General features: G+C 40.2%; 56 protein-coding genes and 4 tRNA genes (1 of these 60 only partly in view). 40 read left to right on the top strand and 20 right to left on the bottom strand.

The window, feature by feature from the left end; all coding sequences use genetic code 11:
* The 5 genes in view from CWC11_RS07415 to ung are tightly spaced (at most 4 nt apart) and all read left to right on the top strand, a layout consistent with a single transcriptional unit that may run on beyond the window.
* On the top strand, positions 1 to 593 hold the 3' portion of the coding sequence (locus CWC11_RS07415) for a FecCD family ABC transporter permease (RefSeq protein WP_138682174.1). It extends 412 nt beyond the left edge of the window; the window shows 593 of its 1,005 coding nt (coding positions 413-1,005); its start codon lies beyond the left edge, outside the window; its stop codon occupies positions 591 to 593.
* A 4-nt stretch (positions 594 to 597) separates the two neighbouring features.
* Positions 598 to 2,082, top strand: a complete 1,485-nt coding sequence (locus tag CWC11_RS07410; RefSeq protein ID WP_138682173.1) for a cobyric acid synthase — start codon at positions 598 to 600, stop codon at positions 2,080 to 2,082.
* Positions 2,072 to 2,671 (top strand): cob(I)yrinic acid a,c-diamide adenosyltransferase, encoded by a 600-nt coding sequence (gene cobO / locus CWC11_RS07405; protein WP_138682172.1) that lies wholly within the window; start codon positions 2,072 to 2,074, stop codon positions 2,669 to 2,671. The genes CWC11_RS07410 and cobO overlap by 11 nt, the downstream gene beginning before the upstream one ends.
* Positions 2,671 to 3,531, top strand: a complete 861-nt coding sequence (locus CWC11_RS07400; protein WP_138682171.1) for a cobalamin-binding protein — start codon at positions 2,671 to 2,673, stop codon at positions 3,529 to 3,531. Before cobO ends, CWC11_RS07400 begins: the two co-directional genes overlap by 1 nt.
* Positions 3,528 to 4,190: a uracil-DNA glycosylase gene (gene ung / locus CWC11_RS07395; protein WP_138682170.1), complete on the top strand. Its 663-nt coding sequence runs from the start codon at positions 3,528 to 3,530 to the stop codon at positions 4,188 to 4,190. Before CWC11_RS07400 ends, ung begins: the two co-directional genes overlap by 4 nt.
* Positions 4,191 to 4,257: 67 nt before the next feature.
* Here the strand turns inward: ung and CWC11_RS07390 are convergent, their stop codons facing one another.
* Positions 4,258 to 4,446, bottom strand: coding sequence for a DUF3545 family protein (locus tag CWC11_RS07390; RefSeq protein ID WP_058549501.1), 189 nt, complete (start codon positions 4,444 to 4,446; stop codon positions 4,258 to 4,260).
* Between the two features lie 190 nt (positions 4,447 to 4,636).
* Positions 4,637 to 5,587, bottom strand: a complete 951-nt coding sequence (gene tal / locus CWC11_RS07385) for a transaldolase (protein ID WP_138682169.1) — start codon at positions 5,585 to 5,587, stop codon at positions 4,637 to 4,639.
* A 225-nt stretch (positions 5,588 to 5,812) separates the two neighbouring features.
* Between tal and yaaA the strand changes: the two genes are divergently transcribed.
* Positions 5,813 to 6,592 (top strand): peroxide stress protein YaaA, encoded by a 780-nt coding sequence (gene yaaA, locus CWC11_RS07380; protein ID WP_131692475.1) that lies wholly within the window; start codon positions 5,813 to 5,815, stop codon positions 6,590 to 6,592.
* 124 nt (positions 6,593 to 6,716) lie between these two features.
* Entirely contained in the window at positions 6,717 to 7,673 is a 957-nt protein-coding gene (locus CWC11_RS07375; RefSeq protein WP_138682168.1) for a mechanosensitive ion channel family protein, read from the top strand.
* Positions 7,674 to 7,801: 128 nt separating this feature from the next.
* Here the strand turns inward: CWC11_RS07375 and CWC11_RS07370 are convergent, their stop codons facing one another.
* The 4 genes from CWC11_RS07370 to srmB form a co-directional block, all read right to left on the bottom strand.
* On the bottom strand, positions 7,802 to 7,981 hold the full coding sequence (locus CWC11_RS07370) for a hypothetical protein (RefSeq protein ID WP_138682167.1): 180 nt from the start codon (positions 7,979 to 7,981) through the stop codon (positions 7,802 to 7,804).
* A gap of 72 nt (positions 7,982 to 8,053) precedes the next feature.
* The gene (locus CWC11_RS07365; RefSeq protein WP_138682166.1) at positions 8,054 to 8,473 is read right to left on the bottom strand and encodes a hypothetical protein; all 420 of its coding nucleotides are present in this window, start codon (positions 8,471 to 8,473) and stop codon (positions 8,054 to 8,056) included.
* A 263-nt stretch (positions 8,474 to 8,736) separates the two neighbouring features.
* Positions 8,737 to 9,057: a BON domain-containing protein gene (locus tag CWC11_RS07360; RefSeq protein ID WP_058549507.1), complete on the bottom strand. Its 321-nt coding sequence runs from the start codon at positions 9,055 to 9,057 to the stop codon at positions 8,737 to 8,739.
* A 260-nt stretch (positions 9,058 to 9,317) separates the two neighbouring features.
* On the bottom strand, positions 9,318 to 10,544 hold the full coding sequence (srmB, locus tag CWC11_RS07355; RefSeq protein ID WP_058549508.1) for an ATP-dependent RNA helicase SrmB: 1,227 nt from the start codon (positions 10,542 to 10,544) through the stop codon (positions 9,318 to 9,320).
* Between the two features lie 76 nt (positions 10,545 to 10,620).
* On the opposite strand from srmB, the gene CWC11_RS07350 reads away from it, so the two are divergent.
* The 3 genes from CWC11_RS07350 to CWC11_RS07340 all read left to right on the top strand — a co-directional run bounded on the left by CWC11_RS07350 (position 10,621) and on the right by CWC11_RS07340 (position 14,105).
* A complete protein-coding gene (locus tag CWC11_RS07350; protein WP_138682165.1) occupies positions 10,621 to 11,319 on the top strand; it encodes a tRNA1(Val) (adenine(37)-N6)-methyltransferase in 699 nt (232 codons plus the stop codon).
* 157 nt (positions 11,320 to 11,476) lie between these two features.
* Complete coding sequence (locus CWC11_RS07345; RefSeq protein WP_138682164.1) at positions 11,477 to 13,486, top strand: alpha-amylase; 2,010 nt, start codon at positions 11,477 to 11,479, stop codon at positions 13,484 to 13,486.
* Between the two features lie 172 nt (positions 13,487 to 13,658).
* Positions 13,659 to 14,105, top strand: a complete 447-nt coding sequence (locus CWC11_RS07340; protein WP_138682163.1) for a DUF2147 domain-containing protein — start codon at positions 13,659 to 13,661, stop codon at positions 14,103 to 14,105.
* Positions 14,106 to 14,143: 38 nt separating this feature from the next.
* On the opposite strand, the gene fldB is transcribed toward CWC11_RS07340, so the two are convergent.
* On the bottom strand, positions 14,144 to 14,665 hold the full coding sequence (fldB, locus tag CWC11_RS07335; RefSeq protein WP_138682162.1) for a flavodoxin FldB: 522 nt from the start codon (positions 14,663 to 14,665) through the stop codon (positions 14,144 to 14,146).
* Between the two features lie 105 nt (positions 14,666 to 14,770).
* Here fldB and xerD point away from each other — a divergent pair, with 105 nt between their 5' ends.
* From xerD to CWC11_RS07260, 15 genes are all read left to right on the top strand, one after another.
* Positions 14,771 to 15,697: a site-specific tyrosine recombinase XerD gene (gene xerD / locus CWC11_RS07330; RefSeq protein ID WP_058549562.1), complete on the top strand. Its 927-nt coding sequence runs from the start codon at positions 14,771 to 14,773 to the stop codon at positions 15,695 to 15,697.
* A 61-nt stretch (positions 15,698 to 15,758) separates the two neighbouring features.
* Positions 15,759 to 16,487 carry a bifunctional protein-disulfide isomerase/oxidoreductase DsbC gene (gene dsbC / locus CWC11_RS07325; RefSeq protein ID WP_058549513.1) on the top strand — a complete coding sequence of 243 codons (729 nt, stop codon included), beginning with the start codon at positions 15,759 to 15,761 and terminating at the stop codon, positions 16,485 to 16,487.
* A gap of 78 nt (positions 16,488 to 16,565) precedes the next feature.
* Positions 16,566 to 18,287, top strand: coding sequence for a single-stranded-DNA-specific exonuclease RecJ (recJ, locus tag CWC11_RS07320; protein ID WP_138682161.1), 1,722 nt, complete (start codon positions 16,566 to 16,568; stop codon positions 18,285 to 18,287).
* 144 nt (positions 18,288 to 18,431) lie between these two features.
* Positions 18,432 to 19,530 (top strand): peptide chain release factor 2 gene (prfB, locus tag CWC11_RS07315; RefSeq protein ID WP_104643288.1). Its coding sequence is split into 2 segments (ribosomal slippage): positions 18,432 to 18,506 and positions 18,508 to 19,530, totalling 1,098 coding nucleotides; the frame shifts between segments, so codons are not numbered across the junction.
* A gap of 26 nt (positions 19,531 to 19,556) precedes the next feature.
* Positions 19,557 to 21,092 carry a lysine--tRNA ligase gene (gene lysS, locus CWC11_RS07310; RefSeq protein ID WP_138682160.1) on the top strand — a complete coding sequence of 512 codons (1,536 nt, stop codon included), beginning with the start codon at positions 19,557 to 19,559 and terminating at the stop codon, positions 21,090 to 21,092.
* 336 nt (positions 21,093 to 21,428) lie between these two features.
* Positions 21,429 to 21,611, top strand: a complete 183-nt coding sequence (locus CWC11_RS07305; protein ID WP_058549517.1) for a hypothetical protein — start codon at positions 21,429 to 21,431, stop codon at positions 21,609 to 21,611.
* 128 nt (positions 21,612 to 21,739) lie between these two features.
* A tRNA-Ser gene (locus CWC11_RS07300) sits at positions 21,740 to 21,832 on the top strand.
* 36 nt (positions 21,833 to 21,868) lie between these two features.
* A tRNA-Arg gene (locus CWC11_RS07295) sits at positions 21,869 to 21,945 on the top strand.
* 47 nt (positions 21,946 to 21,992) lie between these two features.
* Positions 21,993 to 22,069 (top strand) — tRNA-Arg (locus tag CWC11_RS07290).
* A 46-nt stretch (positions 22,070 to 22,115) separates the two neighbouring features.
* Positions 22,116 to 22,192 (top strand) — tRNA-Arg (locus CWC11_RS07285).
* Between the two features lie 621 nt (positions 22,193 to 22,813).
* Positions 22,814 to 23,989 (top strand): exo-beta-N-acetylmuramidase NamZ family protein, encoded by a 1,176-nt coding sequence (locus tag CWC11_RS07280; protein WP_138682159.1) that lies wholly within the window; start codon positions 22,814 to 22,816, stop codon positions 23,987 to 23,989.
* A gap of 9 nt (positions 23,990 to 23,998) precedes the next feature.
* A complete protein-coding gene (gene pbp4b / locus CWC11_RS07275) occupies positions 23,999 to 25,660 on the top strand; it encodes a penicillin binding protein PBP4B (RefSeq protein ID WP_138682158.1) in 1,662 nt (553 codons plus the stop codon).
* Between the two features lie 186 nt (positions 25,661 to 25,846).
* Positions 25,847 to 27,223 (top strand): Na+/H+ antiporter NhaC family protein, encoded by a 1,377-nt coding sequence (locus CWC11_RS07270; protein ID WP_058549519.1) that lies wholly within the window; start codon positions 25,847 to 25,849, stop codon positions 27,221 to 27,223.
* Between the two features lie 408 nt (positions 27,224 to 27,631).
* Positions 27,632 to 29,374: a potassium/proton antiporter gene (locus tag CWC11_RS07265; protein WP_138682157.1), complete on the top strand. Its 1,743-nt coding sequence runs from the start codon at positions 27,632 to 27,634 to the stop codon at positions 29,372 to 29,374.
* 237 nt (positions 29,375 to 29,611) lie between these two features.
* A complete protein-coding gene (locus CWC11_RS07260; protein WP_138682156.1) occupies positions 29,612 to 31,276 on the top strand; it encodes a KAP family P-loop NTPase fold protein in 1,665 nt (554 codons plus the stop codon).
* Positions 31,277 to 31,355: 79 nt separating this feature from the next.
* Here CWC11_RS07260 and CWC11_RS07255 read toward each other — a convergent pair whose 3' ends face one another.
* The 3 genes from CWC11_RS07255 to CWC11_RS07245 form a co-directional block, all read right to left on the bottom strand.
* Complete coding sequence (locus CWC11_RS07255; protein ID WP_138682155.1) at positions 31,356 to 31,979, bottom strand: hypothetical protein; 624 nt, start codon at positions 31,977 to 31,979, stop codon at positions 31,356 to 31,358.
* A complete protein-coding gene (locus CWC11_RS07250) occupies positions 31,966 to 32,520 on the bottom strand; it encodes a sigma-70 family RNA polymerase sigma factor (protein ID WP_138682154.1) in 555 nt (184 codons plus the stop codon). Before CWC11_RS07250 ends, CWC11_RS07255 begins: the two co-directional genes overlap by 14 nt.
* Before the next feature lie 176 nt (positions 32,521 to 32,696).
* On the bottom strand, positions 32,697 to 33,326 hold the full coding sequence (locus CWC11_RS07245; protein ID WP_138682153.1) for an energy transducer TonB: 630 nt from the start codon (positions 33,324 to 33,326) through the stop codon (positions 32,697 to 32,699).
* A 145-nt stretch (positions 33,327 to 33,471) separates the two neighbouring features.
* On the opposite strand from CWC11_RS07245, the gene CWC11_RS07240 reads away from it, so the two are divergent.
* Both CWC11_RS07240 and CWC11_RS07235 read left to right on the top strand, forming a co-directional pair.
* On the top strand, positions 33,472 to 33,978 hold the full coding sequence (locus CWC11_RS07240; RefSeq protein ID WP_138682152.1) for a DUF3087 domain-containing protein: 507 nt from the start codon (positions 33,472 to 33,474) through the stop codon (positions 33,976 to 33,978).
* A gap of 12 nt (positions 33,979 to 33,990) precedes the next feature.
* Entirely contained in the window at positions 33,991 to 34,440 is a 450-nt protein-coding gene (locus CWC11_RS07235; RefSeq protein ID WP_138682151.1) for a low molecular weight protein-tyrosine-phosphatase, read from the top strand.
* 54 nt (positions 34,441 to 34,494) lie between these two features.
* On the opposite strand, the gene CWC11_RS07230 is transcribed toward CWC11_RS07235, so the two are convergent.
* A complete protein-coding gene (locus tag CWC11_RS07230) occupies positions 34,495 to 35,607 on the bottom strand; it encodes an energy transducer TonB (RefSeq protein WP_138682150.1) in 1,113 nt (370 codons plus the stop codon).
* A 252-nt stretch (positions 35,608 to 35,859) separates the two neighbouring features.
* Between CWC11_RS07230 and CWC11_RS07225 the strand changes: the two genes are divergently transcribed.
* The 6 genes from CWC11_RS07225 to csrA all read left to right on the top strand — a co-directional run bounded on the left by CWC11_RS07225 (position 35,860) and on the right by csrA (position 41,932).
* Positions 35,860 to 36,483, top strand: coding sequence for a GTP cyclohydrolase II (locus tag CWC11_RS07225; RefSeq protein ID WP_058549528.1), 624 nt, complete (start codon positions 35,860 to 35,862; stop codon positions 36,481 to 36,483).
* Positions 36,484 to 36,564: 81 nt separating this feature from the next.
* Positions 36,565 to 37,353: a BPSS1780 family membrane protein gene (locus CWC11_RS07220; RefSeq protein WP_138682149.1), complete on the top strand. Its 789-nt coding sequence runs from the start codon at positions 36,565 to 36,567 to the stop codon at positions 37,351 to 37,353.
* Positions 37,353 to 37,805 (top strand): regulatory protein RecX, encoded by a 453-nt coding sequence (locus CWC11_RS07215; RefSeq protein WP_138682148.1) that lies wholly within the window; start codon positions 37,353 to 37,355, stop codon positions 37,803 to 37,805. The genes CWC11_RS07220 and CWC11_RS07215 overlap by 1 nt, the downstream gene beginning before the upstream one ends.
* 19 nt (positions 37,806 to 37,824) lie before the next feature.
* Positions 37,825 to 40,425, top strand: coding sequence for an alanine--tRNA ligase (gene alaS, locus CWC11_RS07210; protein ID WP_138682147.1), 2,601 nt, complete (start codon positions 37,825 to 37,827; stop codon positions 40,423 to 40,425).
* Between the two features lie 6 nt (positions 40,426 to 40,431).
* On the top strand, positions 40,432 to 41,649 hold the full coding sequence (locus tag CWC11_RS07205; protein ID WP_138682146.1) for an aspartate kinase: 1,218 nt from the start codon (positions 40,432 to 40,434) through the stop codon (positions 41,647 to 41,649).
* 91 nt (positions 41,650 to 41,740) lie between these two features.
* Positions 41,741 to 41,932, top strand: coding sequence for a carbon storage regulator CsrA (gene csrA / locus CWC11_RS07200; protein WP_004587515.1), 192 nt, complete (start codon positions 41,741 to 41,743; stop codon positions 41,930 to 41,932).
* A gap of 50 nt (positions 41,933 to 41,982) precedes the next feature.
* Here the strand turns inward: csrA and CWC11_RS07195 are convergent, their stop codons facing one another.
* The 3 genes from CWC11_RS07195 to CWC11_RS07185 all read right to left on the bottom strand — a co-directional run bounded on the left by CWC11_RS07195 (position 41,983) and on the right by CWC11_RS07185 (position 43,002).
* Complete coding sequence (locus CWC11_RS07195) at positions 41,983 to 42,450, bottom strand: YcxB family protein (protein ID WP_058549533.1); 468 nt, start codon at positions 42,448 to 42,450, stop codon at positions 41,983 to 41,985.
* 130 nt (positions 42,451 to 42,580) lie between these two features.
* Positions 42,581 to 42,772, bottom strand: coding sequence for a hypothetical protein (locus CWC11_RS07190; protein ID WP_138682145.1), 192 nt, complete (start codon positions 42,770 to 42,772; stop codon positions 42,581 to 42,583).
* Between the two features lie 56 nt (positions 42,773 to 42,828).
* Complete coding sequence (locus tag CWC11_RS07185; RefSeq protein ID WP_002961939.1) at positions 42,829 to 43,002, bottom strand: DUF1328 domain-containing protein; 174 nt, start codon at positions 43,000 to 43,002, stop codon at positions 42,829 to 42,831.
* Positions 43,003 to 43,531: 529 nt separating this feature from the next.
* Between CWC11_RS07185 and CWC11_RS07180 the strand changes: the two genes are divergently transcribed.
* The 5 genes from CWC11_RS07180 (at position 43,532) to CWC11_RS22805 (ending at position 47,995) form a co-directional block, all read left to right on the top strand.
* A complete protein-coding gene (locus tag CWC11_RS07180; protein ID WP_138682144.1) occupies positions 43,532 to 43,777 on the top strand; it encodes an OadG family protein in 246 nt (81 codons plus the stop codon).
* Positions 43,778 to 43,788: 11 nt separating this feature from the next.
* Positions 43,789 to 45,567, top strand: coding sequence for a sodium-extruding oxaloacetate decarboxylase subunit alpha (gene oadA / locus CWC11_RS07175; protein WP_058549535.1), 1,779 nt, complete (start codon positions 43,789 to 43,791; stop codon positions 45,565 to 45,567).
* A gap of 12 nt (positions 45,568 to 45,579) precedes the next feature.
* Positions 45,580 to 46,710 (top strand): sodium ion-translocating decarboxylase subunit beta, encoded by a 1,131-nt coding sequence (locus CWC11_RS07170; protein WP_058549536.1) that lies wholly within the window; start codon positions 45,580 to 45,582, stop codon positions 46,708 to 46,710.
* Between the two features lie 128 nt (positions 46,711 to 46,838).
* Positions 46,839 to 47,810: an aldo/keto reductase gene (locus tag CWC11_RS07165; protein ID WP_058549537.1), complete on the top strand. Its 972-nt coding sequence runs from the start codon at positions 46,839 to 46,841 to the stop codon at positions 47,808 to 47,810.
* 8 nt (positions 47,811 to 47,818) lie between these two features.
* Positions 47,819 to 47,995: a hypothetical protein gene (locus tag CWC11_RS22805; RefSeq protein WP_171038403.1), complete on the top strand. Its 177-nt coding sequence runs from the start codon at positions 47,819 to 47,821 to the stop codon at positions 47,993 to 47,995.
* A gap of 74 nt (positions 47,996 to 48,069) precedes the next feature.
* Here the strand turns inward: CWC11_RS22805 and CWC11_RS07160 are convergent, their stop codons facing one another.
* Positions 48,070 to 49,383 (bottom strand): peptidoglycan DD-metalloendopeptidase family protein, encoded by a 1,314-nt coding sequence (locus CWC11_RS07160; protein ID WP_138682143.1) that lies wholly within the window; start codon positions 49,381 to 49,383, stop codon positions 48,070 to 48,072.
* A 323-nt stretch (positions 49,384 to 49,706) separates the two neighbouring features.
* Between CWC11_RS07160 and tyrS the strand changes: the two genes are divergently transcribed.
* The gene (gene tyrS / locus CWC11_RS07155) at positions 49,707 to 50,906 is read left to right on the top strand and encodes a tyrosine--tRNA ligase (RefSeq protein WP_058549539.1); all 1,200 of its coding nucleotides are present in this window, start codon (positions 49,707 to 49,709) and stop codon (positions 50,904 to 50,906) included.
* 72 nt (positions 50,907 to 50,978) lie between these two features.
* Here tyrS and CWC11_RS07150 read toward each other — a convergent pair whose 3' ends face one another.
* The 4 genes from CWC11_RS07150 to folE2 all read right to left on the bottom strand — a co-directional run bounded on the left by CWC11_RS07150 (position 50,979) and on the right by folE2 (position 54,385).
* Positions 50,979 to 51,923: a cobalamin biosynthesis protein CobD/CbiB gene (locus CWC11_RS07150; protein ID WP_138682142.1), complete on the bottom strand. Its 945-nt coding sequence runs from the start codon at positions 51,921 to 51,923 to the stop codon at positions 50,979 to 50,981.
* On the bottom strand, positions 51,924 to 52,631 hold the full coding sequence (mtnN, locus tag CWC11_RS07145; protein WP_138682141.1) for a 5'-methylthioadenosine/S-adenosylhomocysteine nucleosidase: 708 nt from the start codon (positions 52,629 to 52,631) through the stop codon (positions 51,924 to 51,926).
* 120 nt (positions 52,632 to 52,751) lie between these two features.
* Positions 52,752 to 53,348, bottom strand: coding sequence for a DUF2726 domain-containing protein (locus CWC11_RS07140; RefSeq protein WP_058549542.1), 597 nt, complete (start codon positions 53,346 to 53,348; stop codon positions 52,752 to 52,754).
* A gap of 116 nt (positions 53,349 to 53,464) precedes the next feature.
* Positions 53,465 to 54,385: a GTP cyclohydrolase FolE2 gene (gene folE2, locus CWC11_RS07135; protein ID WP_058549543.1), complete on the bottom strand. Its 921-nt coding sequence runs from the start codon at positions 54,383 to 54,385 to the stop codon at positions 53,465 to 53,467.
* 232 nt (positions 54,386 to 54,617) lie between these two features.
* On the opposite strand from folE2, the gene arcB reads away from it, so the two are divergent.
* Positions 54,618 to 56,936, top strand: a complete 2,319-nt coding sequence (arcB, locus tag CWC11_RS07130) for an aerobic respiration two-component sensor histidine kinase ArcB (protein WP_138682140.1) — start codon at positions 54,618 to 54,620, stop codon at positions 56,934 to 56,936.
* A gap of 16 nt (positions 56,937 to 56,952) precedes the next feature.
* Here arcB and arcA read toward each other — a convergent pair whose 3' ends face one another.
* Positions 56,953 to 57,669: a two-component system response regulator ArcA gene (gene arcA / locus CWC11_RS07125; RefSeq protein ID WP_058549545.1), complete on the bottom strand. Its 717-nt coding sequence runs from the start codon at positions 57,667 to 57,669 to the stop codon at positions 56,953 to 56,955.
* Positions 57,670 to 57,671 lie beyond the last annotated feature (2 nt).

Genomic DNA, 57,671 nt, shown 5'->3' with positions numbered 1-57,671 from the left:
TAGCCGGTAGGCAGCAAAGTGCTCAAGTTGAGTCTATGTTGTTGGCAGGTGTTGCATTGTCGTTTTTATTTAGCGCATTTACTAGCTTGTTACTTTATTGGAGCGATCCTCAGGCTGTTGCGGCTATTTTGTTTTGGACGTTAGGTAGCTTTGCACGTGCGCAATGGGCAACGCTTTGGTTGCCGTTAGTCGTTATTGTTGTGTGCATTGGTTTTATGCTGAGCTTCAGAAGGCAGCTTAATGCAATGCTATTGGGCGATGAAAGCGCCATAACGCTAGGTGTGCGGGTACATCGATTTAGAATTTTAATGCTTGTTTTAAGTTCGTTAATAACCGCAGTGCTGGTGGCAATGTGTGGTGGTATAGGCTTTGTAGGTTTAATGGTACCGCATATTGTGCGCTTTTTTATATCACAAGGTAGTGTAGCTGGCCTATTAGTGACGAGCTTAGTTGGCGGCACATTTATGGTGTGGGTTGATGTGTTTTCACGCTCATTATTAAAAAACCAAGAGCTACCTGTCGGTGTTATTACTGCTGCAATAGGTAGTGTGTTTTTTTTAAGTTTATTGTTTTTTAGAAAATCTAAGGTGTAGTCCAATGAAAACCCTAATGGTTCAAGGCACTACATCAGATGCGGGTAAAAGCACGTTAGTAGCGGCGCTTTGCAGAGTGTTTGCAAAGCGAGGAGTAAATGTTGCTCCATTTAAGCCACAAAATATGGCACTTAATAGTGCAGTAACTAAAGATGGCGGCGAAATTGGTCGTGCGCAAGCTTTGCAAGCAATAGCGGCTAAAGTAGAGCCCGAAATAGACTTTAACCCCATATTACTTAAGCCTAATAGCGACACTGGCGCACAAGTTATTATTCATGGCAAAGCTATTAGTAATATGGAAGCGGGTAAATATCACGACTATAAAAAAGTGGCTATGGATGCAGTACTTACCTCGCATAACCGCTTAGCTAAACGTTTTGATTTATTACTGGTTGAAGGTGCTGGTAGCCCGGCTGAAATTAATCTACGTGAAAACGACATAGCAAATATGGGTTATGCAGAAGCGGTAGATTGCCCGGTCATTATCATTGCTGATATTGACAAAGGCGGCGTGTTTGCACACTTAGTGGGAACATTAGCGCTGCTAAGCGAATCAGAACAAGCGCGCGTAAAAGGGTTTGTTATAAATCGCTTTAGGGGCGATTTGAGTTTGCTACAAGGCGGACTAGATTGGCTAGAGCAATACACAAATAAGCCTGTGCTTGGTGTACTTCCATATTTGCACGATTTAGCCCTTGATGCTGAAGATGCCGTTGCGATAGATAACAAAGTGACGAGTGCCACCATTAATATTGCAGTACTTTTATTGCCTCATATTAGTAACCATACCGACTTTGATGCACTGCGTTTGCATCCCAATATTAATATAACGTATGTACGCCACACGCAAACGATTCCAGCAGTTGACCTGATCATTGTGCCGGGTAGTAAAAATGTGCTCGGGGATTTAACCTTTTTAAAAAGCGAAGGTTGGGATACACAAATAAAGCAACACTTACGCTATGGTGGCAAAGTACTTGGTATTTGTGGTGGTATGCAAATGCTGGGATATACCATAAACGATCCTGATGGAGTTGAGTCGTCGTTAAAGCAAATAATGGGGCTTGCTCTGTGCGATTTTGAAACCACACTGAGCACGCAAAAAGTACTCTCTAAATTATCAGCAACACTGCAGTTAAATGATTTACAAACACCGTGTAGCGGCTACGAAATACATGCAGGTGTTAGTAAAGGGCCTGCGCTTAATAAGCCATTTTTAACTTTTACTGAGCATCCTAATGGATTTGTAAACGATGGCTTTATTAGTGATGATAATGCTATAGCAGGCACTTATTTACATGGTTTATTTGATGAGGCCAGCGCCACATCGCAAATTTTAAACTGGGTAAAACCAGAGGCCGCAATAAAGCCAATTAGTATTGCCGAGCACCGCGAACAGCAATTAGAACGCTTAGCAACTATGTGCGAGGCACACTTAAACATACAACAAGTTATATCGATTTATGAAGGGCACAATAATGACAGATAAAAGCAACGATAAGCACAATCAACGCCAGCAAAAAGTAAAAGAGCAGGTAGATGCGCGTGTTGCCGCCGCGCAAGACGTAAAAGGTATATTCCAAGTAATTACAGGAAATGGTAAAGGTAAATCAACCTCTGGCTTTGGTGTGGTTGCGCGCTGTGTTGGTCATGGTAAAAAAGCCGCTGTATGTCAGTTTATTAAAGGTACGTGGGAGTGTGGCGAGCGTAATTTATTACAAGGTGCAGGTGTTGAATTTGCAGTAATGAATACAGGGTTTACATGGGATACACAAAATAAAGAGGCCGACACTGCTGCTGCCCAAGCAACATGGCAAGAGTCTAAGCGTATGCTTGCAGATAGCAGTATTGATTTAGTATTACTTGATGAACTTACTTACATGGTGACTTACGGCTACATTGACCTAGACGAAGTGGTCAGCGCGCTTAATAACCGCCCACCTATGCAGTCGGTTATTATTACCGGTCGTGCAGCGCATCGCACTTTAACCGATCTTGCAGATACAGTAAGTGAAGTACGTAATGTAAAACATGCGTTCGACTCAGGAATAAAAGCGCTAGAAGGGTTTGATTACTAATGTACAAAGCGCTTTTAGTTGGACTTGGGCTATGCAGTTTATTAGGCAATGCAGCTGCAAATGAAGTAACAAATCCTAATAAGATACGTGTAGTGGCACTTGCGCCGCATATAGTAGAAAACCTATTTGCTATAGGCGCGGGGAGTAATATTGTCGGTACTGTTGATTACGCCGATTACCCAGCTGAGGCTAAAAGTATTGAGCGCATTGGTGGTTACTATGGTATTTCCCTTGAAAAATTATTAGCGCTAAAACCTGATTTAGTAATTGGTTGGAAAAGTGGTAATCAAAGTGAAGATTTAGAACAAATTAAACGCCTTGGTATAAAAGTACATTTAAGTGATCCCAAAAAAATAGAAGAAGTTGCAAACGAGCTGATTACTTTTGGTAAATTTACTGGGCGTGTTGAGCAAAGCGAGCAAGTAGCAAACGCATTTATTACTAAGCTCAAAAAAATTAAAAAACAGCAGCAAAGCAAAAAAATATTAACTGGTTTTTATCAACTATGGCCAGAGCCAATGATGACGGTAAGTAAAAACACATGGATAAACCAGCTCATTGAAACATGTCATGTAAGTAATGTGTTTGCACAAAGCGATACCGACTACCCGCAGATTAGTATCGAAAATGTTGTTATGACTAAGCCGCAAATTATTATTACCCCTGATGAAAAATCAAAAACACCACAACCGGTTGTCGATTGGCAAAAATGGCCAGAAGTACCTGCGGTTAAAAATAATCATTTTATTAGTGTAAATGCCGATTTATTGCATCGTTTTTCGCCGCGTATGCTCGATGGGCTTGCTGATATGTGTGATAAAATAGATGTATCACGCAAACAAATTAAGAGCACACAATGAGCGATTGGTCAGGCTTTTTACAAAGCGAATTACAGCAGCCCTATATGCTGAAAACCTTAGATTATGTCACTAAGCGCAGAGAAGAAGGCGTTGCAGTTTATCCGCCAGAGCAACAAGTATTTAACGCTTTTGATGCAACAGAACTTAACAACATTCGAGTGGTTATTTTGGGGCAAGACCCTTACCACGGCGAAGGACAAGCACATGGCTTGTGTTTTTCGGTATTGCCTGAGGTTAAAAAACTGCCACCGTCGCTTAAAAATATGTACAAAGAGTTAGCTATCGATATTACTGGCTTTACTATTCCAGCACACGGTTACCTGCAGAGCTGGGCAGAGCAAGGCGTATTTTTGCTTAATACGGTACTTACTGTTGAGCAAGGGCAAGCGCATTCTCATAAGCATTTAGGATGGGAGCAATTTACCGATAACGTAATTGCGCACATTAATGAGCACTGCGAAGGTGTAGTATTTATTTTATGGGGCGCACATGCGCAAAAAAAAGGTAAAAGTATAAACAGTGCACGTCATCATATTTTAAAAGGGCCGCATCCTTCGCCGCTTTCTGCACATCGTGGTTTTTTTGGCTGTCAGCACTTTTCAAAAACTAATGACTTATTACAATCACAAGGTAATAAACCCATTAATTGGCAGGTTTAACTAAAAGCAACGCATTAAAAAGGCTTTCATATAGTGAAAGCCTTTTTGTTTAGTTGGTTGTAAAGGATTAAAAGTCTAGCTCGTCAATCGCAATACTGTCTGTTAAGTAATCGTATTCTTCTAGTTCTTTACGTAAACGGTGTTTGTCTTTTATTGCTTCTATTTCCCGCCACTTTCTTTTTTTATTTTTTTGAGAGGTTTTCCGTGTTGTATTAGGACCTTCTAATATCTCTAATATATCGTTTAGGCTATCCATGTACTTCTCCTATTGATTTTATTGACCTCAAGAATACCTATACCACAGGCCTAGCTAAAATAGAATAAAAAAGTGACATTAATGTTACAAAAGTGTGATTGATTGATGAAGGTTTATGCAAATAGTTAGTGTTTTTTAGACATAAAAAAACGCCGCAATTGCGACGTTTTTTAATGTACGTTTAAACCAATTACATTGCTTTAAAACGTGCTTCTAATTGTTCTTGTGCATCAGCAAAAGAGCGAATACCTTCGGCTAGCTTTTCAGTCGCCATTGCATCTTGGTTATGTAACCAACGGAACTGGGCTTCTGTAAGCGGCTCAGGTTTTGGCTCTTTAGGAATATCTGTTTCTAGCAAGTATTCCTGTGCGCCTTTTAAATTACCTAGGTCTTCTAAAAGGTTAGGGCTAATAGTTAGCTTGTCACAACCTGTAAGGGCAATAATTTCGCCCGTGTTACGAAAGCTTGCGCCCATAACAACCGTTTTATAATCATGACGTTTGTAAAATTCAAAAATGCTACGAACCGACTGAACACCAGGATCTTGTAGCGGATCAGTTGGTTTCTCCATGCCGTTAGCAACGTGCCAATCTAAAATACGGCCAACAAATGGTGAGATTAAAAATACGTTTGCATCGGCACACGCACGTGCTTGGGCATCGCTAAATAATAAAGTAAGGTTACATTTAGTCCCTTCTTTTTCTAGCTGCTCAGCGGCTTTAATGCCTTCCCACGTAGACGCAACTTTAATTAAAATCTTGTCTTTGCTTACGCCTTCTTTTTCGTAAAGGCTAAGTAGCGTATGGGCTTTATCAATTGTAGCTTGGGTATTAAACGAAAGACGAGCATCTACTTCTGTAGAAATGTAACCCGGTACAATTTCACTAATTTCTTTACCAAGCAATACTGCAAAGTAATCACATGCAAGTTCAAGTTGTTTAGCAGCATCTTGCTCGGTTTCTTTTGCGTAGCTCCAAGCTTTATCTAGGTAAGGCTTATAAGCTTCAATCTCACTCGCTTTTAATAAAAGCGATGGATTTGTGGTTGCATCTTCTGGTTGATGCTTTTTGATCGCTTCAATATCGCCAGTGTCGGCTACGATAGATGAATGTTGTTTTAGCCTTTGTAGAGCTGAAGTCATTTGCTTTCCTCATTCCAAGCAAGTTAAAAGAAAATCTAAACACCCTTAATATATACAATCCATACTGCAACAGTGTGACAATGCTTGATAGGTCTTATGTCCTTATCAATAGAATAACGGCGATGTATGAGTTATTTAAGGGAGGATTTATTTAAACAAAACGTGCTTTTCGTTTCATTTAATGTTGAAATTGACATTAAATAAATTACAAGTCAATAGCTAACTATGATCACTGTTATTTCACCAGCGAAAAATCTTGATTACGACACGCCACCCGCAACAGACAAGTTCACTCAGCCTGAATTACTAGAGCACAGCGAAGAGCTCATGAAAGTATGCCGAGAACTAACACCAGCGCAAATTGGCAGCCTAATGAAAATTAGCGATAAGCTCTCTGGGCTTAACGCAGCACGCTTTAGTGAGTGGGCGCAGCCGTTTACACAAAGTAATGCTAAACAAGCAGTACTTGCCTTTAACGGCGATGTATACGGTGGTTTAAATGCCGCCACACTTACCGCGAGTAACCTAGAGTACGCTCAAAGCCATTTACGCATTCTTTCTGGTTTATACGGGTTATTAAAGCCACTTGATTTAATGCAAGCTTACCGCCTAGAAATGGGTACCAAGCTTGAAAACCCTCGTGGTAAAAACTTGTATGAATTTTGGGGCAGTATTATTGCTAATAAGCTAAACGAAGTAACAAAAGCGCAAGACGCACAATACCTCGTTAACCTTGCTTCAAACGAATATTTTAAAGCGGTAGATAAAAAAGCGCTTAATGCACAAATTATTACGCCACATTTTAAAGACTGTAAAAATGGTCAGTATAAAGTAATTAGCTTTTACGCTAAAAAAGCGCGCGGCATGATGGCCCGTTACATTATAGAAAACCAAATAACGCAGTTAAGCCAATTAAAAGAGTTTACTGTTGCGGGTTATTACTTTAGCCCCGAGGCAACAACTAAAGATCTTGAACCGGTATTTATGCGCGACGAGCAAAACTAACGCGTTTTATTTAAGCTTAATAATTACTAAAAGAGCCATGCATTGCATGGCTTTTTTATGCTGGCGCTAAACTTGCTAACTTCATCTAATATTAATGAGATGACGAATAAACAGGTGCAAAAATATGATAAGTATTCCTTCAGTTGGCGAAGCCGAAAAACTCATAGAAGAAAAGCTCGGCGGATGGTTTGATGTAGTAATAAGCCATATCCCAAACTTTATAGTAGCGGTTGTTATCGCTATTGTATTTTCAATACTGGCGCGCTTTGCCGGTAAGCTGATGAAAAACGTATTAAGACGCTCGCTCGATTCAAAACAAATAGCCGATTTAATGGCCTCTATTTTTAAAGTGATTGTTTTATGTGTCGGCTTATTTATAGCTTTAGACTTTATGGGGTTAAAAGGCACTGTAACCTCATTGTTAGCCGGTGCGGGTATTGTTGGTTTAGCTATAGGTTTTGCATTTCAAGACATGACCGAAAACCTAATAGCCGGTATAGCTATGGGAATACGCAAACCATTTAAAGCGGGTGATGTAATTGAAACCGACGATGTATTTGGCTCAGTACATTCAATAAACCTACGTAATACCCTAATAGAGAGCTTTTACGGGCAGTTAATCCTAGTACCAAACAAAGTATTATTTAGAAACGTGTTAAAAAATTACACCACGTTAGGCGTTAGGCGCATAGAAGTGCCAGTAGGCATTTCGTATGGTGATGATATTGAAAAAGCCAAAGACGTTATAGTTGATAAAATTAACGAATTTGATTTTGTAATACGCAAAGACGAAACTGCTGTATACGCAGAAGGTTTTGGCGACAGTAGTATTAATCTACTTGTGTGGTTTTGGATTAAATACCCTGGCGAGCCAGACTTTATGACAGTACGCCACAAGGGCGTAGTGGCAGTTAAACAAGCACTTGATGAAGCTGATATTAGTATTCCATTCCCAATACGTACTTTAGATTTTGGTATAAAAGGCGGCGAAAAGCTTGATGCCATGATAAGCGATAAAATAAGCCAGCAATCAGCAAATAAAGACAGTGGTGATGATGCTGATTCAAGCCAAAGTGAGTAATTTAGTTAAAGCTCATTAGGCAAAAGCATTGGGAAATAGTTACTTACCAACAGCGCATTTTTACAGAGTGAAAGTGCGCTGTTGGTTTTTATAATGTGGGTAAAACTTTGCTAATAAGCATGTAAATTTTAAGGAGCTTTTTTACCTAGATATTCTTTCCCACAAAACTGACAAATAATAGTTTCATTATTATTCACTTGAGCTAATGAAAATGTCATTTTTCTTCCACAGCTTTCATTAGTACAAATACGTTCTAATAATTTATTTAAAAACTTCTTACGATCAATTTTTATTGGCTTTCTAGTCATTTTGGTACTCACCTTTAAGTTACCTAATGCTTTTTAAATAAGCAGATAGAGGCTTTCGTTTAAATTTTATGGCTACTTATCAGAAATCATTACTTTTTCACTATTAGTTTCGGATGAGTTGCTTTCGCTTTCTACTTGCTTGGGCCATAAAAAAGTGAGCACAAAAGCTAATAGTACACCAACTATTGTAGCTATCGTTGGATTTTCAGTAATCAGTTTTAAGATTATCTTATGCTGTTTTTTTGGGAACACGTAGTCTCTACCTTTATCAGTAAGATAAATATCAACAGCAGTCCAGGAAGGTACCTTGTCAGCAGAAAAACTTAGTCCAAAAGTTGCTGAGTTCGAGGAAATTAAATTATTATTAATAAGGTTTTGAAAATTCCTTATGAATTTAGGATTGAAATGATCATGGCCTAAATCTATAAGTTTATTTATATCGGTTGGCTCTTGCACAAAGCATTTTAAAAGCTTCATATCTATATCATGCATAACTATAATTCCTTTATTTTTAGTAATCCATCATTAAATAGTTTTACGCTTATTCTATATTTATTAAAACTAAATTGTTTTTTTTAAGCAATTGATATTTAGATATTGGGAACTATTTAATCGCTCTTAAGGTTTTCAGGTAGACTTTTAAAATAGAAATATTAGGTCAAGGTTTAATGATAAGTATAAAAAAGCGCAGCTTATGTTGGAGTAACAAGCCGCGCTTATGAATTAGTTATACAAATAGGTTTATGTGGTGCGTATTAAATAACGCTAATTTTATTACGAATGATTTTAACCCCATCCATATTTTCTAAAAACTTTTGAGCTAGTGCACGTTGAAAACCAGTTTGTGCTTCACCGTATAAATCAACTTCACCATTTTTTACCTGCACTCGAATATCGTTTAGCTCTAAATTAGGGTTAGTGCGTAGTGTATTCGTTATTGATTGCTGTAAGTTAGGTTGAGTGGCTACACTGCTTACTACGGCCATGTTGGTTGCTGCACTTACCTTTGTAGCGCAAGCTAATAAAAATAAACAACAAAATGATACTAAAGCGATAGTTAACTTGAAGCGGTTCATAACTTTATCCTTACATTACGGTGAATAGTGCAGCAATTATTTGCTGAGTTATTCTTACAGTTACAATTTCAGTGCCAAAATTAATACATTGAAATATAAGGATATTTTATTAAGTGAGAATTCAGGTGGGCAATAATTACATTTTACTGGGTATGAGTTACATGCTTGGATTACATTTGTAACGGGTACAAAGGGCAGAGCCTATAAGGGTTTCGTTAAAAAGCCGGCTAATGCCGGCTTTAATATAAAAATGTTTTAGGTTACTTTTTCTTTTTAACCTTCGCTTTTTTCTTAGCTTTCATTTTTACTGGATCTTTACGCTTTTTAGCCGGTGGCTTAGCTTCTTTATGTTGCGGCTCAATACCTTTAATTACACGGCGTTTAAGTTTTTGCTCAATGTAGCGCTCTACTTTATATAAAATGCCAATGTCGTGTGCTTCAACAAGCGATATTGCTACCCCTTTTTTGCCAGCACGGCCTGTACGACCAATTCGGTGTACGTATACATCTGCTGTGCGCGGTAGGTCAAAGTTAATTACATGGCTGATGTCTGATACATCTATACCACGCGCTGCAACATCAGTAGCGATAAGTATTTTAGTACGGCCACTGTGAAAGTTTTCCATGGCTTTCATGCGCTTATCTTGTGGCATTTCACCACGTAACCACGCCGCTTTAACGCCATTATTAGTAAGCTCACCAATTAGCGTTTCAAGGCGCTCACGCGTTTTAACAAACACAATAGCTTTAGTTACGTCTGGGCCATTTAGGGTGTTTACTAAAAGCTCTAGTTTATGATGGTAATCATCCGCAAGGTGAACCCACTGGTGAATTTTTGCTTTTTCTTTGCGTGACGATTCAGCTTCAAGTAGAGCAGGGTCGTTTAGCGTTGTTTCTGCAAATCGTTCTACGCTATCGCCTTCAAGTGTTGCCGAGAATAAAAAGCACTGACGACGGTTTTTAGCTTCGTCACAGATACGGCTCATTTCCTTTTTGAAACCCATGTCTAACATGCGATCTGCTTCATCAATAATAAGCATTTCTACATGTTCAGCATGAAAATTTTCAGTTTCTAGGTATTCCATTAATCGCCCTGGAGTGGCAATTAATACATCATTATTTTTTTCAAAAATCTCTTTGTGAGTACCGTAGTTAATGCCGCCCGTTACCACGCCAATTTTTAGGTGCGTACGTTTAGCAAGTAGTTCACACTGTTCATGAATTTGATACGCCAGCTCACGTGTTGGGGTCATTATTAATACGCGGGCAAAACCAGGTTCACGACGTGGAAAATCCAATAAGTATTGAATAGCAGGAATTAAAAATGCCGCTGTTTTACCTGTGCCAGTAGGTGCAGATGCTAAAATATCGCGCCCCTGTAGTGCCTCAGGAATAGCTTGTTGTTGAATGCTAGTTGGCGTTTCGTAACCCATTTTATCAATGGCGTCGAGTAGCTTGGTATCAAGATCAAATTCAGAAAATTGCATAGAGTGTCTAAAATAAGGGACAATTACCTGCAATTATACGCGCTATACGCCAGTTGGTGAACGAAAAGGTGAAAAAATGTCAGGGTTTACGTTTAAACAATTTAAGGTTGAGCACGACAGGTGTGCAATGAAGGTCTCAACCGATGGCATTTTACTTGGCGCGTGGGCTAATTTAAGTGATGCAAAGTCACTACTCGATATAGGCACCGGCACGGGGTTGCTAGCGTTAATGTGCCAGCAACGAAGTAATGATCTTGCAATAACCGCTGTAGAGGTTGATGAAGCTGCTTACAATCAAGCGCTTCAAAACAGTGCTAATAGCCCGTGGCCTAATATCAACGTAGTGCATACAACAATTCAAGCGTTTGAATACACCCAGCCATTTGATGTTATCATTTCAAACCCACCCTATTTTAATCAGAGCTTAAAAGGTCAAAGTAATGCCCGTAACACAGCTCGCCACACTGATGGATTAAGCTTTGAGGAGTTAATAAATGCGTTTAAACGTTTAAGCCATAGTGGTTCTCGCTTTAGCTTAATACTTCCCAGCATTGAAGGAGCGTTATTTATTAAGCTTGCTACTCAAAATGGGCTGTATTTAAATGTACATTGCCAAGTAAAAGCCACTCCCAATAAAGATATCAGTCGCAGCTTAATGACATTTAGCTATGTAAAAAGCGATATAGAGTCTTCAATCCTGTGCATCAGAAACTTAGATAATAGCTACACAGCTGATTATATAGCGCTATGCAAAGCATTTTATTTAAAAATGTAAGCTGTTTATTGAGCTTGTTTATCTAGTAATAAAGGATAATTTACCTATTATGCATACGTATTCAGTTTTTATTTAATCAACCTCCAGACTAGTGTTAACCACTTGTAAATAACGCCGAGTATGCAGTATAGCTCGCTCAACATTTGGAACACACACTATGAAGCTGAATAAAATTATCACCACTGCCGGGTTGAGCCTTGGCTTGACTTTACCAAGCTTAGTATCGGCTGCCCCTACAACATTTGTGCATTTATTTGAATGGAACTGGCAAGATGTAGCTCAAGAATGCGAACAGTTTTTAGGGCACAAAGGATACGCTGCTGTGCAAGTATCACCACCTAACGAGCATATTACAGGTAACCAATGGTGGACTCGCTATCAACCTGTGAGCTACCAACTACAAAGCCGTGGCGGTAACCGCTCGCAGTTTATAGATATGGTAAATCGCTGTAATGCAGCAGGCGTAGATATATACGTTGATACGCTAATAAACCATATGGCAGCAGGCAGTGGTACTGGCACTGCCGGTAACACCTTTGGTAATAAACAATATCCTATTTATAGCCCACAAGATTTTCACGAAAGTTGTTCAATTAACCCAGAAGATTACGGAAATAACCGCTATCGGGTTCAAAACTGCGAGCTAGTAGGGCTTGCCGATTTAAACACCGCTTCAAATTATGTACAAAATACGTTAGCGGCCTATATTAACGACCTTCAAGATATTGGTGTTAAGGGGTTTAGGTTTGATGCTGCTAAGCATGTTGCCGCAAGCGATATTCAAGCTTTAATGGCAAAAATAAATGGCTCGCCAGTGGTGTTTCATGAGGTGATAGATCAAGGTACTGAAGCGGTAGATGCCTCAGAATACTTAAGCACAGGTTTAGTTACTGAGTTTAAATACAGTACAGAGCTTGGTAATACCTTTAGAAATGGCTCGCTTGCGTGGCTAAGTAATTTTGGTGAGGGCTGGGGCTTTATGCCAAGCTCATCGGCAGTAGTATTTGTTGATAATCACGACAATCAGCGCGGGCATGGTGGTGCGGGTAATGTAATTACTTTTGAAGATGGCCGTTTATACGACCTAGCTAATGTATTTATGTTGGCGTATCCGTATGGGTACCCAAAAGTGATGTCGAGTTATGATTTTCATGGCGATACCGATGCGGGTGGACCAAGTGTGCCAGTTCACAATAATGGTAACTTAGAATGCTTTGCAAGTAATTGGAAGTGTGAGCACCGGTGGTCGTACATTGCTGGTGGTGTCGATTTTAGAAATAACACTGCCGGCAATTGGGCTTTAACAAACTGGTGGGATAACACCAATAACCAGATTGCATTTGGGCGAGGTAGTTCAGGCCATATGGCAATTAATAAAGAAGACGCCACTTTAAATGCAACGGTTCAAACAGACATGGCTGCTGGGCAATACTGTAATGTATTAAAAGGTGAGCTTTCGGGTGATGCTAAAAGCTGCAGCGGTGAGGTTATTACCGTTAATAGTAATGGCACTATTAACTTAAATGTGGCGCCGTGGGATGCCATGGCAATTCATAAAAACGCTAAATTAACGCAAAGCTCGCTCCCTAATAACGGAGAGGATTGGCAAAGAACCGTTGTTTTTATTAATGAACAAACACAAAGCGGGCAAGATATGTTTGTTCGTGGTGGAATAGATCATACCTATGCCAACGCAAACCTTGGTAGAAACTGCCAAATAACTAACGTTGAATGTGCCATGCCTATTCGTCACAACAATTTAAAAAATAATACCACTTCGCCTTGGAAAGCAAACGATAACCACCTAGATTGGTATGGTATTGAACAAGGCCAAAGCAGCGAAGCGCAAGGTACGGCGACGGATTGGACTACAAATATATGGCCTAGTGAATATGGCGCGCAAAAAACGGTAGATGCTGATGGCTTTGGCGTTACGCCCCTTAACATATGGGGCGAACACTACTGGATGCTTAATGTAGATATGGATTGCAGTAAAGCGGTTAACGGCTGGTTTGAGCTAAAAGCATTTGTAAAAAATGGCCAAGAGTGGGAGGGCGATATAAACCAAGCAAATACCCCATATGCAAGTACTAACCATATGGCACAGTGCGGCAAAATTAATATGTTTGAATTTAATAGCTCAAGTGTAGAGGTGCGTGACTTTTAAATACGTATTTTAAAATATGTACTTTAAAACATAGTTATTAAAAACCAAGTGCGTTAACGCGTGCTTGGTTTTTACTTTTTATATGTACCTAATTAGCTATTTAATTTCATAGTGTGTTTATAAATCAGCTGGTATTATCGCTTTATTCGCCATTTTAAATTAAGGCAACATAATGAAAAAATTAAATAAACTATCTTTGCTAAGCACACTCGCAGCGGCTTTATTTGTAAGCCAAGGTGCGCTTGCAAACATGAGCCCTGTAGGGCTTTGGAAAACCATTGATGAAGATACAAACGAAGCTAAATCGTACGTACGTATTACACAAAACAACAATGTACTAAGCGGCAAGGTAGACTCTATTTTAGACCCAGCTAAGCAAGATGGCATTTGTAAAGAGTGCGATGGCGCATTAAAAGATCAGCCTATTTTAGGTATGACCATTATCACTGATGTAAAACCAGAAGATGATGGCGTATGGGGAGATGGCGAAATACTCGACCCAACCAATGGCAAAACCTACACAGTGCAACTAACGCCACAAAACGACGGTAAAACGTTAGAAGTTCGTGGCTATATTGGCTTTTTTTATCGAAATCAATACTGGGAACGCGTAGAGTAAATAATTAAAAGCGCAGCAAGAGCTGCGCTTAAATATGTTTATAGTGTTTCGCTGTACTCGGTCATTACTTGCTCAACCCAGCTGGCTATGCGTTCATCGCTTAGCTCGTATTGGCTGTCTTCATCAAGCGCGAGTCCTACAAAGTATTTACCATCAGGGGTAAGTGCTTTTGAAGCTTCAAACTCGTAGTTTTCGTCGTTTGGCCAAAAGCCCAGTTGCGTAAACGACTGGGTATTTATTTCATCGTGAAGCATACCAAGGGCGTCTTGAAACCACTGTCCGTAACCTTGCTGGTCGCCCATGCCAAATAGGGCAATGGTTTTACCATTTAGGTTTACGTCTTTTATGTCGTCCCACTTAGACTCCCAGTCTTCTTGTATTTCGCCAAAATCCCATGTTGAAATACCAAAGATGATAAAGTCGTACTGCTCTGCATTTTTTAGTGGTTCGTCTTTAATATTGTGTAAGGTCACTACATCGGCGCCAATAATGTCGCGAATTTTTTCTGCTGCCATTTCTGTATAGCACGTAGTAGAGCCAAAAAATAAACCAATCTGCATCGTATTTATCACTGTGTAATTGCCTGTTATGATAGGGCGCAGTTTACCGTAAGGTATTTTTAATTGATACCTTCTACCGTGGTATTACCAACAAGAGATCACAACGTGACAACGCTACCAGACGATTTACCTGAACAAAATACCGAGCTAAGTAGCAATAGCGACTTTTTAGAAACCTTTTTAGATAGCTTGTATTTAGAACAAGGTGTTAGCGAAAACACCCTAAGCGCGTACCGCAGCGATTTAGATAAATTTTGCCAGTTTTTAAAAGGCGAAAACCTAATGACAGTAACCAGCCTCGATGTTGAAAGTTACCTAGCGCATCGTGTTGATTTAGGTTTAAAGCCGCGTAGCACAGCGCGCAGCATAAGTGCGTTAAAACGTTTTTATCAGTACTTTGTTCGCGAAAAAGTAATAGCCGACTCCCCTATGGTTAATATTGCCCAGCCAAAAGCAGGGCAGTCGTTACCTAAAACACTCTCGGAGGCGGAGGTTGAAGCATTATTAAATGCACCTAATATTGAAGACCCAATGGGACTGCGCGATAAAGCGATGCTTGAGCTACTTTATGCTACGGGCTTACGTGTAACCGAGCTTGTAGGGCTGCGTATGGAGCAAATAAATTTGCGCCAGTCGGTAGTGTTTGTAAAAGGTAAGGGTAATAAAGAGCGCTTAGTGCCACTGGGCGAAGAGGCCATGTATTGGCTTGAACAGTTTTTAAAAGGTGGGCGCGCACAAATGATCAAACATGCGACCGACTTTGTGTTTCCTTCAAAGCGTGGAGTAGGCATGACCCGACAAACTTTTTGGCATAGAATTAAACACTATGCTATTTTGGCATCAGTTGAGTCTCCATTATCTCCCCATACCATGCGCCATGCTTTTGCTACGCATTTACTAAACCATGGGGCTGACTTACGTGTGGTGCAAATGATGCTAGGACACAGCGATTTATCAACCACACAAATTTATACCCATGTTGCTAATGAACGGTTAAAATCGGTACACGCGCAGCATCATCCACGCGCTTAATTTGAAATTTTTTATTACTAAGCCGGTCAGTTTATAAGTGTTTTTAGGATAGAGAGAAGTTATGAAAAAATTAATGTTAGCAGGTGCCATGTTGTGCACAAGTATTAGTGCATTTGCAAATGGCGTTGCTGTAACTCCAAGTGCTGATGATCCTATTGTTACTAAATTTGCCACTTTAGGTGTAACGGTTAAGCAAATTAACCCAAGTCCAGTTGCCGGTTTAAAAGAGCTAATTACTAATAAAGGTGTACTTTACGCAAGCCCAGACGGCCAGTTTTTAATGCAAGGTACGTTAATCGATTTAAACAACCGTAGTAACTTAACAGAGCAAGCGTTAAATGGCGTACGTGTTGAGGGCGTTAAAGAATACGAAGATTCTATGATTGTTTATAAAGCGCCAAATGAGCAACATCAAATTACCGTATTTACTGATATTAGCTGTGGTTACTGTCGTAAATTACACCGCGAATTAGACGACTTACTAGACGCTGGCATTACAGTGCGTTACTTAGCGTTTCCGCGTGGTGGCTTACAAGGTTCTGGTTATGCTGATTTAATGAATGTGTGGTGTGCACGCGATCAGCAAGAAGCGCTAACAGAAGCTAAGTCGGGCGTAGACACTAAAGTAGTTGCAGGCTGTAGTGCACCGGTTGCAGAGCATTACCAACTAGGCCAAAGCTTTGGTATTAGCGGTACGCCAGCGATTGTATTAGAAGATGGTACAATGATCCCAGGTTACCAGCCAGCAGCCGCTTTAAAAGCAGCGCTTGAGGCAAACAAAGCGTCTTAATAAGGCGTTTACGTTTATTAAAAGGCCGTAATGGCCTTTTTTTGTCTTTTTATTTTGAATTTAAAAGTTAGCAATTGCATGAAAAAACTGATCATTGCGCGAGAAAACGTTGACGACTCACACCTACCGAGCAACTTACACCCCGTTATAAAACAAATATATGCCACGCGAAATGTAATTAATGCTGATGAGCTAAATAACAGTGCCGCTACACTTCACGACTTCAAACTCTTTAAAGACATAGACAAAGCAAGCGAGTTGTTAGTAAATGCGCTAAACGCGCAAAGTCGTATTTTAATTGTTGGCGATTTTGATGCCGATGGCGCAACTAGCACAGCTACCTTAATGCAAGGCCTTGAGATGTTTGGTTTTAAGCATTTAGATTACCTAATACCAGACCGGTTTAGTCTAGGCTACGGCTTAAGCCCCGCATTGGCTGAGCAAATAGTACAAATAAACCCTGAGCTGGTTATCACTGTAGATAACGGTATTTCGTGTATTGCCGGTATTGATATTTTAAAAGCAGTGGGTATAAAAGTGTTGGTAACAGATCATCACTTACAAGGTGAGCAGCTGCCAAATGCCGATGCAATAGTAAACCCTAATAGGCACGAGTGTAACTTCCCGTCTAAATCAATAGCTGGCGTTGGCGTAGCTTTTTACTTGCTTATTGCCCTTAGAAGCGTATTGCGCGAGCAAGGCTACTTTGAACAGCAACCACCGCCAAATTTAGCTAATCTACTCGATATAGTTGCACTAGGTACAGTGGCCGATGTGGTTGCGCTTGATGCAAATAACCGTACTTTAGTACACCAAGGTTTAGCGCGTATTCGAAGCGGTAATACTCGCCCGGGAATTACTGCACTTATTGAAGTAGCAAATCGAAATGCAGCGCGCTTAAGCGCCAGTGATTTTGGTTTTTCGCTAGCGCCGCGTTTAAATGCCGCAGGGCGATTAGATGATATGAGTTTGGGCATAGCGTGTTTGCTAAGTACTGATATAAATCAAGCAAGGCGAATTGCCGGCGAGCTTGATAGCTTAAACCATGCTAGGCGTGAAATAGAGCAGGGCATGCAAGCCGAGGCGCAAGCCGTACTTGATAGACTCGCCTTTAGTGACGATAACATCCCAGACGCTATTTGTTTATATCAAGAGGACTGGCACCAAGGGGTTATTGGTATTTTGGCTGGCCGCTTAAAAGAAAAATACCACCGCCCAACCGTTATTTTTGCTGGTGGCGAAAACGGTGAAATAAAAGGTTCGTGCCGCTCTATTGAAGGGCTGCACATGCGCGACCTACTCGAAGGGTTAAATACCGCCGACCCACACTTAATTAATAAATTTGGTGGCCACGCAATGGCTGCAGGCTTGAGTATTAACGAGCAAAACTTTAATAACTTTAAAAAAGCGTTTGATGCAGCAGTAACAGCTCAGCTTAGCGAAGAAAGCAAACGCTGTATTGTATTTACCGACGGCGAGCTGCCAAACGAGTGCTTTACGATGGAGTTTGCCCAGCTATTAAAGCAATCAGGCCCATGGGGACAGCAATTTCCAGAGCCGGTATTTGAGCATACCTTTGAAGTTATTCAACAGCGTATAGTGGGCGAAAAACACCTAAAATTAGTGCTTAAACATCAATCAGGGCGATTAGTTGACGCCATTGCCTTTGGTATTGATGTAAAAGAATGGCCCGACACCGAAGCTCGTTTTGTTAAAGTGGCGTATCAGCTCGACATAAACGAGTTTAGAGGTAAGTTTAGCTTGCAATTAATAGTAAGAGAGCTTGAAAAAGTGCATTAAAAAATATGCAGCAACTATGCATAAAATGCTAATAAAGCGCGCGGTTTTTTGTTAAAATCGGGCGTTTTTATCATTTGACGATAATTTATTGCGTAATTAGCTAATTTTAGCGCGCAGTAATCTAGCCATTTTGGAGTAATGTACATGTTTGAAGTGAATCCTGTGATTAATCAAATCAAGGAAATTCGCGAACGTACTGAACTGCTTCGGGGGTACCTTTGACTACGCTCTTAAACAAGAACGCTTAGAAGAAGTAAACGCCGAACTTGAAGATTCAGCCGTATGGAATGAGCCTGAGCGTGCACAAGCACTTGGCCGAGAAAAATCAGCACTAGAAGCGGTTGTTGAAACAATCGATAACTTAGTGGCTGGCGCCGACGACGTTGAAGGGTTGCTTGAGCTTGCTATAGAAGCTGAAGACGAAGAAACCTTTGTTGAAGCGCAAACTGAGCTTGAAGGCTTAAATAAACAGCTTGAAGGTTTAGAATTCCGTCGTATGTTTTCGGGTTCTCACGACTCAAACGACGCCTACCTAGATTTACAGTCGGGTTCTGGCGGTACTGAAGCACAAGACTGGTGTAACATGTTACTGCGTATGTATTTACGCTGGGGCGAAGCCAAAGGTTTTAAAGTTGAGCTAGTAGAAGCGACTGATGGCGATGTAGCCGGTATTAAAGGCGCAACAGTGCGCTTTGTTGGCGAATACGCTTACGGTTGGCTGCGCACAGAAACAGGCGTGCACCGTTTAGTACGTAAAAGCCCGTTTGACTCAAGTGGCCGTCGTCATACCTCGTTTGCCTCTGCGTTTGTATACCCAGAAGTAGATGACAACATTGAAATTGATATTAACCCGTCAGATTTACGTATAGACGTTTACCGTGCATCTGGCGCGGGTGGTCAGCACGTAAATACCACCGAATCGGCAGTACGTATTACCCACGTACCTACCAACACGGTTGTGCAGTGTCAAAACGAGCGTTCGCAACACAAAAATAAAGCCCAAGCAATGAAGCAGTTAAAAGCTAAATTATTTGAGCTTGAGCTTCAGCAGCAAAATGCTGAAAAGCAAACTCAAGAAGACGCAAAGTCGGATATTGGCTGGGGAAGCCAAATTCGTTCTTACGTACTTGATGATGCACGTATTAAAGATTTACGAACTGGGGTTGAAAACCGTAATACGCAATCGGTACTTGACGGCAACCTAGACAAATTTATTGAAGCCAGCCTAAAATCTGGCCTATAACCACCAAGCTAAAAAAGAGCTAAAAAATGACTGATCAAATCCAAGACGAAAATAAGTTAATCGCTGAGCGTCGCGGCAAATTAGACGCTATTCGCGCAAATTGCCCAGCCAACGGTCATCCTAATCAGTTCCGTCGTGAACATTACACGGCTGATTTACAGGCTGAGTTTGGTGATAAGAGTAAAGAAGAATTAGTAGAGCTTCAGCATGTTGTATCAATTGCTGGACGTATTCTTGCTAAACGTGGTCCTTTTATGGCAATTCAAGACATGAAAGGCCGTGTACAAGCGTACGCATCTAAAGATGTGCAAAAAGACTTAAAAGCAAAATATGGTCAACTAGATATTGGCGATATTATTGGTGTTAAAGGCGCACTTAATAAATCAGGTAAAGGCGATTTATACGTAGAAATGACCGAATACGAACTACTTACTAAGTCACTACGCCCATTACCAGAGAAGTTTCATGGCTTATCAGATCAAGAAACTAAGTACCGCCAGCGTTATGTTGATTTAATTACTAACGAAGCAACGCGCGAAACGTTCCGTATTCGTTCACAAGTAGTTGAAGGTATTCGTCGCTTTTTAGCTGAGCGCGACTTTATGGAAGTAGAAACACCTATGCTACAAGTTATTCCTGGCGGTGCATCTGCGCGTCCGTTTGTGACTCACCATAACGCACTTGATATAGATATGTACTTACGTATAGCGCCTGAGCTTTACCTTAAGCGTTTAGTGGTAGGTGGTTTTGACCGCGTATTTGAAATTAACCGTAACTTCCGTAACGAAGGGTTATCAACGCGTCACAACCCAGAGTTCACTATGATTGAGTTCTATCAAGCGTATGCTGATTATATTGACCTGATGAATATCACCGAAGACATGCTACGTACTGTTGCAACTAACGTATTGGGCAGCCCAATTGTTATTAATACAACAAAAGACGAAAACGGCGAAGTAACCGACTCAGTAGAGTACGACTTTGGCCAACCGTTTACACGTTTAAGCATGGCTGACGCTATCTTAAAATATAACACTGAGTTTGATGCTGCGGTATTTAACGATCCAGAAAACCACTTTGACGAATTAAAAGCGTACGCTAAACAAGTACATGTAAAAATTCCTGAAAACTGCGTTTGGGGCCCAGGTAAGTTCTTATGTGAAATATTTGAAGAAACGGCTGAGCACATGCTTATCCAACCTACATTTATTACTGGTTACCCGTGGGAAGTGTCTCCACTTGCGCGTCGTAACGACGAAAACCCATTTGTTACCGACCGCTTTGAGTTTTTTGTTGGCGGGCGTGAGCTTGCAAATGGTTTCTCGGAGCTTAACGATGCACAAGATCAAGCTGAGCGCTTTACTCGTCAAGTTGAAGAGAAAGACGCAGGTGATGATGAAGCAATGCACTACGATGAAGACTACATACGCGCATTAGAGTACGGCTTACCGCCAACCGCTGGTGAAGGTATTGGTATTGACCGATTAGTAATGTTATTTACTGATTCATCAACAATTAAAGACGTTATTTTGTTCCCGCATATGCGCCCACAAGCTGATTAAGCTTTTGGTAAAACAACGTGAATTAAAAAACACCGCTAACTAGCGGTGTTTTTTTTGCTTTTTATTAAGGCAATTTTTGTTTTTTAATTAATTAGTACTACAATAAAATTTAAATCCAGTTATTAATGCTGGTTAATATAAAATTCAGCTTCAAACCTTTATGGTTATAACTAGTTGTTAGCATTATAAATAGTAGTGTTATAACTTTTTATTATGGTTGTTTTTTAAACATATGTTGTATTTATGTAAGCTTTTTAGCTAGAATACGCCCAAAATTTATACGGCTTCGTATTTGCTAGTTAAATATTAAATATCTAAAGGACTTAGAGTAATAATATGAAAAATAAACGCACAGAAGATTTTTCAGAAGTGAGCACCACAGAGCAAGAGCGAGAAGCTTATTACCGTGCTTGCATAGCTGAATTTCAACAATTGGGCTACCAAGAACAGTATTTAGCTAATTTAACAGATGAGTTAGTGCCTGTGCTAGGTGTTAATCCTGCCGACAAAAACACATAAGTCGCTTAATTTTTAAACTAATTACACTTTAAAACCAAACATATGTGCAATCTATAACCATATAGACATATTTGGCAGAAAAGTGTTTGACATATTTTCTGAAATCTTTATTATACGCCCCACAAGACGGAGAGGTGTCCGAGTGGCCGAAGGAGCTCCCCTGCTAAGGGAGTATAGAGTTTGTAGCTCTATCGAGGGTTCGAATCCCTCCCTCTCCACCATTTCTTTTAATGGCGAGTCTTGTAAAAAGTAAAGATGGGCGCATAGCTCAGCTGGATAGAGTACCTGGCTACGAACCAGGCGGTCGGAGGTTCGAATCCTCCTGCGCCCACCACTTTTTACACACTCTGCTTAGAGTATAAACAAGCAAAAAATAAAAGTGGGCGCATAGCTCAGCTGGATAGAGTACCTGGCTACGAACCAGGCGGTCGGAGGTTCGAATCCTCCTGCGCCCACCACTTTTATTAACTCTACTTAGAGTATAAACAAGTAAAAAATGAAAGTGGGCGCATAGCTCAGCTGGATAGAGTACCTGGCTACGAACCAGGCGGTCGGAGGTTCGAATCCTCCTGCGCCCACCACTTTCATACATAAGCCGACATTAAGTCGGTTTTTTTGTGCCTGAAATAAAGTAAATATGGAAAGTAGCAAGCTACGAACCAAGCAGTCGGAGGTTCACTCTTAGAAGATACGCCCTGCGCCCACCACTTTCATACATAAGCCGACACTAAGTCGGTTTTTTTGTGCCTGAAATAAAGTAAATATGGGAAAGTAGCAAGCTACGAACCAAGCAGTCGGAGGTTCACTCTTAGAAGATACGTCCTGCGCCCACCACTTTCATACATAAGCCGACATTAAGTCGGTTTTTTTGTGTCTGAAATAAAGTAAATATGGGAAAGTAGCAAGCTACGAACCAAGCAGTCGGAGGTTCACTCTTACAAAATACGTCCTGCGCCCACCACTTTCATACATAAGCCGACACTAAGTCGGTTTTTTTGTGCCTGAAATTTGAGAAAGTTTTCAGCTTTCAGCTTTCAGTTAAGCCAAACAAACATCCCTGTTAAAAATTTCAGCGTAGACGCAGAACTTGTTCGCGTGAGAAGCGCAGCTTTTAATTAGTTACGTATCTACTTAAAACCATTCACTGCTCTTTAACTTAAGCTGTGGTATTTTAAACACCTTGTTTAAAAGGATCTTGCTGTATGTTTAAAGCCGTATTTATCACCTTTGTATTATTATTTAGCAGCTTATTTAATGTGAATGCGAAGCAAAGCGAAGCGCAAAACTTACCCGTGGTTGGCGCTGCGCAATTCGCACATTATTTACCACAATTAAAAAATAAACGTGTTGGGCTTGTGGTAAACCAAACATCACTTGTTGCTAACACGCATTTAGTAGATGCCTTACTCACTAAAAATATAAACATAACTAAAATTTTTGCGCCTGAGCATGGCTTTAGAGGCGATCACGATGCCGGTGCCCATGTTAAAAGTGCAGTTGATAGCAAAACAGGTATCCCGCTTATTTCTATTTATGGCAAAAACAAAAAGCCAAGCGTAGAAGCTCTTAGCAATGTAGATGTTATTATTTTTGATATACAAGATGTGGGCGTGCGCTTTTATACCTACATAAGCTCTATGCATTACATGATGGAAGCCGCAGCCGAGCAAGGTATTGAGTTTATTGTACTTGATAGGCCAAACCCCAATATTGCTTACGTTGATGGGCCAATACTTGAGCGCGACTTTAAATCGTTTGTAGGCATGCACCCAATACCCGTGCTGCACGGCATGACGGTAGGCGAGCTTGCAAAAATGATCAAAGGCAAAAGCTGGATCAATAAAGCCGCTGATTTAAAGCTTACTGTGATCCCGGTTGATCATTACACGCGCTCAACATCCTACAGTTTACCTGTAAAACCCAGCCCTAATTTACCGAATGATCAATCAATTACGCTTTACCCATCACTTTGTTTTTTTGAGGCAACACCTATAAGTATTGGCAGAGGCACCGACTTTGCGTTTCAGGTAATTGGCTACTCGCCCGTTGCGCTTGGAGAATTTAGTTTTACACCACGCTCTATTAAAGGCGCGTCAGCAAACCCTAAATTTAAAAATACCCCTGTAAAAGGGCTCGATTTACGCACGGAAAATACGCACGGGCTTAATTTAAGTTACTTAATAACGGCTTATAGTAAATTAACTAAAAATAATATTACCTTTTTTGAACGCGCTGATTTTATGGATAAATTGGCAGGTACTAATAAGTTACGTTTAGCTATTGAAGCAGGGCAATCAGAGGCACAAATAAAACAAAGTTGGCAGCAAGGGCTTGAGGCATTTAAAAAGCAACGCGCGCCATATTTACTATACAAGTAAGGGTTATAAATGGCGTTAGTAATAAACACAAAAATAAGCACTTATTTTAAAGCCACTTTATTAGCAGTTATGGCCCTTACACTTGCAGCGTGTAGTAGCAACAAGGCTAATGACTTTACAGCGAGTGAGCTTAAGCAGAGTAAATTAGTAACGCTTCCAAACGCACAAGTCGTGGTTACCTTTCCTGAGGCTAACCCAAGTAGCCGTGAATACGTAAATAACCGTGGTACTTTTAAAGCGTACAAAGGGCGAGGGCAGTTATTAATTCAAAATAATAACGCGATAAGCGCCGATATTTTTATAAATAACCAAAAGCTTAATATTACCAGCCAACTCGCCGCGAATACTTTATATGAGTATTCGCTCGCAAGGCGCACTCATAACGGGGTTAATACGTTTAAAGTTGAAAATATTAAGCCTAAAGGCGCAAGCCTTACTTTACGCTTTGAGTTTCCGACGTTAAATACTGCCGTGCAAAGCAATATAGACTTTAGCCAAGTAGATGCCCTTATTGAAAAAGACGTAAAAGCAGGTTTTCCGGGGGCAGTATTAGCCGTTGTAAAAAGTGGCGAACTTATAAAGCTTAGCGCCTATGGCGATGCCAAGCAGTACCAACAAAGTGATTTAATGCTACTACGCCCAGAGCCAATGCAAACACACACTCTGTTTGATTTAGCATCTAACACCAAAATATTTGCCACTAACTTTGCCCTTATGAAACTAGTAAGCGAAGGGCTTTTAAATATAAATAAACCCGTGCAAAGTTATTTGCCCGAATACAAAGGCGATGGGCGCGAACTGCGCACAGTAAAAGATTTACTCACGCATACAGCGGGTTACCCGCCAGTGTTCGACTTTCATCGTAAAAGTACTAAAAACGGCGATGCGTATTTTTCGCAAAACAGCCAAACTACTAAGCAGCTGTTACTTACGCAAGTACCGCTAAGTAATAAATACCCCGCACAAGCAGTCTACTCAGATATTGATTATATGATTTTAGGTGTACTGGTTGAGCGTATAACCGGGCAATCACTCGATGACTACCTAGAGCAACACATTTACGCCCCACTTAAACTAACCAATACGGTATTTAACCCACTTAAAAAGGGCTTTAAACGCGAAGAGTTTGCAGCTACCGAGCTTAGCGGTAATACCCGCGATGGACGTATTGAGTTTGATAATATTCGCACCAATGTTTTGCAAGGCGAAGTGCACGACGAGCGGGCATTTTATTCGTTTGATGGCGTAGCAGGGCATGCGGGTTTATTTAGTAATGCGCCCGATTTAGCGGTGCTTAGCCAAGTGTTATTAAACCAAGGTGGCTTTGGCAATAACCAGTTATTTAGCGCATCAACCTTAGCGCAGTTTTTAACGCCACAATTAAACAACGAAACCTACGGCCTTGGTTTTAGGCTTGCAGGTAACAACCAAGCTAGGCGTTGGCACTTTGGCCCTTACGCAAGTGCACAAGCGTATGGACACACAGGTTGGACGGGCACAGTTACCGTAATTGACCCAACATACGATTTAGCCATTATTTTATTGACCAATGCGCGGCATACAAAAATAAAAGGAAGCCAAAAACATTACCAGTTTTTGGGTAAACAATACGAGACCGCGCAATATGGCTCAGTGGTATCGCTTATTTACGAAGCACTACTAAATCAATAAATTATCGTTTAGGTTAAAACGGCCTAAGTGCAGTGCCTTAAGTGATTTATTTGCAGGTGACTTACCTAAGCCAATCCATTAAGCTAAGCGGTTTACAAATTCAGGCCTCATTTTTAAAACGGCCTGCAAAATAAGCGTTTCAACGTGAATAAGCGAACGCACTTCGCTATTAATAAAGGTTAACTTATGTCTTGGTATTCTATATTACCGCCGCTCATTGCTATCGCCATCGTGTTTTGGCGCAAAGAAGTAATAATGGCACTTTTGGTGGCTGTGGCTTCATCAGAACTTTTGCTCGCAATACAAGGCGAGGGTAATACCTTATTTGCTACATTTTTAAATACCATTGAGCGCATAATATCGGTAGCCAGCTCGCCAGGTAACACCCGCATTTTAATATTTAGTATTATGATTGGTGCCTTGCTGGCTTACATTCGCGAATCGGGCGGAGTAGCAGCAACTGTAAATATGCTAATGAACAAAGGCATTGCAAAAAGTAAACGCCAAGTTGGCTTTTTAACCATGTTTACTGGCATTGCGGTATTTATAGAATCAAACCTAAGTGTATTAACCTCAGGTATTGTATCGCGCGGTCTGTTCGACAAATTTAAAATGAGCCGAGCGCGTCTTGCTTACATCATTGATAGCACCAGTGCGCCGGTATGTATTTTAATACTGCTTAATGGCTGGGGGGCATTTGTGCTGGGTTTGCTTGGTAATTACGAGCTAAGCGAATCGGCAGTGTCTATTTTATGGGGCAGCGTAGGGTATAACTTTTACGCCATTATCACCTTAGTCATTGTGTTTTACACTATCGCGTTTGATAAAGTACACGGCCCAATGAAAGAAGCCGAACAAAAGCTAGAGCTGCAAAAAACCGACCTAAAAGAAGAAGTAAAAGGCTCTAAAGCGCGTTACATGCTCGTGCCTTTAGTCACGCTTATTGTGAGCATGGTAGGCTTTATGTTTTACACCGGCAATGGCGTATTAGCAGAAGGTAGCGGCTCTAAATCTGTTTTATATGCAACCGTGTTAGCCATTGTGGTTGCTTACGCTTTAATGATTAGCTCACGCCAATTTACCCACCATCAATTAGTAGACACCGGCTTTAAAGGCATGGGCGAGCTATTACCATTGGTAAGTATTGTTTTGCTTTCACTTACACTGGGCGCAAGTTTAAAAGAGCTAGGTACCGGCGTATTTGTCGCATCGCTCGTGGGCGACTACTTACCCATTTACCTAATTGTACCTGTGCTGTTTTTAACTGGCGCGGTCATGTCGTTTACTACGGGTACATCGTGGGGCACATTTGCCATACTCATCCCTATTGGCGTACCACTTATTCAAGAACTTGGTTTACCGCCTTCACTTGTAGTCGGCGCTATTTTGGGTGGTGGCATATTTGGCGATCACTGCTCGCCTATATCCGACACCAGCGCCGTATCGGCACTCGCCTCGGGGTGTGATTTGCTCACCCACGTTAAAACACAGCTACCGTACGCATTATTTGGCGGCGCACTCACGTTTATAGCGTACTTAGTAACAAGCATAATAGTGTTATAAATACACGTTACTTTAATACTCAAAAGCCTGCATAAATGCAGGCTTTTTTGTTTAAAAACAAATAATCCAAATATCCAACTTAGTAATGCCAACTCTAATAACTCACTAACTTAATCTAAAGCATTTAATTATAGACTTAAGTACCCGTATTTATATTTTTTAGGTTATTGTATAGCATGAGCTTTAAGCTTTTTAATAGCTATAAATTCTTACTTTTAATACCAATTCGCTTAATTAAGTGATCTATTTTGAGGCTGGAAAAACGTGTTGATAGCTAGGCAAAAAATTCGCTATTTAGTTGTTCTAAATGAGAATTTTTTAACGCAGGTAGCGACACGTTTAGCCCCGCAAAATGATTAAGTATTATTGCGGATTGGTATAACTCATATAAGGCAGTAAACCCACACTATGTTTGTAATAGATAATATCATTCTCGTTAGTGCCATTTTAATTTTACTTGGGGTAATTTCGAGCAAGCTCTCTGCTCGCGTTGGCTTACCAGTGCTCGTGCTATTTTTACTGGTAGGTATGCTCGCAGGTGAGGATGGTATTGCAGGTATATCGTTTGATAACGCAGAGGCTGCACATGCTTTGGGTACTCTCGCGCTTGCCATTATCCTATTTGATGGGGGCTTACAAACACCTACCAGTTCAATTAAACAAGTGTGGAAACCCGCATCGGCTTTAGCAACCATCGGGGTATTATTTACCGCAGTTATAACAGGCCTTGTAGCTACCTACATTCTAAATTTGCCTATATTACAAGGCGTTTTATTAGGCGCTATTGTTGGCTCTACAGATGCCGCAGCCGTGTTTGCATTGTTACGAAGTGCCGGTATTCACTTAAATAAAAAGCTTAAATCTACGCTTGAAATAGAAAGTGCCTCGAACGATCCAATGGCTATTTTCTTAACGGTTGGTTTGCTAGAAATGATCGTTAACGACATGCCAGTAGGGCTGGGTTTACTGCAGTTATTTGCCCAACAAATGGGTGTTGGCGCTGTTTGTGGTCTTTTAATTGGTAAGGTATCGGTTTGGTTTATTAATCGAATTAAACTAAATGCATCGGGTTTGTATTTAGTGATGGTAACCGCATTTGGACTGCTTTCTTTTGGCCTTTCTGCAACGCTTGGCGGCAGTGGATTTTTAGCTGTATTTATAACGGGTGTTATTTTAGGTAACAGCAAGTTTGTATATAAACGCGGTATTTTTCTGTTTCATGACGGCTTAGCATGGCTTGGGCAAATAACCATGTTTGTTGTATTAGGACTCCTTATTAACCCGTCGTCGTTGGTTGATGTATGGTTAGAAGGATTGCTTATTGCACTGGCACTTATTTTTGTTGCTCGCCCATTAGCGGTAGCGCCTATTTTAAAACTGTTTGGCTTTAATAATCGCGAAACCTTGTTTGTATCTTGGGTGGGCCTTAGGGGCTCAGTGCCCATTATTTTAGCGATATTCCCATTGTTATTCGGCCTCTCAGGGGCTGAGCTTATTTTTAATGTTGTATTTTTTGTGGTGTTAATTTCAGCTACGTTACAGGGCTCAACAATGCCTTGGATAGCTAAAAAACTAAACTTAGTCGAGCCACCACCTGATTTAGCAGCTGCAACGCTCGAAATTACCGCACTAAATGATATTGATATAGAAATTGTAGAGTACACGCTAAGTGAGGTTTCGCGTGTTTCTGGGCGTAGCTTGTCACACGCGGCACTCCCGGAGAGCGTGGTTGTTGCTATGATCACTCGAGGCCCTTCAATCATACCGCCACGGGGGTCAACTAAGTTAAAAGCAAACGATCACTTATTTGTAGTTTTAAAACCAGATAACAGACCTTTTGTTGATTTAGTTTTTACAGCAACCGATAAAACAAACCATCAAGATAGCCACTTAGCGCACAACGAACTTAAAGTAAAAGGGGTAACGTTGGTAGGCGATATATTTTACTCTTACCACATGCACATAGACGCCCCAGAGGATATAAGCCTAGAAGAGGTGATTAACCAAAAGCTCGGCGAAGAGGTGACTAAAGGCTCAGTGGTTGTTATTGGTAATGTTCAACTACGCGTTATAACCATGGTAAATACACGTATAGTGACCATTGGCTTAAAGTATTTGAGTAATCCTGAAAAGCGACTTTTAAAGCAGTAATTATTAACAATGATTTATTAAATGGTGACAGCACATTTATAGCGGACGTAGGTTGGGGTGACTGACACGAAACCCAACATTTCTCTAATGCAATGAGCACACCCAAAGCTAATTATATGTAGTGTTTATTGTAGGCGCATAGCTTGCTGGCGCGTCGGGCGTTAGCCCGAAATAAATGCAACTGTTGATAATTCGATATTACACTATGTGAAAAAGCATTATTTAAAGGGACATTAAATGACTGAGGTTAAAGACTTCAAATGGGATAATCCAACTAATTGCAAAGTAGGTGAGTATTTTCCTGCTGATAAATTAGATCGTGCTCGCTACGCCACTTTCTTATCAAGACTATTGGCTCAAGAAGGGTTTGACCTTAATCGCCCTGAAGGAACTCAAAAGAAAAACTATGTATTAAATTTAAATGCGGAGTGGGGGGCAGGGAAAACGTATTTTCTTAAGCGTTGGTCGCAAGAGTTAATAGTAAATTACCCGGTTGTATATATTGACGCATGGCAGCAAGATTATTCAGACGATCCATTTTTAACTGTAATTGCAGGTATCATTAAACAGCTTCAACTTCAGGCTAAGTTTAATATAAAAATACCTAAAAGCGCCGTTTCGATGTTTAAGGCTGTTGCACCTGCTATTGCACAAGGCTTAACTAAAAAAATATCAGGCATAGATTTAGATGAACTACACACATTACTATTTTCTGATGATGAAATTGATAGCGAGCAAAAACAAAGCTCCAATAAACCGTCTGGCAGTGACTTTTCACCGGCAGTAAAGGCGCTAGCACAAAACTTGATTAAAGATCATGAAGCTAAAAATAAAAGCATTGAAGTAATCAAATCTAAGCTAGCTGATTGGGTCAGTAAGTTTGAAAAGCAGGAAGGTAAGTCGTTACCCATATTTATTTTTATTGATGAATTAGATCGTTGTCGCCCAAGTTATGCAGTAGAAATGTTAGAGACGATTAAGCATATTTTTGATGTTAAAGGTATTGTATTTGTTGTGGCTACGGATACTGAGCAACTTCAACATACAATTAAATCAATTTATGGTGAAGGGTTTGACGCTAAGATTTACCTAGGCCGCTTTTTTAATAGTCGCTATAGTTTAAAGCGTCCTGCTTTGAAGGATTTTTTATCAGTACATAGCGATATAACTAAATTTGAATCTGCGTATTTAAAAAGTAAAAAGATCGAGATAATTTCTCACAGAGAAACCCCACAAGCTACATTAGCTAATATTTCTGTTGTATTAGATGCGTTTGAAGTACAACCAAGAACAGCCATTCAGATTACTGAGCGTATAATTGCCATTATTGTAAATTTACAAAGTGGTAAGAAAGTAGATGTACTCGTGCTAGCGGTTTTATTTTGTATTCATGAAAAAGATCATTCACTTTATGATGAGATAATAAGCGATCGATTTCAGCGGAAAGAACAAGATACTAAAGGTGAAATGCAAAATATAAGTTTGAGCAGCTTTTTACAAAAAAATATATTAAAAAAGCATTTATCACGACCGCTAGCATATTTTTTAAGTCCAAACCTATATGCAAGTAGTACTAGAATTAATACCTGCTTATATAGTGAAAAAGACTATCTCATGCCTCTTTCAACTTTTATTGAGCGTGTCTTTTGTGAAGTGTTTAAAAGTGAAGGTTTTAGCGTTTTTAGTTTTCTAGATGATACTAGGGGAAGGCCTTTAAGCGACTTAGAACGAGTAGAAAAAGAATTAGTAGATCATAATTTTCGTAAAGGGGAAGAAGAGAAAGCTACAATACTTTGGATAAAGTATATTTATATCAAAGATGGGTATAACAAAATTACAAACGATCATTATCGTGAGTTTATAGAGCTTTCCTCACCATTAGATTATATGGGCGATAGTTAACTGTCTCTGTGCAGCGCGAAGTGCCTCTGTGTTCTCGGTGGTAATTACCTATTTAAATTACCACCTTACTAAAAACAACCTAAACCCCACATTGCCTAACCCCAGCCCCCGCATGTTTTAGCGCTATAATCTGCCCTTTACCGTTATGCGCCATAGCGAGCATATCACCCGTATTTATATTACTTTCAACTGCGTGCTTTCCCTTTAAATCACTTAAGAGCGACTGTTTAATTTGTACCAGTACTTCGTCATTACAACTGGCTATATACCAGTCGTTATCGACCTTTACGAGCGTGCCGTATTCTATGTGGCGTTGCTGGTGTAGGCGTAAGCTATTGGCATGTTGCGTATCGAGCATATGTTTTTGCTCAGTGATGGCGCTTGTGTAACTGCCTGATGGGTTTATTTCGTGGGTTTTAATAATTGAGTAGTCGTGAATGTCTATAGTCTTAAATGAGCTGTTAAGCACGGTTTTTGGAGCGTAGTTAATGCCATTGCTGCTATCAAAAACAATAAATGCAAACACGCCCAGAGCACAGGCGAGGCTGGCAAGTTGTAGTGTAAAGCCGAACTTTTTAGGCTTTGTTTGCGTGGCTTTAATAAGTAACGCTTTTTGCTGCGAAGCATTGAGCGTAGTGCGTGCTTTTCGCTCTTTGTAGTGTTGTGTGAGCTTTTGGTCAAACTGCTCATCAGGCTTGTTCATTGTTTGCTCCTAATAAACGTTTAAGGTTTTGTTTGGCATAGCGTAACCGCGTTTTTACGCTCTCATGGTTGCTTTGGGTTATAAGCGCTATGTCGGCAAGGCTAAAGCCTTCTTGTTGTAAGGTAATGGCTTCGCGCTGTACAAAGCTTAGCTGTTTAAGTGCATTATCGAATGCTTGATAACTTATATTGCTTTGCTCATTTTGCTGCGCGGGTAGATGGGTGTTTTCGTCAAGCTCTACAAAGCGCTGCTGTTTGCGGTATTCGTCTATTAATGTGTTGCGGGCAAGTTTAAATAACCACGCTTTGGGTGTGGTTTGCGCTTGGTAAAGGTGGCGTTTTTCGATTACCTTTAGCCATGTTTGTTGGCTTACGTCGTATGCTAAATGTGTATTAGATTGCGTTACTAGGTAGTGATATAAATCGTTACTGTAGAGGGCAATAAGCTGCTCTAAGTAACGATTGTTGCCACTTTTTGCGTAACTTGCCATGCAATCCTTGCTTGGCGTTTCAAATAACCATGACTTAATACTTAGTAACATAGGCTCATCGCTTTTATACCAATTCGCTTAATTAAGTGATCTATTTTGAGGGTAGAAAAACGTGTTGATAGCTAGGCAAAAAATTCGCTATTTAGTTGTTCTAAATGAGAATTTTTTAACACAGGTAGCGACACGTTTAGCCCCACAAAATGATTAAGTATTATTGCGGATTGGTATTATTGTTGTAATTTAAAATCGAGCTGTACGGTTTGACCAGTTTGTAATTGTGCCACACCTTCAATTACTTTGGGGCGATATTTCCAGCGTTTAATGGCTCTTATTGCTTCGCGATCAAAGGTGCGTTTTGGCTCTGCGTTAATAACGACTGGATTTATTACTTCGCCGGTGGGCGAAATATTAAAGCTAAGTTGTACCCAGCCTTCAATGCCATCGCGAGCAGCAGACGTTGGGTATTTAGGGTTTATGCGCACTATGGGCGTTGCATCCCCGGTAGGGCGGTTAATGGTGCTATTTATATCATCACCAAAGCTGTCCATTATTAATGGTGGGGCAGTGTTTATTGCCATAATTGGATCGGCACTGGGTGAAACTCGCGGTGGTGCTTTTGGCGGCACTTTAGGCATAGGCGGTGGTGGTATTCTTTTTATGGTGGTTGTTTGTTTATCCTCTGGTGCCTGAAAAATTTCTACAATAATATCGCCGCCGAGCTTTATAGGCGCGCGCTGCTCGCCAGAGATTAAATATTGCATAAACGCAAAAGCCGCAAAGGTCATTACTGCACCGCCAATTACGGCGGTTGATGTTTTAATAAATGCTGAGTTATTAGGTACTTCAAGTGTGTGCATAAGCCGCTCCGAGTAAACTTATTTGGGTTATTTAAAAGCTATAACGGGGGGCAAATCAAAAAGGGGTTAAATAATTTTATAAAAATTGCGGGGTTTAGTTACAATAGCGTTTTGTATTCTTTTACTTATAAATTTTTAGGCTGTTATGCAACTCATACAAATAGATAAAGCACGTTACCGCAAGCATTTAAATCGGGTAATTGCAGGTTGTGCAGCGGGTTTGGCTGTTGGCAGCTTGGCTATATCGCAAACATTAATTGCGCTATTTCCTGATGAAAGCGGGAGCCATTTTCATTGGAATTTAACCGGTGTTGTTATAACAAGTTTGGCGATTGGCTGGCTGTTAAATAAATACCGTACACATACGTTTATGACAGAAGTTGTTTATGTGTGGGAGCTTAAAAAAGCACTTAACAAAATAACCCGCAAAATGGCTAAGTTAAAAGCAGCAGGGCGCGAAGGTAATGCCGATGCGTTATTAGCGATTCATTATAGTTATGCGGGCTCACGACTTTTATGGCAGCTAGACGATAACACTATTACCATGGACGAATTAGCCATAAAGCAAACAGAGCTTGATAGTGTGGCTGCAAAGTATAACGTTACGCTTAACGTTGATGAGTATGATGCGAATATTTTAAAACAGTTTTAAGGAGCCTGCCTGATGAAAAAAGTACTTATAGTGTGTTTAGGTAATATTTGCCGCTCGCCAACAGCAGAGGCGGTGTTAAAAGCACGCGCTAAAAAATTAGGTGTTGAGGTAAAAGTAGACTCGGCAGGTACTATTGGTTATCACGAAGGTAAAATGCCAGATAGCCGCTCAATGGCTGCGGGTGAAAAACGCGGTTATAGCTTTAAAGGTATTTTTTCGCGCCCAGTGCGCACCAGTGACTTTACTGAGTTTGATTTAATTTTAGCGGCCGACACACAAAATTTAGCTGATTTAAAAGCGCAATGCCCTGCGCATTTACATTACAAGCTGGCACTGTTTTTAGAATACGGCGAGCAAAGCCAAAGCGCTATACCCGACCCATACTACGGCGGCGATGACGGCTTTGAAAGTGTGCTTGATTTAATAGAAGCGGCAAGCGATAAAATACTCGCTAAGATTTAGAGCTAATTTATAAATTTAAAAAAAGCGCCATATGGCGCTTTTTTATATTTTAGCTTATCGGTTAATTTTAAAGTCGAGTTGCACCTGAGTTACAGCGCTAACCGGTTTACCATCTTCAAACTTTGGCGCGTAACGCCATTGTTCTATGGCAGCTTGAGCTGACTTTTCAAATGCGCTGCCACCTTCTGAACTAAGTACTTTAGGGTTTTTAACAAAGCCTGCAGTATCTACTTCAAACTCCATAACAACGCTACCATCGCTACGAAATCTAGCTTTATTTTGAGGGTACTCAGGATGAACACGGTAGAGCGGTGTTTGCTGTTGGGATTCTTTCCAAGGCACCATTTGGGCAATAGCTAGGCAATGCTTAGTTGCTTCATCGCTTTTGCCTTGTTTTTCGTACAGGCTAACAAGGCGCGAATGAGCTGTTAGCTCTGCACTGTGATCAAAGCTTAAGTTTTCGTCAAACACGGTAACTATATTGTTTAAGCGCTCAATGGCTTGGCTGTATCTCTTTCTGCCTTCGGCAAAAGAAGCCATTAAAAAATCGGCCTTAATTTGTTCTACTGAGCCATTAGGTACGTTTTCTCGGTAGTATTCGTCGGCGGCTTCTAGGTAGTTTTTGGCTTCACGGTATTTTTTGTGGCTATGCTTTTTAGCAAGTAGCGTTGCAGCTTCGAGCTTCATGTCGGCTACAAACTTAGGGTTGTTTTGTGTTTCGGCTATTTCAATTATTTGTTCTAAATAGTTATCTGCTTGATAAGCCGATGGAGCGAAGTTTGCCTGACCAAATAAAGCATCAATAACTTCTACAGATTGCTCCCCATGATTACCTGCCAAAATGGTGTGCGCTTCTTTGTAGAGATTAAAGCGTTGCTCAGTTAGCTCTGTCCCATAGCCATTAATCGCCTTAGCGTAGTTAATTGCTAAATTAGCGGTGTTGTCGTCGTTTTTACCATAAACAGCTTTACCCGATGTGTAAGCAAGTTCTGCAGCTTGTTGTACATTTTCGTCTGCTTTAACGGCAGCTAAATAATTTTTGTATGCTTGGCTAAAAACACGTTGAGGGTCGTTTGCTTGGCTAGCTAGTGCTTGGGTGCTTAAAGTAGTTGCGCTTAGCGCTGATAAACTTAAACCAACAAATAAGGCGAGTTGCTGTGGCTTCATAATAATCCCTATTAATATTTATACTTTATAATAACGTACACCAAATAAGAATGGTTGTCATTAAAATGGGTAAATGAACGTAAATGCTTAACTCATTTGTTGAGGGTGTTTTAAATTGCGGTTAATCATTGAAAACAGCGGCTGTCGTCGCCATATAATTGCGATAAACAATGTTGTACTACGATCTAAATTTAAACGTTTGTGATATTATCACCTTATCGTGTCGTAGTTATTTAAATATTTGGATTTGTCGTGGCGCAAGTAAGAGCAAGAGTCCAGCTTAATGTTGGCAAAAACAGTGATATCCCTGCAGAAATAGTGTCATTTACTGACTTAAAAGATGGCCAAGAGCATATTGCTATGGTGTTTAATAACGCCGATACCGAGCAAGCTGTGCCGCTTATTCGTATGCACTCTGAGTGTTTAACAGGAGATGTATTTCATTCGTCACGTTGTGATTGCGGTGAGCAATTAAATGAATGTATTGAAATGATGCACGAAAAAGGCGGTGTTTTACTATATTTGCGCCAAGAAGGGCGCGGTATTGGTTTGTACAATAAAATTGATGCCTATGTACTGCAATCGCAAGGTATGAACACCTACGAGGCTAATAACCACTTAGGCTTTGCCGACGATTTACGTGATTTTTCGGATGCGGTGTTAATGCTTAATGCACTTAACTTAAGCCACGTTAAATTAATGACTAATAACCCTAAAAAGCTTAATGCACTCAGAGATGCAGGTATTGAGGTTGACTCAGTCATTGGTACTCACGCACACATTAAAGCGGGTGTTGCAGGTAATAAGTCGTACCTAGAAACTAAAATTAAGCACGGCGCGCACATGCTAGACATTAAGAAAATTAAAAAACCTTAAGCATTTAATTGCGTTCTGTCTATTAATCCCCCCTCACGCCAAGTTATACTTGGCGTGTTTCGTTTTAAATTAAGAGCAAGTATGTCTACAGAATTACGAATTTTTAAAGCTGATGCAGGCCTAAAGTGGTTTAAAGCCGGATGGCTTATTTTTAAAACCCAGCCAGCAACCTTTATTTTTATGCATTTATTTATTGGCATTGTAGGGCTACTGTCTTTATTTTTACCTTTACTGCAAGTTGTTGCAGCACTAGCTACGCCGTTTTTAACCGCTGGATTTTATCAGGCGGTGCTTACAAAACAGCAAGGCGGTAAAATTATGCTGGCCGATATACTCAAACCGTTTTCGGCAAAGGGGAATCGTTTAGGGTTACTGCGTTTGGCGCTTTATCAAATGGGTGCGGGTATTTTAATGGCGTTACTTGCTAATGGTTTATTTGCCGATGCAGTGGCTGTTATGAGCCAACCAGGGCTTGATCCAAACGTAGCACTTGAGCAAATGCTTGAGAGTATATCTGGCGCTAATGTTATTTTATTTTTTATGGCGATGCTTATTTATTTAACGGCATTTGCGTACGCTGTACCGCTTGTTTACTTTAGTAAAGAAGCACGTATTTTAACGGCACTTAAAAAGTCGTTAATGGTGTTTTACCATAATTTATTTCCGCTGGGCGTATTTGGCGTTATTTGCGCATTATTTATGGCGCTTTCTATGTTCTTATCGTTCTTACCACTATTGATTTTAATGCCAATTTGCTACATTAGCTTTTTTGTATCTTATCAGGCTATTTTTATGCCAATTGTGCCACCAAGTGACGATAGCAATGTTAAGCCACTTAGCAGCGATACAAGCGGGCGTTTTGACGCTTAATGGATGATAAGTTAAAGCAAAAGCTAAAAAATTATGTACTTTGGTTACTAGGGCGCCAAGAATATTCGCGCCGTGAGTTAACGCAAAAACTACAGCAAAAAGAAGCCACAAACGAGTTTATCGAAAACCTGCTTAATTGGTGCGAAGAGCACAATTTTATTAATGAGCAGCGATACTGTGAAGGCTTTGTAAGAAAACACATATTTAAATGCCACGGGCTTAAGCGTATTCAAAGCGAAGCCATGGGCAAAGGGATTGACCGTTCGCTACTTGAAAGAGTAGTTGAAGAGCTTGAAATAGATTGGTTTGAGCTGGCGCAGGATGCGTACAACAAAAAATATTCGGATACACCGCCAAATCTCGATTACAAAGACAAAGCTAAGCGCGTGCGCTACTTAATGTATCGAGGGTTTAGCTACGATGAAATTAATTTTGCAATGCAAGCACAGTAAATACAGGTGAGACTTTCAAATGCAGCACATGACTACCGCACAAATTAGGCAACAGTTTTTAGACTTTTTTGCCAGCAAACAACACCAAGTTGTACCTTCAAGCTCGCTTATTCCGGGTAACGATGCCACGTTGTTATTTAACAACGCCGGTATGGTGCAGTTTAAAGATGTATTTTTAGGCGCTGAATCACGCCCATATACACGTGCGACAAGCTCGCAGCGTTGTGTACGTGCTGGTGGTAAACATAACGATTTAGAAAATGTTGGTTACACGGCGCGCCACCATACATTTTTTGAAATGTTAGGTAACTTCAGCTTTGGTGATTACTTTAAGCAAGAAGCAATTAAGTTTGCGTGGGAGTTTTTAACTGAGGTTGTTAAATTACCTCAAGAAAAACTGCTTGTTACTATTTATCATGATGATGAAGAAGCATTTGAGTACTGGTCAAAAGATATTGGTTTAAGTGAAGATCGCATTATTCGTATTGCTACCTCAGACAACTTTTGGTCTATGGGTGATACAGGCCCGTGTGGTCCGTGTTCTGAAATATTTTACGATCACGGTGAGCACATTTGGGGTGGTCCTCCGGGCACTCCAGAGGAAGACGGCGACCGTTTTATCGAAATTTGGAACCTAGTATTTATGCAGTACAACCGTCAAAGCGACGGTACTATGCTGCCATTACCTAAGCAATCTGTTGATACAGGAATGGGCCTTGAGCGTATTTCTGCTATTTTGCAGGGCGTGCATTCAAACTACGAAATCGATTTGTTCCAAGGCTTAATTGCAGCAGCTGCAAGCGTAACTAACGCGCAAGATATGGACGATAAGTCACTTCGCGTAGTAGCGGATCATATTCGTTCGTGTGCGTTTTTAATCTCAGACGGTGTTATGCCATCTAACGAAGGCCGTGGTTACGTACTACGTCGTATTATTCGTCGTGCGGTTCGCCACGGTAATAAGCTTGGCGCACAAGGCGCGTTTTTCTTTAAATTAGTTGCTGCACTTATTGAGCAAATGGGTCAAGCGTACCCAGAGCTTGCTAAGCAACAAGAAATTATTGAAAAAGTACTTCGCATTGAAGAAGAACAGTTTGGTAAAACACTTGAACGTGGCTTAGCTATTTTAGAAGAAAGCTTAAGTGACCTTAAAGGCGATGTGATCCCAGGTGATTTAGTATTTAAACTTTACGACACGTATGGTTTCCCTGCCGATTTAACCGCCGATGTTGCGCGCGAACGCCAAATGACGATTGATCATAAAGGCTTTGAAGAATGCATGGCTGTACAGCGTAAAACTGCGCAGCAAGCGGGTAAATTTGGTGCAGATTACAACGAGCAATTAAAATCAGAAAAGCTTACTGAGTTTAAAGGCTACGACAGCACGCATTACAGCGCAACAGTGGTAGAAATTTTTGCCGGTGGCGAAGCCGTACAGTTATTAGAAGATGGCCAAGAAGGCATTGTAATACTAGACCGCACACCGTTTTACGCAGAATCGGGCGGCCAAACTGGCGATACCGGTACTATTAGCGTTGCTGGTGGCGAGTTTAATGTTACTAACACCACTAAACTTGGTAATGCATTTGCGCACCACGGTACAGTACAAGGGCGTATTGGTGTTAACGATAAAGTGGATGCCACTATTGATGACGCACGCCGTGATAGCATCAAGAAAAACCACACAGCTACGCATATTTTACATGAAGCACTTCGTCAGTTGTTGGGTGAACATGTAGGCCAAAAAGGCTCGCTAGTTCAAGCTGACCGTTTACGTTTTGACTTTTCTCACTTTGAAGCTGTTACAAAAGATGAGCTGCGTGAAATTGAGCGTGTAGTTAATGACGAAATTCGTCGTAACTTTGCACTTAACACTGAACTTATGGCAATTGATGATGCTAAAGCTAAAGGTGCTATGGCGCTGTTTGGCGAAAAGTACGACGACGAAGTACGCGTAGTAACAATTGGTGATTACTCAATTGAGCTTTGTGGTGGTACACACGTTGAGCGAGCTGGCGATATTGGTTTATTCAAAATTGTATCTGAAAGCGGTATTGCTGCAGGCGTTCGCCGTATAGAAGCAGTAACTGGCGCAGATGCCGTAGCGTATGTAAGCGAGCAAGAGCAACAGCTTAACGATGTTGCAGCGCTTGTTAAAGGCGATAGCGCATCAGTACTTGAAAAAGTAACTGCGTTACTTGAAAAGTCTAAAGGCCTTGAAAAGCAAATTGCTCAGCTTAACGACAAGCTAGCAAGTGCTGCAGGTGCGTCTTTACTTGATTCGATAGTAGAAATTAATGGCGTTAAGCTATTAGTTGCAAACGTTGAAGGTACTGAGTCTAAAGCGCTTCGTGGTATGGTTGATGACCTTAAAAACAAGATTGGCTCAGGTGTTATTGCCCTTGGTGTTGCCAGTGGCGACAAAGTAAGCCTAATTGCCGGTGTAACTAAAGACTTAACAGGTAAAGTTAAAGCCGGTGAGCTTGTAAACCACATGGCTTCTCAAGTCGGCGGTAAAGGCGGCGGTCGTCCTGATATGGCTCAAGCGGGTGGTTCTCAGCCTGAAAACTTAAACACAGCGCTTGATAGCGTAACAGCTTGGGTAACCGAGAAAGTTTAAGATTACGTGGCACTTATTGTCCAAAAGTATGGCGGCACTTCAGTTGGCTCAATAGAGCGAATAGAGGCGGTCGCCGACCTTGTTGTTAAAACTAGGCAACAAGGTCATCAAGTGGTTGTGGTGCTCTCGGCTATGTCGGGAGAAACCAACCGCTTAATTAATCTCGCCAAACAAATTGATGCTCGCCCGAGTAGCCGTGAACTAGATGTATTAATTAGCACCGGAGAGCAGGTGTCTGTATCGCTTCTAGCTATGGCTATTATAAAGCGTGGCCATTCGGCCGTAAGCCTACTTGCTGATCAAGTTAATATTCAAACCGACAACATGTTTGGCAAAGCCCGAATTGAGGACATTGCTGCTACGCGTTTAAAGCATGAGCTTGAGCATAACCGCATTGCTATTATTGCGGGTTTTCAGGGGCGTGATGTTGAGGGCAATATTACAACCCTTGGCCGTGGTGGCACAGATACCTCAGCAGTAGAAATTGCCGGCGCAATAAAAGCCGATGAATGCCAGATCTATACAGACGTTGATGGCGTATATACTACAGATCCTCGTGTTGAACCTAATGCACGTCGAATGAGCCAAGTAACCTTTGCTGAAATGCTAGAGATGGCTAGTTTAGGCGCTAAAGTATTGCATATTCGCTCTGTAGAGGCGGCAGGTAAACACAATGTTCCGCTTAGGGTGCTTTCAAGCTTTAACCCTGATGAAGGCACATTAATTAGCTTTGAGGAAAGCGACATGCCAAGTAAGGTTGTTTCGGGTATTGCGTTTAATCGCGACGAATGTTTAATTAAGGTACAAGGTATGCCAAGTGGCACTCAATACCTTGCAAAAATTTTGAAACTTTTTGCCGATAATGGCGTCGAAATAGATATGATTAATCAAGATAATCATAACTTTGAAAAAATAGACTATGCTTTTACTGTGCACTCGAATGACTATCTGCAAGCGCTTGAATTAATTACTGAGCAACAAGCTCAATTAAGCGCCGATAATATTAGCGGATTAACCACAGTGGCTAAAGTGTCTGCTGTTGGAATGGGTATGAAATCGCATTCTGGTGTAGCTAGTTTATTTTTTGATGCATTGGCGCAGGAAAATATTAACGTGGTTTTAGTCTCTACGTCAGAGATTAAAATTTCAGTTTTAATAGATGAAAAGTACCTAGAGTTGGCTGTTCGTGCATTACATAAAACATTTTTAACGGAAAATGAGTAGTTTGGGAGTTTTTACTTACTTTTCAATCGATTTTTCATTAATATGTTTAAGCGGAATCTTATAATTTTTATTGGAACATGGGAGCAAGAGAATGCTAATACTAACTCGTAGAGTAGGTGAAACCCTAATGATTGGTGACGAAGTAACAGTTACCGTTCTAGGTGTTAAAGGAAATCAAGTTCGAATTGGTGTTAATGCACCTAAAGACGTATCTGTGCATCGTGAAGAGATTTACATGCGCATACAAGCTGAAAAGTCGAACCCTAATCCGGGCAATGCTTAATCAACACGTATACGTAGTTGAGTAATTTACTCAGCTAGTTAAAAAGCCACTCACTGAGTGGCTTTTTTGTTTATAAAATCGAGTGTTTCAGGGCTTAGTATTTGTTTTGAGATGTATTGCATACCGCTTTTATTTTTAATTAACAAACCGTTTGGTGTATTTACTACCTCAGTTATATCTTGCCATGCTAGTTGGTAGCTTTTGTAATGATTAGACGATTTAATGCCTTCATCATCAAAAGTGAGCGTAACCTCGGAGCCTGATGCTCTGCTAAACATTTGCCTAGTAACCCACCAAGGTCGGCGGTAGTAAAATGCCACGCATTCCAGCACGGCTAACATGATCATAAATGTACCTAGGTAATGATCGTCCAATCCATAAATACCAAATAAACCAAGCGCAATAAGTAGTACTAGTAAAAAATACTTGGGTTTGGCGCGTTTACTATAAGGAAGCGACTCGTCAAAGCACTCGTAAAAATAAGGTTTATCAAGCGTGTAGGTAGTTGTGAATGCCATATTGTATTTACTTAAAGCGTATTTTTTGACATTTTAACAGTAAGCCCCTAAATGAGCAGCTTTAAAGTGAGGATTTTATTGCAGGCACAAAAAAGCGGCTCGTAAGCCGCTTTTTTCTAAAGGCGAAGAATTAACAGTTAGTTTCTTCTGCGTTAACGCCTTCTTTTACATTTTCACATGCATCTTCAACAGAGTTTTGCACGTCAGTTACTGCTTCATCAATACGCTCGCCTGCTTCTTCTGCGTGGTTGTCTTCACAACCCATCATGAAAAAACCTGCAAATACTGCGACTAAGGCTGCTTTTAAAGTTGTAGAGTTCATAGTGTAATTCCTTGTAAGTATTAATTAATTTAGTGTTGGTCAGTCGTATGCCTTATCTACCTGGGTGATTTACCACGTAGCGCACCTGAAACTAATGAAATCACTAAAAGTACTAAAAAGATAAAAAATATAATTTTTGCTATACCAGCTGCGGCACCTGCGATGCCACCAAAACCTAACACTGCAGCGATTAAAGCAATAACTAAAAATGTGATTGTCCAGCGTAACATTGTCTTCTCCTTGGTTTATCAAATCGTTCGGAATAACTAATGCCAGTTACATGCCAGTTTATTTTGTTGTTATTTATCAATTGTTTAATTGTTTTTTGATAATTATAGGTGACTATTGGCTTAGTAATTTTTACGCTTTGTTATGTAACTTATTCACACCTATGTAATTTTAGTAAACAAGATATATAGATACCTAAGTTTAACGCTTTTTTGGTAAGACCAATTTACATTTTACCAATTGGCTTTAAGGTTACTATACCTGTAACGCGCTATTTTTAATGGTATTTATGGATTGTTAAAGTTATGGATATAACCTTTGCCTATAACCGTTATTTTTATCATCTATACGTAGCGGTGTTTATGGCTGTTTTAGTTATGTTAACCAAGGGGGTGATATGTTATTTTTATTTTAATTGGTTTTACCAATTTACAAGGTGTAGACAAAGCTATTAGTTTTGTTATCATCCAGTGAATAATTATTTAAATAAATCGATTTTTTATTTCGATGTGGGTTTTAAGGGGGAGAGTAATGGATATAGGTGCTCTACTTACAACTGCAGGTAGCTTAATGCTAACCGGTATGGTTGGGGTGTTTGTATTTTTGTCGATATTAATTGGTGCGGTTGTTCTTATGTCTAACTTGGTTGCGCGTTTTAGCGAACCAGAAGTGACAACATCGGTTAAATCACCGTCTTTTAAATCTCAAGGTGTGCCTAGTGAGCACATCGCTGCTATTAGTGCTGCCATTGCTCAGTACAAATCAAATAATAACTAAGGGGCACACACATGGCTAAATTAAAATTAACAGAATTAGTATTACGCGACGCTCACCAGTCTTTATTAGCAACACGTATGCGTTTAGACGACATGCTTCCTATTGCAAGCAAGTTAGATGATGCAGGTTATTGGTCGATTGAATCGTGGGGCGGCGCAACATTTGATTCATGTATTCGTTATTTAGGTGAAGATCCGTGGGAGCGTATTCGTGCACTTAAAAAGGCAATGCCAAACACTAAACAGCAAATGCTATTACGCGGCCAAAACCTATTAGGTTACCGCCATTATGCTGATGACGTAGTTGAAAAGTTTGTAGAGCGCGCACACAAAAACGGTGTTGATGTATTTCGCATTTTTGATGCAATGAACGACGTACGTAACCTAGAAACTGCAATTAAGGCGGCTGTTAAAGTTGGTGCGCATGCGCAAGGTACTATTTCGTATACAGTAAGCCCTGTTCATACACTTGATATGTGGTTAACTCTTGCAAAACAGCTTGAAGATATGGGTTGTCACTCAATTTGTATTAAAGATATGGCGGGTTTATTAAAGCCATACGATGCAGAAGAGCTTATAAAAGCACTTAAAGAAACTGTGTCTGTTCCTATTGCTATGCAGTGTCATGCTACTACGGGGCTAAGTACTGCAACGTATCAAAAAGCAATTGATGCAGGTATCGATATGCTTGATACCGCTATTTCTTCTATGAGTATGACTTATGGTCACTCTGCAACAGAAACTATTGTAGCGATTGTTGAAGGAACTGCTCGCGATACCGAGCTTGATTTAAATCAGCTTGAAGAGATAGCGGCTTACTTTAGGGACGTACGTAAAAAATACGCTGCGTTTGAAGGTAGCCTTAAGGGAGTTGATGGACGAATCTTATTAGCTCAAGTACCTGGTGGCATGTTAACTAATATGGAAAACCAACTTAAAGAGCAAGGCGCTGCCGATAAGCTAAATGAAGTGTTACTTGAGATCCCACGTGTACGTGAAGACTTAGGCTTTATTCCACTTGTAACACCAACATCACAAATTGTAGGTACACAAGCTGTACTTAACGTACTTACTGGCGAGCGTTATAAAACAATTACTAAAGAAACTGCCGGTGTACTAAAAGGTGAATACGGTTTAACGCCAGCACCTATGAATAAAGAGCTACAAGAGCGAGTGCTTGATGGTAGCGAAGTTATTACATGTCGTCCTGCTGATAAGATACAGCCAGAGCTTGCAACGCTTGAAGCTGAGTTACTTAAAGAGGCAAAAGAGCAAGGCTTAACGCTTTGTGATGATCAAATAGACGATGTACTAACTTATGCGTTATTCCCACAAGTTGGCCTTAAGTTTATTAAAAACCGTAATAACCCAGATGCGTTTGAAGCAGTACCAAGTGCTGACGATGAAGCGAATAAACCGGCTGCAAAACCAGCAGGTAAAAATAGCGTAAAAGCAGAGCAATACAGCGTTAAGGTAGACGGTAAAGTTTATGATGTAGTTGTAGCGCAAGGCGGAGAGCTTAAAGAAGTAACCCTTAAAGACTCTGAGCATTTACCTCAGTCTGCATCGGTTGCTTCTGGCGAAACTTTAAATGCACCGTTAGCCGGTAATATTTTTAAAGTAAAAGTAAAAGCGGGCCAAGTAGTTAACGAAGGTGATGTAGTTGTAATTATGGAAGCCATGAAAATGGAAACCGAAGTACGTGCAATGCATACCGGTACTATAGCTGAAGTGCTTGTTTCTGAGGGTGACTCGGTAACAACAGGCGACGCAATTATAGCGTTAGCTTAAGGGAGAGTTTAAATGGAAGCACTTTTAAACCTTTGGCATGCTACAGGTATTGCTAACTTTACGTTTCCTGGTTTGATAATGATTGCAGTAGGGTGCTTATTATTGTTTTTAGCAATTGCTAAAAACTTTGAGCCACTGTTACTACTTCCTATTGGCTTTGGCGCAATACTTACTAATATTCCTGTGGCGGGTTTGTCAGATCCCGGTGGTTTACTTTACTACGTTTATTACGTAGGTATTGATACGGGAATATTCCCGTTATTAATCTTTATGGGCGTAGGGGCATTAACAGACTTTAGTGCGCTAATTGCTAATCCGCGTATGTTATTACTTGGTGCTGCTGCGCAGTTTGGTATTTTTGCAACGTTGTTTGGTGCAATACTATTAAACTATGTGCCTGGTTTTGAATTTACCTTACAAGATGCCTCAGCTATTGCCATTATTGGTGGCGCCGATGGCCCTACAGCAATATTTTTAGCCTCAAAGCTTGCACCAGATTTACTTGGCGCAATAGCTGTAGCGGCTTACTCTTACATGGCACTTGTACCAATTATTCAACCGCCAATTATGCGTGCGCTAACAACACCTCAAGAGCGTCAAATTAAAATGCCTGAGCTGCGCAAAGTATCTAAAAAAGAGAAAATTGTATTTCCTCTAATGGTGCTTAGCTTAACTGCGATGTTTTTACCTGCGGCTATACCACTTGTAGGTATGTTTTGTTTAGGTAACTTGATGCGTGAGTCGGGTGTTGTAGATAGATTAAGTAATAGCGCTCAAAACGAAATCATCAATATAACCACTATATTTTTAGGCTTAGCTGTTGGCTCTAAACTAGCAGCAGATAAGTTTTTAACAGTTGAGACTATTGGTATTTTAGTACTTGGTGCATTGGCTTTTGCAATTGGTACGGCTTCGGGCGTATTTATGGCAAAAGGCTTAAATAAAATTTCTAAAACCCCTATTAACCCATTAATTGGCGCAGCGGGAGTGTCGGCTGTACCAATGGCTGCTCGAGTAGTTAATAAAGTAGGGCTTGAAAATAACCCTCATAACTTTTTACTTATGCATGCGATGGGGCCAAACGTAGCCGGTGTTTTAGGTAGCGCAGTAGCTGCTGGTATATTGCTAGCACTTGTTGGCTAAGCTCTCGCTTTAAAATTAAACCAACCATTAGGCGCAGTTTACTGCGCTTTTTTTTGTGCCTAATTTGTAGATAGATACAGCGTTTTTGTTTACAGTGATGACTCTTCTAAACTTTAAGGACAGTTATCATGCTTCACACACCTTTAGCAAAACACTTACCTCATGTTAGTAAACTTGTATTTGGTTGCATGGGTTTAGGCGGTGGTTGGAACAAAGATGCAATTACTAGCGCACACCTAAAGCAAACTCATGAATGTATAGATAATGCCTTTGAAGGCGGAATTAACTTTTTTGACCATGCCGACATTTATACCTTTGGTAAAGCAGAGCAGGTTTTTGGTAAAGCATTAAGTGAGCGTCCAGAACTTAGAGAAAAAATGTATATTCAATCTAAGTGCGGTATTCGCTTTGAAGACGAGCAAGGACCTAAGCGTTATGACTTCTCAGCAAAATGGATTGAGGAGTCAGTTGAAGGCTCATTAAAGCGTTTAAACACAGATTACCTCGATGTACTTATGCTACACCGTCCAGATCCGCTTATGGAAGTAGATGAAATAGCGCAAATATTTAGCTGCTTACAAGAAAGCGGCAAAGTGCGTAATTTTGCTGTATCGAATATGCAGCAACATCAAATGAACTTTTTACAACACGCACTCGATATGCCAATAGTGGCTAATCAAATTGAAGCAAGCTTACAAAAACACCAGTTTGTTGATGAAGGTGTTTATGCAGGTAATGCTGATGGTAAAGACCTAAACTTTACCCCTGGCAGTGTTGAATACTGTCGCCATTTTGATATTCAAATACAAAGTTGGGGTAGTTTGTGCCAAGGTTTATATACAGGGAGCGACTTATCAAATGCATCGCAAGCCGATATAAATACCAGCATACTTGTTAATAAACTTGCCGCACTTTACGAAACTTCGCCAGAAGCTATTGTACTAGCATGGTTGCTACGCCATCCTGCATCTATACAGCCAATTATTGGCACAACTAACGCTAAGCGAATTGCAGCGTCTTGTGATGCTGTAAATGTAGAGCTAAGCCGCGAACATTGGTATGCACTTTATGTAAGTGCTAAAGGTCATGAGTTACCGTAGGAATCGCTATGAACATATTTGTTATTTTAATTTGCTTGTTTGTAGCCCTGGCAGTGCTTATTCCGTTACTAGAAAAGTACCAAAGTAAAATGGGGCTTGATGGAGCAACCAAATACAGCAAATATATTTGGCCGCTTGTTATGCTGTCTATAGTAGTGCAGCTTATTTATGTATTAATGAACTAATAAATTAATAAAAAACACAAAAAAGCCTTTGCGGGTTACCCAGCAAAGGCTTTTTTATTATCTATAACTTAACGTTACTTAAGTGCTAGCTGTAGTTCGCGATTGCGTTCTAGCTGTGCAATAAAGTTATCAGCAATAGGTTTAAACTTAGCAAGCTCTGAGCGAGGTAGTGGCTCTGACTTAGGAAGCTTAACGGTTTTAGGGTTACGGTGAACACCGTTAACTAAAAACTCATAGTGTAAGTGAGCGCCTGTTACGCGACCTGTTGAACCAACAGTACCAATTTTATCGCCTTGCTTAACTTTTTGGCCGGTTTTAACCAGCTTTTTGTTAAGGTGTAAGTACTTAGTTACGTACTGTGTACCATGGCTGATAAATACATAGTTACCGTTATATTTGCTGTAACCTGCTTTAATTACTTTACCGTTACCTGATGCAACTACAGGCGTGCCTGTACGTGCTGCGTAGTCAATACCGCGATGAGCTCTTACTTGCCCAGTAACTGGATGTAAACGCTTAGGGTTAAAGCTTGAACTAATATATTTAAAGTTAACGGGTGCGCGTAAAAATGCCTTTTTCATGCTGCGACCTTCAGGCGTATAAAAGTTGCCGTCGGTGTGTCGAATAGCTGCAAAGCGTTGGCCTTGGTTTATAAATTCTGCAGCAATAATTTTACCAGTACCAATAAACTCACCATCAACGTAGTGAGACTCGTAAATTAAACCAAACTGATCGTTTTTACGAATGTCGTTTGCAAAATCGACATCCCAACCAAAAATATCCGCAAAGTTCATTATTTGACGTTCACTTAATCCTGCAGCAATTGCAGACGTCCAAAAGTTGTTAGATATTTCACCGCCAGCGGTTTTGGTTATCGTTTCAATTTCTTTACTGTCGATAGCTGTATCGTAATTACCTTCATCATTTAAGGTAACAAACAGCGTATCAGTTTTTGAAATTACATAACGCAGTTGTGCTAAAGAGCCATCTTCAGCGGTAGCAAAGCTAAGTACTTCACCGGGGTGAATTTTTGTTAGCTTGCGTGTTTCTGCGTTTGTGTTAATTAGTTTATGAAGCGTTTGCGCTGAAAAGCCAGCTCGCTTGAAGATAATTGCTAAATTGTCGCCATTTTTAACTTTATGATCGACAAAGTCGTATTCTGGTAACTTTTCTGCTGCTTGCTCTGAATTTAGCTCAGTTAATTTTTCGTTTCCATCAACTTTTACTTGTAACTCGTAGCGTTTACCAATCTCTAGTGCATTTGCACTATTGTCTTTGGATGCAGTGGCTTTTTCAGAAGGAAGAAAGGCTAAGCCAACAATAGCAGAAACCAAACCTAATATAAGCAATTTGTGTTTTTTGGGGAGCGTGCGAACCACGTGAACCATAACGTGCCTTTTTCTGCTGTCAAGATAATAAATACATAATATTGCAGGATATACCTAATAATGTACGAATACTAGTGTTTTGTAGATTTAAACTGACCTTAAATTACGCTAAAATCAGGCTTAGAAAGCCTTTTTTAACGCTCTACCTAGGTAAGACTCAATTGATTTTGTTTAGTTGCATGAATCACTTAAAAAGTTGTTTTAATTAGGTAGAAATTTGTTATGTTAGCTACATCTATATATTCGGTTTAAACCTTTATTAAACCGTGACTACGCAAGTAACTAGTCGCCCCTTCGTCGGCAGAATTTTGGAGTAACACAAAGTGGATTTACAAACCGCTCTAGCAGAGATTAAACGCGGTGCAGAAGAAATATTAATTGAAGACGAACTAGTTGAAAAACTAAAGTCGGGCAAAAAGCTAAAAATAAAAGCAGGCTTCGATCCTACAGCGCCAGATTTACACTTAGGCCACACTGTACTAATTAATAAAATGAAGACCTTTCAGGACTTAGGTCATGAGGTAATTTTCTTAATTGGTGACTTTACGGGCATGATTGGTGACCCAACAGGTAAAAACGTAACGCGTAAGCCACTTACTCGCGAAGATGTACTAGCCAATGCTGAAACATACAAAGAGCAAGTATTTAAAATATTAGATCCGGCTAAAACAACGGTTGCATTTAATTCTACGTGGATGGAAAACCTAGGTGCTGCAGGTATGATTAAGCTTGCTGCTAACCAAACAGTGGCACGCATGCTAGAACGTGACGACTTTAAAAAGCGTTACGGTAGCGGTCAGCCTATTGCGATTCATGAGTTTTTATACCCGCTTGTACAAGGTTGGGATTCGGTTGCACTTGAGTCAGATGTAGAGCTTGGTGGTACTGATCAGCGTTTTAACCTACTTATGGGCCGTGAGCTGCAAAAAGTAGAAGGTCAAAAACCTCAAACTGTATTAATGATGCCATTGCTTGAAGGCACTGACGGCGTTCAAAAAATGTCTAAGTCGCTAGGTAACTACATTGGTATTACTGATGCACCAAACGATATGTTTGGTAAAGTAATGTCGATTAGCGATGTATTAATGTGGCGCTACTACGACTTACTAAGTGGTCTTTCAATTGAGCAAATTGCAGCGCAAAAAGAACGTGTTGAGCAAGGTACTAACCCGCGCGATATTAAAATTGAGCTGGCTAAAGAACTAATCGCTCGTTTTCATAGTGAAGAAGATGCGCAAGCGGCACATGACGATTTTATCAAACGTTTCCAGAAAAAAGCGCTTCCTGATGAAATCCCTGAGCTTACAATTACGATTGCAGAAGACAGTATTTTAATCGCTAACTTGCTTAAAGAAGCAAACTTAGTAGCAAGTACATCTGAAGCAATGCGAATGATTAAGCAAGGCGCGGTAAAACTTAACGGTGAAGATAAAATCACTGATACTAAACTTGAAGTAGCAAAAGGCACGACGGCTATTTACCAAGTAGGTAAACGTAAGTTTGCGAATATTACTGTAGCGTAAGCGCAGCAGTTAAAACGATAAAAACCAGCTTAGGCTGGTTTTTTTGTGCTCGTATTTTGGCAGCTAAAACCACTAAATTCCTTTTAATATTTCGATGCTGATAATGACTAAAAACCAAAATACACGAGCCTGATTTAATCTATTAATTATTACGGGCACATCATCGGGTGAAGGTAGTCTATCAGTACCAATACGCATTTTATTAAAGCGCTTACCAAAGTAAACCGCAGGTCCGCCAAGTTGCACGCCAATAGATGCAGAGCACGCACTTAAAATCCAGCCTGTATTTGTTTGATAAAAATGTCTGCCATAGTGCTTTATATAATGCATGCTTTGTTTACTGGCTTTACTTGCGGTAATTGTTAACGCAAGTAGGCGTATTGGAATAAATTCGATTATAAACAAAATGATTTTAAGCGGTTTTAAAAAGTGGCTATTAGGTGAGATATCGGTGCGCCAAGCTTGCTGCATTAAAGTGAGGAGCCGATATGCTAAAGCGCCAATGGGTCCAAATAATAAAAATATGAATATAACCACAAAGTAATTTCGAGCAGTTCGTAAAATTAAGCTCTCAATTAAGGCTTTAATTATACCTTGCGCTGAGAGCTTGTTAACCTCTCTGGCAAGCAGTGGTTTTAATAGCTCACGTGCGGTAGATTTTTGGTTTTGTTTTACTAACTTTGCAACACGCAGGGCTTTTTTATCTATCGCTTTGCTTTCAAGGCACAAATATAAAATGAGGCCAGCGAGAAGTTCAGGATAAAAGGCAAATTCGAGCAGTAATACAATAATAATAAGAATAACGCTTAAAACTAGTGTACAGGCCAGGGTGGAGGCTAAATAAAGGTAGCTTTTAGGTTCACTTGGTTTATAAACCCGTTTTCCAATAGCATTAAAAACAGCGGTTAATACTGTATTTGGGTGGTACCAGCTCACTAAAGGAAAAAAGCGCTCAGCGAGGAGCGCTATTATAAAGGCAATAAAGTCCAAATGATTTTGAACAATATTGCTAAGCATTTAAAGGCTTACAGCCGTTAGCTTTTCTAAAAGCGCGACAACCATTTTAGATGAGTTGATTGAAGCAGTTTCTAAGTATTCTTCAAATGATTGCGGCGACTCTTTACCGGCAATGTCAGACATAGAACGAATAACAACAAACGGTGTATTAAGTGTAAAACACGTTTGAGCAATTGATGCGCCTTCCATTTCAACAGCAAGCATTGATGGGAAATCGCTGCGTGCTTTGTCTATACGTACTGGGTCACACATAAAAGTATCGCCTGTACAAATTAAGCCTACTAATGTTTTAACATCGCTAATTTGTGCAATAGTTTGCTCTGCAGCTTCTACTAATTTTGGGTGCGCTGTAAAGCCTGCTGGCATTTGTGGAACTTGGCCAATTTCGTAGCCAAATGCGGTTACGTCTACATCGTGATGACGAACTTCTGACGAAATGACTACATCGCCAACACTTAATGATGGATCAAACCCACCTGCAGAGCCTGTGTTAATAACACAATCAGGTTTAAAGTTATCAATCAGTAACGTGGTAGCAATAGTTGAAGCAACTTTACCAATACCAGATTGAACAAGCGTTACTGTGTTTCCAGCTAACTCGCCAGTATAAAAAGTGAAACCTGCTTTAGTTAAAATTTGTGGGTTTTGCATTGCTTCACGTAAAATTTTAACTTCTGGCTCCATTGCGCCAATAATACCAACATTCATAGTGTTAAATTCCTGAGTTTGAATAACTTGATTATACGTGAAGTTAGCTATAAAAAACAAAAAAGCGAGCTTGTTTATGAGCTCGCTTTAAATACTTTTAGGAGAGTATTTAATTCTATTTTATATTTCGGCTAAGGCGGTTGTTTGCGCTTTAGCTTGAGAAGGCGATAACACGGCTGGTTTGTGTACGCGGTTGCGAACTGGGCGCTGGGTTTGCGCAGCAGCAGGTTTTCCGAGTTTAAACATTATTGCATCGCGAACTTCTGAAGGACGGTAGCCCGATTTAACCTTCATACGAATATGTGGAATGCCAGCCGATTCTAAAGCGCCATTTACAAACCAATCGCGTTGGGCTTTGTGGCCATCTTTATTGGCGTTGTTAACTAAATCAACAGCGGCAACAATGGTCAACTTTTCTTTGTCGATTAATACAAAGTCGAGTTGCTTATTTTTAGCTTTTGCTAAAGCAGCACGTTTAGATTTAGCAGAAAGGCCTTGCTTACAATCAATCACGTCGATTAATTTAACACGGCTGACTATTTTGTATTGATCGCCAACTGCACGTTCTAACAGGTTTAAAAATGCGCCTTCAACCTGCGTAAACACAGTTTGTTTACGGGTAAAAGGATACGGGTTTCCGCCATCATCATTAAATTTTGACGCAACAATTGAGGCCCCAACCACTAATACTAAAATTGATAATAAAGCGAATTCCATACGGTAACTCCATAACAACAAATTGACACTGCTCAACTAAAGCAATTTACGTGCCTAAAAGCTTTGTGTTATGAGTTAATTACCGTATGAATTTATAAACTATCACTTCAAGGAAGTTAAGCTTTATAGCCGCCGCTAACACCTTTAACCGCAATAGCCACTGCGTCGTGTGCATGCAGTGATTCGTAATGATTTATTTGCAGCCAGTAATCACTAAAGTTATCGTTTTCAAGAACCGCTTTAATTTTACGAGCAGCATCTTCACAAAACATTAAGTTTTGACCATTAAGGCGGGCAAACTCTTGCTCATCTTCGCGTTTTACTGCCGCTTGAACCGGTGTTTTAAGTTCAGCTTCTAACGTATTAATTAAATTAACAACGTCAAATTCATCGCACGAGCTATCAAGTTTAACTTTTACATTGGCAATTGAGCGCTGTGAGTGAGGCGTAGCTACAATACCTTGCGTAGTGCCTAGCCATTCGTGCACATCTTTTTGACTTAGCGTCTCTTGGTTAAACTTTTCATTAAATGCATTTTGAATAAGCTGCCTTGCAAGTGCTGCAGAGCACGGGCAGGTAGATGAGTAAGTTACATCTACGGTTAACTCGTAGCTAATAACGTTATTTTCAATGGTGCTGGTAAGCGTTATAGGGTAGCTTTTCCAACCTGCTTTACCGCTTAATAGTGATTTACGACGTAGCGGTAATTCAAACTTAAACTCTATTTGCGCTTTATCACTTAAGCCTTCATGGCTTGTTATAAATGTATCGAGTGCCTGTGCAATAGTTTGCGGGTTAACTTGTTGTTCGGTAGAAAGTAGGTCGAGCGCTAAAAATAAGCGCGACATATGGATGCCTTTAGCATCTTCTTTATGCAAGTTAACAAATGCACGCGCTTTTGCGTTAACGGTAACGGGTGCTAAATCTTTTGATTCAAAAATAAATGGCAGTTCTATTTCGCCCATACCAACCCAGTCTAACTTACCTGTTTGTAAGGCGGGAGCCGTGTCAGCTATATCGGGCATGTTGGTTTGCATGTACGCTACTCGTTATTGGTCATAATAAAGCGCTGCATTTTACACTAAATAATTTATTGCTGAAATGATGAGTTTAAGAAGTGGGCGAATTCAAACATGAAAATTTTCTGTTTTTATCGCACAACATGAGTAGAGGTAACATAAAAATGCTAAAATCTGGCAAAATAGCATGTTTATACATACACATTGCCTTCTTTATATTTAAGCATACAGCTAAGAGATAAAATTACGTATGACTGATTATTCTTTGAGCCCTTGGGTTAGGGCTCTTTCTAGCTCAATAAAGCGATTTGGTGAGTTTAAAACGGCAGCTTTTTGTTATGCTTTATTGTTATCTGCATCACTTATTTTATCGAGCATGTTTTACTACGTGGCAATTGGTGAGCTGCATATTGTTGATATTTTAGCTGTGGTATTTTTTGCAGCCGTTGTCTCGCCTCTTATTATTACTGTATTACTTAATTCTGTTCGTCAATTAGATGCCTCTTACGCTTATTTAGATAGTGCTACAAAACAAGAAAAACTCTTAAACCAAACTTTAAAAGACAATATCAATCGTTTAAATATTGAGATTGATGAGCGTAAAATGGCATTTCATGCCAAGCACCGTGCAATTGAAGAGCTACGCCGAGAAATCGCAGAGCGTAAAAAAACGCAGCAAGAATTAGCTCAACAAGGCATGTTACTTCGCTCTATAGTTGATTCATCCCCCGATTTATTTTACTACCGCGACAACAATGGTGTTTTTGCCGGATGTAATAAAATGTTTGAAGAAGTTATGGGGAAATCAAGTAGCGAAATTATTGGTAAAAGTGCTGAACAAATATTCCCTACACACTTTTTATCTCAAGTACTGACTACCGATGAGCAAGTTGAGCAAACTCATAAGCCTATAACTATAGATGTAGGGTACGAGGTTGAGGGTGAAAAACGTTGGTTTGAATTACGTAAATTGCCATTTATAAATGATGAGGGCGACTACATAGGTTTGCTTGGTTTTGGACGTGATATAACTAGTCGAAAAGAAGCGGCCCAAGCCCTTGAGACAGCTTACAAAGATAAAGGTAAGTTTATAGCCACGCTGAGCCATGAGTTACGCACGCCACTTAATGGTATTGTTGGCTTAACCCGCATGTTGCTTGATACAGAAATGAACAAACAACAGCGTAGCTGGTGTAATACAGTGTTTTCGAGTGCAGAAACACTCGGTAATATTTTTAACGATATTATAGATTTAGATAAAATAGATAGAGATCAGCTTGATATTGCAACCGACTCAATAAATGTTTCAGACTTTATAAACGATGTGGTTAACTTTGCAGGTCTAATTGCTGAGCAAAAAGAGTTAGAGTTTAATATTGAGCGAAATGGCAAGCTAGACGTGTATGCATTGCTTGATCCTACACGTTTACGCCAAGTTGTTTGGAACCTTATTAATAATGCCGTTAAGTTTACCCAGCAAGGTAAAGTGACCCTTGAGTGTAGCCGTGAAAACCGTGAAGAGGGGCCATGGCTAGTTATTAAAATATCAGATACTGGGCAAGGTATTCCGCAAGATCAACTTGCTCGAATATTTGATATGTACTACAAAGCACCCGATTTAAAAGGGACTAACGCAATAGGGTCTGGCATTGGACTTGCTGTAACTAAGGCACTTGTTAGTGCTATGAAAGGCACAATTACAGTTAATAGTAGTGAAGGCGAAGGCAGCTGTTTTACAGTACAAATTCCACTTAGTTTATGTGTAGCACCTACAGAGCAGAGCTATGTTGGACGAGGCTTATATATATTACTTGTAGAAGATGTGCCGCTAAATGCTGAAATAGCAACTAACTTGTTAGAGCAGCGAGGCCATGAAGTGCTTTGGGCTGAAACCGGCGAAGATGCACTGTCGTTTGTAGAAACCGAAGACGATTTAGATTTAGTACTGCTAGATATGCAGTTGCCGGATATAAATGGTGATGTGGTTGCTAAGCACATACGATCAGACAGCCACTTTGATAAACTGCCTATAGTTGCGCTTACGGCTAACGTGCGTAGCGCCGAAGAAGAGCTTGAAGGAATTTCTATTCAAGGTGCGTTGGCTAAGCCAATTAATACCGTTAAGCTTGATAAAATGCTCGCAGATTTATTTGATATTAAGCAGGCTAAGTGCACTGAGCCACAATTAAAAGTGAGCGAAGAAGCGCTTAAAGAAATTAATGCACATTTACTCGATGTAGAAACAATAGAAGACTTTGTTAACTCAATGGGCTTAGAAGTGTTTAAGCGTAGTAGTCAATTATTTGAAAAGCTAAATCCTCAGTATCAACAAGAAATGCTAACTTCACTTAGCTCAAACGACAGAGAAGAGTATAAATCGGTTGCGCATAAGCTTAAGGGGGCAGCAGGCTCTGTTGGTTTAAACGACGTACAGTTACATGCAAAAGTAATGGAATATGGTGCGATTGAAGAGTCTGATGAGATATTACAAAAGTGGTTAGATGTTTTAGCAGATAAAATAAATGAAGGACAACAAGCCCTTCATTTATTTTTACAACAATTAGAGTAAACGAGTTTTACTCTAATTAAGCGTCGATTTTACCAATAAAGCGGTAACCTTCACCATGAATGGTGCTGATAAGCTCTGAAGTAGAGTTATCGCTTTCAAAGTGCTTACGAATACGACGGATTGTAACATCTACAGTACGGTCATTTGCACGAAGCTCACGTCCTGTCATGTGTTTAATTAATTGCTCACGGCTAAAAATACGACCAGGAGAATCAAGCATTAAACGAAGTGCTCTGTATTCACCTTTAGGTAAACGTTTAGCATCGCCGCTTGGAGAAGTAAGGCAACGGCTATTTTCGTCAAGCTCCCAACCGTTAAAAGTAAGCACACCATTTGTTTCTAGTGCCGACTCTTCACCGCCTAATGCTGTACGAGTAATAAGGTTACGCGCTCTAATAGTCAATTCACGTGGGTTGAATGGCTTAGTGATATAATCATCAGCGCCAATTTCAAGACCTAAAATACGATCAACATCATTATCACGACCTGTTAAGAAAATAAGGCCTACTTTGCGCTTTTGGCGTAATTCACGGGCTAAAATAAGACCGTTTTTACCAGGAAGATTGATATCCATAACAACAAGATTAACATCATCGTTATTTGTAAGCTTGTCATGCATATCATCGCCATCAATGGCTTCAATAACTTTATAACCTTCAGCTTCAAATAAACTAACGAGGTTGAGTCGAGTTACGTCTTCATCCTCTACGATTAGAATGACTGGCGTTTGCATTA

Origin of the sequence: Pseudoalteromonas sp. S3178, assembly GCF_005886985.1 — a bacterium.
GTDB classification, from domain to species: Bacteria; Pseudomonadota; Gammaproteobacteria; order Enterobacterales; family Alteromonadaceae; genus Pseudoalteromonas; species Pseudoalteromonas carrageenovora.
Note: the sequence above shows the minus strand (reverse complement) of the source record. Positions and strands in the feature narration are given on the sequence as shown.

Coding starts and splice junctions, on each gene's coding strand:
- CWC11_RS07345 (WP_138682164.1), top strand. CDS start 11,477: ATGAAGCTGAATAAAATTATCACCACTGCCGGGTTGAGCCTTGGCTTG.
- CWC11_RS07410 (WP_138682173.1), top strand. CDS start 598: ATGAAAACCCTAATGGTTCAAGGCACTACATCAGATGCGGGTAAAAGC.
- CWC11_RS07150 (WP_138682142.1), bottom strand. CDS start 51,923: ATGCTTAGCAATATTGTTCAAAATCATTTGGACTTTATTGCCTTTATA.
- CWC11_RS07240 (WP_138682152.1), top strand. CDS start 33,472: ATGCAACTCATACAAATAGATAAAGCACGTTACCGCAAGCATTTAAAT.
- CWC11_RS07140 (WP_058549542.1), bottom strand. CDS start 53,348: ATGGAATTCGCTTTATTATCAATTTTAGTATTAGTGGTTGGGGCCTCA.
- CWC11_RS07235 (WP_138682151.1), top strand. CDS start 33,991: ATGAAAAAAGTACTTATAGTGTGTTTAGGTAATATTTGCCGCTCGCCA.
- CWC11_RS07195 (WP_058549533.1), bottom strand. CDS start 42,450: ATGGCATTCACAACTACCTACACGCTTGATAAACCTTATTTTTACGAG.
- CWC11_RS07245 (WP_138682153.1), bottom strand. CDS start 33,326: ATGCACACACTTGAAGTACCTAATAACTCAGCATTTATTAAAACATCA.
- CWC11_RS07270 (WP_058549519.1), top strand. CDS start 25,847: ATGTCTTGGTATTCTATATTACCGCCGCTCATTGCTATCGCCATCGTG.
- CWC11_RS07185 (WP_002961939.1), bottom strand. CDS start 43,002: ATGTTACGCTGGACAATCACATTTTTAGTTATTGCTTTAATCGCTGCA.
- CWC11_RS07375 (WP_138682168.1), top strand. CDS start 6,717: ATGATAAGTATTCCTTCAGTTGGCGAAGCCGAAAAACTCATAGAAGAA.
- CWC11_RS07250 (WP_138682154.1), bottom strand. CDS start 32,520: ATGTTACTAAGTATTAAGTCATGGTTATTTGAAACGCCAAGCAAGGAT.
- fldB (WP_138682162.1), bottom strand. CDS start 14,665: ATGCAGATTGGTTTATTTTTTGGCTCTACTACGTGCTATACAGAAATG.
- alaS (WP_138682147.1), top strand. CDS start 37,825: ATGCAGCACATGACTACCGCACAAATTAGGCAACAGTTTTTAGACTTT.
- yaaA (WP_131692475.1), top strand. CDS start 5,813: ATGATCACTGTTATTTCACCAGCGAAAAATCTTGATTACGACACGCCA.
- arcA (WP_058549545.1), bottom strand. CDS start 57,669: ATGCAAACGCCAGTCATTCTAATCGTAGAGGATGAAGACGTAACTCGA.
- oadA (WP_058549535.1), top strand. CDS start 43,789: ATGGCTAAATTAAAATTAACAGAATTAGTATTACGCGACGCTCACCAG.
- CWC11_RS07365 (WP_138682166.1), bottom strand. CDS start 8,473: ATGCATGATATAGATATGAAGCTTTTAAAATGCTTTGTGCAAGAGCCA.
- arcB (WP_138682140.1), top strand. CDS start 54,618: ATGACTGATTATTCTTTGAGCCCTTGGGTTAGGGCTCTTTCTAGCTCA.
- CWC11_RS07350 (WP_138682165.1), top strand. CDS start 10,621: ATGTCAGGGTTTACGTTTAAACAATTTAAGGTTGAGCACGACAGGTGT.
- CWC11_RS07260 (WP_138682156.1), top strand. CDS start 29,612: ATGACTGAGGTTAAAGACTTCAAATGGGATAATCCAACTAATTGCAAA.
- CWC11_RS07180 (WP_138682144.1), top strand. CDS start 43,532: ATGGATATAGGTGCTCTACTTACAACTGCAGGTAGCTTAATGCTAACC.
- CWC11_RS07360 (WP_058549507.1), bottom strand. CDS start 9,057: ATGAACCGCTTCAAGTTAACTATCGCTTTAGTATCATTTTGTTGTTTA.
- CWC11_RS07255 (WP_138682155.1), bottom strand. CDS start 31,979: ATGAACAAGCCTGATGAGCAGTTTGACCAAAAGCTCACACAACACTAC.
- CWC11_RS07190 (WP_138682145.1), bottom strand. CDS start 42,772: ATGAACTCTACAACTTTAAAAGCAGCCTTAGTCGCAGTATTTGCAGGT.
- CWC11_RS07280 (WP_138682159.1), top strand. CDS start 22,814: ATGTTTAAAGCCGTATTTATCACCTTTGTATTATTATTTAGCAGCTTA.
- CWC11_RS07390 (WP_058549501.1), bottom strand. CDS start 4,446: ATGGATAGCCTAAACGATATATTAGAGATATTAGAAGGTCCTAATACA.
- folE2 (WP_058549543.1), bottom strand. CDS start 54,385: ATGCAAACCAACATGCCCGATATAGCTGACACGGCTCCCGCCTTACAA.
- CWC11_RS07215 (WP_138682148.1), top strand. CDS start 37,353: ATGGATGATAAGTTAAAGCAAAAGCTAAAAAATTATGTACTTTGGTTA.
- CWC11_RS07170 (WP_058549536.1), top strand. CDS start 45,580: ATGGAAGCACTTTTAAACCTTTGGCATGCTACAGGTATTGCTAACTTT.
- CWC11_RS07220 (WP_138682149.1), top strand. CDS start 36,565: ATGTCTACAGAATTACGAATTTTTAAAGCTGATGCAGGCCTAAAGTGG.
- lysS (WP_138682160.1), top strand. CDS start 19,557: ATGACTGATCAAATCCAAGACGAAAATAAGTTAATCGCTGAGCGTCGC.
- CWC11_RS07265 (WP_138682157.1), top strand. CDS start 27,632: ATGTTTGTAATAGATAATATCATTCTCGTTAGTGCCATTTTAATTTTA.
- cobO (WP_138682172.1), top strand. CDS start 2,072: ATGACAGATAAAAGCAACGATAAGCACAATCAACGCCAGCAAAAAGTA.
- ung (WP_138682170.1), top strand. CDS start 3,528: ATGAGCGATTGGTCAGGCTTTTTACAAAGCGAATTACAGCAGCCCTAT.
- csrA (WP_004587515.1), top strand. CDS start 41,741: ATGCTAATACTAACTCGTAGAGTAGGTGAAACCCTAATGATTGGTGAC.
- CWC11_RS07305 (WP_058549517.1), top strand. CDS start 21,429: ATGAAAAATAAACGCACAGAAGATTTTTCAGAAGTGAGCACCACAGAG.
- CWC11_RS07230 (WP_138682150.1), bottom strand. CDS start 35,607: ATGAAGCCACAGCAACTCGCCTTATTTGTTGGTTTAAGTTTATCAGCG.
- CWC11_RS07400 (WP_138682171.1), top strand. CDS start 2,671: ATGTACAAAGCGCTTTTAGTTGGACTTGGGCTATGCAGTTTATTAGGC.
- CWC11_RS07370 (WP_138682167.1), bottom strand. CDS start 7,981: ATGACTAGAAAGCCAATAAAAATTGATCGTAAGAAGTTTTTAAATAAA.
- mtnN (WP_138682141.1), bottom strand. CDS start 52,631: ATGAATGTTGGTATTATTGGCGCAATGGAGCCAGAAGTTAAAATTTTA.
- CWC11_RS07165 (WP_058549537.1), top strand. CDS start 46,839: ATGCTTCACACACCTTTAGCAAAACACTTACCTCATGTTAGTAAACTT.
- recJ (WP_138682161.1), top strand. CDS start 16,566: ATGAAAAAACTGATCATTGCGCGAGAAAACGTTGACGACTCACACCTA.
- srmB (WP_058549508.1), bottom strand. CDS start 10,544: ATGCAATTTTCTGAATTTGATCTTGATACCAAGCTACTCGACGCCATT.
- CWC11_RS22805 (WP_171038403.1), top strand. CDS start 47,819: ATGAACATATTTGTTATTTTAATTTGCTTGTTTGTAGCCCTGGCAGTG.
- dsbC (WP_058549513.1), top strand. CDS start 15,759: ATGAAAAAATTAATGTTAGCAGGTGCCATGTTGTGCACAAGTATTAGT.
- CWC11_RS07160 (WP_138682143.1), bottom strand. CDS start 49,383: ATGGTTCACGTGGTTCGCACGCTCCCCAAAAAACACAAATTGCTTATA.
- tal (WP_138682169.1), bottom strand. CDS start 5,587: ATGACTTCAGCTCTACAAAGGCTAAAACAACATTCATCTATCGTAGCC.
- CWC11_RS07340 (WP_138682163.1), top strand. CDS start 13,659: ATGAAAAAATTAAATAAACTATCTTTGCTAAGCACACTCGCAGCGGCT.
- pbp4b (WP_138682158.1), top strand. CDS start 23,999: ATGGCGTTAGTAATAAACACAAAAATAAGCACTTATTTTAAAGCCACT.